At 63.3% G+C, this 46,720-nt stretch carries 37 protein-coding genes; 21 read left to right on the top strand and 16 right to left on the bottom strand.

Annotated elements, in window-relative coordinates:
• The 3 genes from EWM57_RS16180 to EWM57_RS16170 all read right to left on the bottom strand — a co-directional run.
• The coding region (locus tag EWM57_RS16180) for a glycosyltransferase family 117 protein (protein WP_129922201.1) at positions 1-407 on the bottom strand (407 nt) is incomplete at its 3' end.
• A gap of 217 nt (positions 408-624) precedes the next feature.
• Positions 625-1,245 carry a T9SS type A sorting domain-containing protein gene (locus tag EWM57_RS16175; protein WP_129922200.1) on the bottom strand — a complete coding sequence of 207 codons (621 nt, stop codon included), beginning with the start codon at positions 1,243-1,245 and terminating at the stop codon, positions 625-627.
• 202 nt (positions 1,246-1,447) lie between these two features.
• The gene (locus EWM57_RS16170; protein WP_129922199.1) at positions 1,448-2,287 is read right to left on the bottom strand and encodes a biotin--[acetyl-CoA-carboxylase] ligase; all 840 of its coding nucleotides are present in this window, start codon (positions 2,285-2,287) and stop codon (positions 1,448-1,450) included.
• Between the two features lie 41 nt (positions 2,288-2,328).
• Here EWM57_RS16170 and rsfS point away from each other — a divergent pair, with 41 nt between their 5' ends.
• The 7 genes from rsfS (at position 2,329) to EWM57_RS16135 (ending at position 11,596) form a co-directional block, all read left to right on the top strand.
• Positions 2,329-2,715: a ribosome silencing factor gene (gene rsfS / locus EWM57_RS16165; protein ID WP_129922198.1), complete on the top strand. Its 387-nt coding sequence runs from the start codon at positions 2,329-2,331 to the stop codon at positions 2,713-2,715.
• An 81-nt stretch (positions 2,716-2,796) separates the two neighbouring features.
• Positions 2,797-4,917 carry an ATP-dependent zinc metalloprotease FtsH gene (gene ftsH / locus EWM57_RS16160; protein WP_129922197.1) on the top strand — a complete coding sequence of 707 codons (2,121 nt, stop codon included), beginning with the start codon at positions 2,797-2,799 and terminating at the stop codon, positions 4,915-4,917.
• Between the two features lie 127 nt (positions 4,918-5,044).
• Positions 5,045-5,704, top strand: a complete 660-nt coding sequence (locus EWM57_RS16155; RefSeq protein ID WP_129922196.1) for a LutC/YkgG family protein — start codon at positions 5,045-5,047, stop codon at positions 5,702-5,704.
• Positions 5,673-6,464, top strand: a complete 792-nt coding sequence (locus EWM57_RS16150; RefSeq protein WP_129922195.1) for a UDP-2,3-diacylglucosamine diphosphatase — start codon at positions 5,673-5,675, stop codon at positions 6,462-6,464. The genes EWM57_RS16155 and EWM57_RS16150 overlap by 32 nt, the downstream gene beginning before the upstream one ends.
• A gap of 49 nt (positions 6,465-6,513) precedes the next feature.
• The gene (locus tag EWM57_RS16145; RefSeq protein ID WP_129922194.1) at positions 6,514-7,410 is read left to right on the top strand and encodes a hypothetical protein; all 897 of its coding nucleotides are present in this window, start codon (positions 6,514-6,516) and stop codon (positions 7,408-7,410) included.
• A 198-nt stretch (positions 7,411-7,608) separates the two neighbouring features.
• Positions 7,609-8,772: a zinc-dependent alcohol dehydrogenase gene (locus tag EWM57_RS16140; protein ID WP_129922193.1), complete on the top strand. Its 1,164-nt coding sequence runs from the start codon at positions 7,609-7,611 to the stop codon at positions 8,770-8,772.
• 205 nt (positions 8,773-8,977) lie between these two features.
• Positions 8,978-11,596, top strand: a complete 2,619-nt coding sequence (locus tag EWM57_RS16135; protein WP_165370547.1) for a S8 family serine peptidase — start codon at positions 8,978-8,980, stop codon at positions 11,594-11,596.
• Between the two features lie 380 nt (positions 11,597-11,976).
• Here the strand turns inward: EWM57_RS16135 and EWM57_RS16130 are convergent, their stop codons facing one another.
• The gene (locus EWM57_RS16130) at positions 11,977-12,786 is read right to left on the bottom strand and encodes a M57 family metalloprotease (RefSeq protein WP_129922191.1); all 810 of its coding nucleotides are present in this window, start codon (positions 12,784-12,786) and stop codon (positions 11,977-11,979) included.
• A gap of 577 nt (positions 12,787-13,363) precedes the next feature.
• Between EWM57_RS16130 and EWM57_RS16125 the strand changes: the two genes are divergently transcribed.
• Together EWM57_RS16125 and EWM57_RS16120 are read left to right on the top strand one after the other, a co-directional pair.
• On the top strand, positions 13,364-15,001 hold the full coding sequence (locus EWM57_RS16125; RefSeq protein WP_242510104.1) for a PSP1 domain-containing protein: 1,638 nt from the start codon (positions 13,364-13,366) through the stop codon (positions 14,999-15,001).
• 2 nt (positions 15,002-15,003) lie between these two features.
• The gene (locus tag EWM57_RS16120; protein WP_129922190.1) at positions 15,004-15,486 is read left to right on the top strand and encodes a gliding motility lipoprotein GldH; all 483 of its coding nucleotides are present in this window, start codon (positions 15,004-15,006) and stop codon (positions 15,484-15,486) included.
• Between the two features lie 103 nt (positions 15,487-15,589).
• On the opposite strand, the gene EWM57_RS16115 is transcribed toward EWM57_RS16120, so the two are convergent.
• A complete protein-coding gene (locus EWM57_RS16115; RefSeq protein WP_129922189.1) occupies positions 15,590-15,784 on the bottom strand; it encodes a cold-shock protein in 195 nt (64 codons plus the stop codon).
• A 264-nt stretch (positions 15,785-16,048) separates the two neighbouring features.
• Complete coding sequence (locus EWM57_RS16110; protein ID WP_129922188.1) at positions 16,049-16,240, bottom strand: cold-shock protein; 192 nt, start codon at positions 16,238-16,240, stop codon at positions 16,049-16,051.
• Positions 16,241-16,545: 305 nt separating this feature from the next.
• Here EWM57_RS16110 and EWM57_RS16105 point away from each other — a divergent pair, with 305 nt between their 5' ends.
• Positions 16,546-18,177, top strand: a complete 1,632-nt coding sequence (locus tag EWM57_RS16105) for a hypothetical protein (protein ID WP_129922187.1) — start codon at positions 16,546-16,548, stop codon at positions 18,175-18,177.
• A gap of 86 nt (positions 18,178-18,263) precedes the next feature.
• On the opposite strand, the gene EWM57_RS16100 is transcribed toward EWM57_RS16105, so the two are convergent.
• Positions 18,264-19,145: an SDR family oxidoreductase gene (locus EWM57_RS16100; protein ID WP_129922186.1), complete on the bottom strand. Its 882-nt coding sequence runs from the start codon at positions 19,143-19,145 to the stop codon at positions 18,264-18,266.
• 56 nt (positions 19,146-19,201) lie between these two features.
• Positions 19,202-20,065, bottom strand: coding sequence for a hypothetical protein (locus EWM57_RS16095; RefSeq protein ID WP_129922185.1), 864 nt, complete (start codon positions 20,063-20,065; stop codon positions 19,202-19,204).
• 157 nt (positions 20,066-20,222) lie between these two features.
• Here EWM57_RS16095 and EWM57_RS16090 point away from each other — a divergent pair, with 157 nt between their 5' ends.
• Positions 20,223-21,020, top strand: coding sequence for a phosphatase PAP2 family protein (locus tag EWM57_RS16090; protein WP_129922184.1), 798 nt, complete (start codon positions 20,223-20,225; stop codon positions 21,018-21,020).
• 9 nt (positions 21,021-21,029) lie between these two features.
• Here EWM57_RS16090 and EWM57_RS16085 read toward each other — a convergent pair whose 3' ends face one another.
• Positions 21,030-22,049: a ComEA family DNA-binding protein gene (locus tag EWM57_RS16085; RefSeq protein WP_129922183.1), complete on the bottom strand. Its 1,020-nt coding sequence runs from the start codon at positions 22,047-22,049 to the stop codon at positions 21,030-21,032.
• A 297-nt stretch (positions 22,050-22,346) separates the two neighbouring features.
• Between EWM57_RS16085 and EWM57_RS16080 the strand changes: the two genes are divergently transcribed.
• The 3 genes from EWM57_RS16080 to EWM57_RS16070 all read left to right on the top strand — a co-directional run bounded on the left by EWM57_RS16080 (position 22,347) and on the right by EWM57_RS16070 (position 29,950).
• Positions 22,347-22,931, top strand: a complete 585-nt coding sequence (locus EWM57_RS16080) for a DinB family protein (protein WP_129922182.1) — start codon at positions 22,347-22,349, stop codon at positions 22,929-22,931.
• Between the two features lie 244 nt (positions 22,932-23,175).
• Positions 23,176-29,370 (top strand): alpha-2-macroglobulin family protein, encoded by a 6,195-nt coding sequence (locus EWM57_RS16075; RefSeq protein ID WP_129922181.1) that lies wholly within the window; start codon positions 23,176-23,178, stop codon positions 29,368-29,370.
• Positions 29,371-29,509: 139 nt separating this feature from the next.
• On the top strand, positions 29,510-29,950 hold the full coding sequence (locus EWM57_RS16070; RefSeq protein WP_129922180.1) for a hypothetical protein: 441 nt from the start codon (positions 29,510-29,512) through the stop codon (positions 29,948-29,950).
• A 58-nt stretch (positions 29,951-30,008) separates the two neighbouring features.
• Here EWM57_RS16070 and EWM57_RS16065 read toward each other — a convergent pair whose 3' ends face one another.
• The 3 genes from EWM57_RS16065 to EWM57_RS16055 all read right to left on the bottom strand — a co-directional run bounded on the left by EWM57_RS16065 (position 30,009) and on the right by EWM57_RS16055 (position 32,346).
• Positions 30,009-30,875: a hypothetical protein gene (locus EWM57_RS16065; protein ID WP_129922179.1), complete on the bottom strand. Its 867-nt coding sequence runs from the start codon at positions 30,873-30,875 to the stop codon at positions 30,009-30,011.
• A gap of 36 nt (positions 30,876-30,911) precedes the next feature.
• Positions 30,912-31,238, bottom strand: a complete 327-nt coding sequence (locus EWM57_RS16060; RefSeq protein WP_129922178.1) for a 2Fe-2S iron-sulfur cluster-binding protein — start codon at positions 31,236-31,238, stop codon at positions 30,912-30,914.
• A 91-nt stretch (positions 31,239-31,329) separates the two neighbouring features.
• Positions 31,330-32,346 (bottom strand): NAD(P)/FAD-dependent oxidoreductase, encoded by a 1,017-nt coding sequence (locus EWM57_RS16055; RefSeq protein WP_129922177.1) that lies wholly within the window; start codon positions 32,344-32,346, stop codon positions 31,330-31,332.
• A 387-nt stretch (positions 32,347-32,733) separates the two neighbouring features.
• Between EWM57_RS16055 and EWM57_RS16050 the strand changes: the two genes are divergently transcribed.
• Complete coding sequence (locus EWM57_RS16050) at positions 32,734-33,468, top strand: LytR/AlgR family response regulator transcription factor (protein ID WP_129922176.1); 735 nt, start codon at positions 32,734-32,736, stop codon at positions 33,466-33,468.
• On the opposite strand, the gene EWM57_RS16045 is transcribed toward EWM57_RS16050, so the two are convergent.
• The 3 genes from EWM57_RS16045 to EWM57_RS21205 all read right to left on the bottom strand — a co-directional run bounded on the left by EWM57_RS16045 (position 33,463) and on the right by EWM57_RS21205 (position 37,881).
• The gene (locus EWM57_RS16045; protein ID WP_129922175.1) at positions 33,463-36,180 is read right to left on the bottom strand and encodes an ATP-binding protein; all 2,718 of its coding nucleotides are present in this window, start codon (positions 36,178-36,180) and stop codon (positions 33,463-33,465) included. The genes EWM57_RS16050 and EWM57_RS16045 overlap by 6 nt on opposite strands.
• Positions 36,181-36,483: 303 nt before the next feature.
• The gene (locus EWM57_RS16040) at positions 36,484-37,626 is read right to left on the bottom strand and encodes a glycoside hydrolase family protein (RefSeq protein WP_129922174.1); all 1,143 of its coding nucleotides are present in this window, start codon (positions 37,624-37,626) and stop codon (positions 36,484-36,486) included.
• Between the two features lie 99 nt (positions 37,627-37,725).
• The gene (locus EWM57_RS21205; RefSeq protein WP_165370546.1) at positions 37,726-37,881 is read right to left on the bottom strand and encodes a hypothetical protein; all 156 of its coding nucleotides are present in this window, start codon (positions 37,879-37,881) and stop codon (positions 37,726-37,728) included.
• A 305-nt stretch (positions 37,882-38,186) separates the two neighbouring features.
• Here EWM57_RS21205 and EWM57_RS16035 point away from each other — a divergent pair, with 305 nt between their 5' ends.
• Both EWM57_RS16035 and EWM57_RS16030 read left to right on the top strand, forming a co-directional pair.
• Complete coding sequence (locus EWM57_RS16035; RefSeq protein WP_129922173.1) at positions 38,187-39,230, top strand: sensor histidine kinase; 1,044 nt, start codon at positions 38,187-38,189, stop codon at positions 39,228-39,230.
• Positions 39,231-39,234: 4 nt separating this feature from the next.
• Positions 39,235-39,966 carry a LytR/AlgR family response regulator transcription factor gene (locus EWM57_RS16030; RefSeq protein WP_129922172.1) on the top strand — a complete coding sequence of 244 codons (732 nt, stop codon included), beginning with the start codon at positions 39,235-39,237 and terminating at the stop codon, positions 39,964-39,966.
• Here the strand turns inward: EWM57_RS16030 and EWM57_RS16025 are convergent.
• Positions 39,947-43,078 carry a lantibiotic dehydratase gene (locus tag EWM57_RS16025; RefSeq protein WP_129922171.1) on the bottom strand — a complete coding sequence of 1,044 codons (3,132 nt, stop codon included), beginning with the start codon at positions 43,076-43,078 and terminating at the stop codon, positions 39,947-39,949. The genes EWM57_RS16030 and EWM57_RS16025 overlap by 20 nt on opposite strands.
• A 200-nt stretch (positions 43,079-43,278) precedes the next feature.
• Between EWM57_RS16025 and EWM57_RS16020 the strand changes: the two genes are divergently transcribed.
• The 4 genes from EWM57_RS16020 (at position 43,279) to EWM57_RS16005 (ending at position 46,547) form a co-directional block, all read left to right on the top strand.
• A complete protein-coding gene (locus EWM57_RS16020) occupies positions 43,279-45,744 on the top strand; it encodes an outer membrane beta-barrel family protein (RefSeq protein ID WP_129922170.1) in 2,466 nt (821 codons plus the stop codon).
• Positions 45,745-45,870: 126 nt separating this feature from the next.
• Positions 45,871-46,053, top strand: coding sequence for a hypothetical protein (locus tag EWM57_RS16015; RefSeq protein WP_129922169.1), 183 nt, complete (start codon positions 45,871-45,873; stop codon positions 46,051-46,053).
• Positions 46,054-46,117: 64 nt separating this feature from the next.
• Positions 46,118-46,300 (top strand): hypothetical protein, encoded by a 183-nt coding sequence (locus tag EWM57_RS16010; RefSeq protein WP_129922168.1) that lies wholly within the window; start codon positions 46,118-46,120, stop codon positions 46,298-46,300.
• Between the two features lie 64 nt (positions 46,301-46,364).
• The gene (locus tag EWM57_RS16005; protein WP_129922168.1) at positions 46,365-46,547 is read left to right on the top strand and encodes a hypothetical protein; all 183 of its coding nucleotides are present in this window, start codon (positions 46,365-46,367) and stop codon (positions 46,545-46,547) included.
• Positions 46,548-46,720: the final 173 nt, after the last annotated feature.

Here is a 46,720-nt window from a genome sequence, read left to right as displayed (position 1 = left end):
GCCCCGACCGCGCCCGCGCCCAGAATCAGCGCGGTCTGCCCGCCGGTGGGCTCGGCGAGGCGGTCGTTCGGCAGGCCGGGGCGGTGCAGCACGAGCTTTTTGGCCAGCATGGTGATGGTCCAGAACAGAAACAGCACGGTAAAGGAGCTGCTCAGGGCCGAGAGCGTGTTGATCAGCACCGAGACCTTGGTCACGTCGCCGAAGGCGAAGAGCGAGAACAGGCGGCCCAGCAGCAGGAAGGTGGGCGCGCCGGGCGGGTGGGGCACCAGCAGCTTGTAGGAGCAGGCAATGAACTCGCCGCAGTCCCAGAACGAGGCCGTCGGCTCCAAGGTCAGCAGGTAAGTGAGGGTGGCCAGGGCAAACACCAGCCAGCCCACCAGATTATTCAGACTTTTGTAACTACGCATACTTGCTTGGGGTAGGGGCGGGAAAGAGTCCCACCCGCCGATGCACGACGGGGTTAGTCAGGAATGGAAATCAGTGAAAGGTCAAAAGTAGGTAATAAATCCGGCCGTGCCGCACCCGGCGCAGCGGAGAAATCCCGCGTCCTTGCGCCCAGGACACGAAAAAAGCAGCCGGGAGGTACGGCTGCTTTTTCGGGCAAAATCAGGAAGAGAAACTGGGTCAGTTCTGCAGCACCAGGCGTTTGGTAGTCAGAACTTTGCCATTGGCAATCAGGCTGTAGAAGTAAATGCCGGCGGGCAGATCCGCGAGGTTCACCGAAACGGCTTCCCCGGCAAAGTCCGGCTTCAGCGCCACGCTCCGCACTTCCCGGCCGATGATGTTGCTCAGGCGCAGCTTGTAGTCGGCGCCGGCCTTTTGGCTGAGCGAAACCATCACCGAGCCCTTGGCCGGGTTGGGGTACACGCTCAGCGTCGGAGTCGCAGGCCGGGCTTCATCTACCGGCGTGGCATTGCTGACCGTAATGACGCCCGCCATGCCCGCGCCACCGGAACCCCCATGAATCGTGCAGTGGTAGGGGAAGTTGCCCAGCGTGTTAAAGGTCAAAGACTTGGTAGTGGCCGTGGAATTCATCGGGAACGTAACCCAAGCCCCGTTGTCGGAAGCCGTGGGGTGGCTTTGCTGGCCCACGTACTGCCAAGTAACCACGTCGCCGGGCCGAATCGTGACGGCCTGGGGCGAGTAGAAATTGTCGCCCACCGAAATGGTGACCGTGGCCGCGAGAGTCGAGAACTGGATGAGCAACAGCGCCCACACCAACAGAAAGCGAGTAGAGATTTTCATGACATTCAGTCGTTGAAAGAACTGCCGGAAAGAGCAGTTAGGTTGGCAAAACACTGACTCCGGCGGCGGGCAGCCGGCCGGGAGGCGGATCAACTTGCCTGCCTGCTACCAGACAAGCACCGTGCCTGAAACCCGTTTCCGGCGGGGCGCCCTGGGCCGCAGCACGCGCTGCCGCTGTCAGACCGCCGGAACACGTTCAGGTTTAAAGAACCAGAAGTATGCAGCACTCGGAGGCGGTGGGGCAAAGGTTGCCGCGGACAGGAAAAAAATATTCGAATGAGTGAATATAACGAATTTCCTGCAGTCCGAACGTGCGCAGCTGCCCGTTAATTTCGACGGCCAGCCGGCCGGTTTCGTCCACGCCCACAATTTGCCCGGTCACCCGCTCTCCGTCGACTTCGTACTCGTGGCGCTGCTGGTAGCGGTACAAGGACTGTAGATAATCGTAGCGCAGCTGAGACAGGCGGCCGGCCCGTAGCTGCAGGTAACGGCGCTCCAGGCACTCGAGCAGGCGCACGGCCTGCGGGCGCAGCGGGTAGGCCCGGCCCGTAATCCAAGCCAGGGAAGTGGCCGTGGGCATGCCAAATTCCCGCTGGTTGACGTTCAAGCCAATGCCAATAACGCTATATTGAATCTTCGCGCCACTGAGTGTGTTTTCAATCAGGATTCCTCCCAGCTTTTGACTGCCGTAGAAAATATCGTTGGGCCACTTCAGCCGCAGGGCCGCATCGGGGCCCAGCAGGCTGCGGGCCCAGTCGAGTACGCCCAGGGCCACGGCCTGGCTGAGCTGGAACTGCTCGGTAGCGGCCAGAAACGAAGGCTTCCAGATAACCGACAGTGTGAGGTTTTCGCCGGGCGTGGCTTCCCAGCGGTTGCCGCGCTGTCCGCGGCCCGCCGTCTGTTTGTCCGTTATGACGGTACAGCCGTCGGTGGCGCTGTTTTTGACAATAAGGGCCTGGGCTTCGGCATTTGTCGAGGCGCATTCGGGCAACCAGATGATCTGCTGGCCCGTGAAGAGCGTTTGGGGGGTTAGTGCCTCCACCTGTTTTTCTTACTTTGTGACTTCAAACCTAACAATACCCTATGAAAAGTACCCTGGTTCGGCAGGATTCAGACAGATTGGCAGACATCGTAGTGCGGGGCATGCAGGAAAAAAAAGCTGCTGATATCGTAGTACTCAATCTGAAGGACCTCAAAATCGCGGTGGCGGACTATTTTGTCATCTGCTCCGCGTCTTCCGATACGCAGATCGAAGCCATTGCGCGCTCGGTCGAAGAAGAAGTAGAAAAGCTTACCGGCCAGAGCCCCTGGCAGACCGAAGGTCGCATGCACCGCGAGTGGGTGCTGCTCGACTACGTGGACGTGGTCGTGCACGTGTTCCTGCGCGACCGTCGCCAGTTCTATGGTCTGGAAGAGCTCTGGGGCGACGCGGAAATCAGCTACATCACGGAAGAAACGGCTACCGTTTAAAGTAAAACGGGCCGGAGTTCGTTTTAACAATTACGTGGGCGGCGTGTTCCGCCTTTGTTTTTCGTTTAGTAACTCTTTTTCATGCCAGATATAACGCCCAAAAAGAAGAAGCCCATGCTGCCCTCGCCCGCCCCGCGGCCGAGTATGCAGATGTGGGTGCTGGCTGGGTTGGTGGTGTTCATCTTCGGGATGCTCTTCATCAATCGCAGCAGCTCGAGTATTGAAACCAATCAGCAGAAATTTAAGCAAATGCTGCTGGCCGGGGACGTGCGCGACGTGACCCTCGTCAACGACCGGGTTGTGGAGGTGACGCTCAAGCCCGAAGCCGCCAAAAGCACCAAATATAGCCCCGAACTCAGCCGCCGCGGACCGCTGGCCATCGATGGCGGCGGCCCCCAGTACAGCTTCCGGGTTGTGGACGGCAAGACCTTCAAGGAGGACTTGGATAAGATGCAGGCGGCGCTGCCGGAAGATCAGCAGGTCGGCCTCAACATTGACACCCGCCAAGCCTACGGCGACCTGGTGAGCATGGTCTTCTGGGGTGGTTTGATGCTGGTGTTGTTTTTCTTCCTGCTGCGCCGCATGAGCGGGGGAGCAGGCGGGCCCGGCGGGCAGATTTTCAACATCGGTAAAAGCCGCGCAGCCCTTTTCGAAGGCGGCGACAAGGTGAAAGTCACCTTTAAGGATGTGGCCGGTCTGGAAGAGGCCAAGGAGGAAGTAGAGGAAATCGTGGAGTTCTTGAAGAACCCTTCGAAGTTCACCGTCCTTGGTGGCAAGATTCCGAAAGGTGCTCTGCTCGTAGGGCCTCCCGGTACGGGTAAAACCCTGATGGCGAAAGCTGTAGCCGGGGAAGCTGACGTGCCTTTCTTCTCCCTGTCGGGTTCCGACTTTGTGGAAATGTTCGTGGGCGTAGGTGCTGCCCGGGTGCGGGACTTGTTCAAGCAAGCCAAAGCCAAGGCCCCCTGCATCATCTTTATCGACGAAATTGACGCCATTGGCCGCAGCCGCAGCCGCGGCAACGTGCCCGGCGGCAACGACGAGCGGGAAAACACGCTCAACTCCTTGCTGGTAGAAATGGATGGCTTCGGCACCGACTCCGGGGTTATCATTCTGGCCGCTACCAACCGTCCGGACACGCTGGACTCGGCCCTGCTGCGTCCCGGCCGCTTCGACCGGCAGATCAGCATCGACAAGCCCGATATCAACGGCCGCACCCAGATCTTCGACGTGCACCTCAAGCCGCTGACCTTGGGCCCCGACGTGGATGCCCGTAAGCTGGCCGCGCAAACGCCCGGTTTTGCCGGTGCCGAAATTGCCAACGTCTGCAACGAAGCCGCCCTGATTGCCGCCCGCCGCGACAAGAAGATGGTGACCATGCAGGACTTCACCGACGCCGTGGACCGCGTTATCGGGGGCCTGGAGAAGAAGAACAAAATCATCAGCCCCGGCGAGAAGCGCATTGTGGCCTACCACGAGGCGGGCCACGCCATTGCCGGCTGGTTTTTGGAGCACGCCGACCCGCTGGTGAAAGTGAGCATCGTGCCCCGCGGGGTGGCGGCACTGGGCTATGCGCAGTATCTGCCCCGAGAGCAGTTCCTCTACAACACCGAGCAGCTCACCGACGAAATGTGCATGGCCCTAGGCGGCCGCGCCGCCGAGGAGCTGGTGTTCGGCAAGATTTCTACCGGTGCTTTGTCGGATCTGGAGCGCATCACCAAGATGGCCTACAGCATCGTGACCATGTACGGTATGAACGCCAAGCTGGGCAACATCTCGTTTTACGACTCGAAAGGGCAGAATGAGTACGGTTTTTCGAAGCCTTACTCGGAAGCCACTTCGCAGATGATTGACGAGGAAGTGCGCACCATCGTGGAGAATGCCTACAACCGCACCAAGGAGCTGCTCACCGAGCGGCGCCACGAGCTGGAGGTCATTGCCCGGGAGCTGCTGGAAAAGGAAGTGCTGCTGCAGGAAGACCTTACCCGTCTTGTTGGCCCACGCCCCTTCGACACTCAGACTTCATACCAGGCCCATATGGCCGGCACTGACCGCAGCGAAACTCTCAGCGAGTTGAAGCAGGAGCACCCCGTGCCGCTCAGCAACGACCTGCCCGAGAATGACCTGCCCGGCATGAGCGACGATTCGACCGGAACCGGCCGTTCCGACGTGCCCTACGGCAATGCGGCTGCTCCCATGAGCTAAGGCCCGCGCCTCCTTAAAAAAAAGCCAGCCCTCGTGGTTGGCTTTTTTTGTGCCCTGCCGAACTTGGGAGGGCCGGCTCCCGATGAGTGAACTGGCTGCTGCCGACCATTGCCTTATATTTGCTCCCATGGCCGAATCTTCCCGCGACCTTACTCTGCGCCGCATCCGCGAAGCCCTGCAGCAGCCGGCGCCCCAGCCCGCGGCTCCCGACTTTGCGGCGCCCCTGTTTCCGGCCCCGGCCGACGAGCTGGCCGTGGCCTTTGCCGAAAGCTTTGTGCGCAGCGGGGGCGTATTTTATTACTGCACCTCCGAGGAGCACTTTTTCGACCAGCTTTTCACCTACAAAAAGGAGAAGGGTCTCGACAATCTGTTCGTGTGGGAGCCGGAGCTGAAAAAGCTGCTCCACACCGGCGGCATCGGCTTTGTCGGCGACGAAACCGACTGGATTGCCAAAGCCGACGCCGGCCTGACGACCTGCGAGGCCCTGGTGGCCCGCACCGGCAGCGTGCTCGTCAGCGCGGGCACGGCCAGTGGGCGCCGCCTAAGCATCTACCCCGACCAGCACCTAGTGCTGGCCCGCACCTCCCAGGTGGTGGCCGATATCGGCGACGGGCTGCGAACCGTGCAGCAGCGCCACGGCGACAAACTCCCTTCCATGATTTCTCTGACCACCGGCCCGAGCCGGACGGCGGATATCGAGAAAACGCTGGTGCTCGGTGCTCACGGCCCGCGCAGCATCGTGTTGTTTTTACTGGATGACGAAGCCGCTTCCCAAGCTCCTGCCTGACCTGGCGCTGCCCCCCGGCCGCCGGGTATACTTTGCGTCTGACTTCCACCTCGGCGCCCCCGACGCGGCCCGCTCGGCCGAGCGGGAACGGAAAATCGTGCGCTGGCTCGACCAGATTGCCGCCGACGCGGCAGCCGTGTATTTGGTCGGCGACATCTTCGACTTCTGGTTTGAGTACAAGCACGCCATTCCCCGGGGGTTCGTGCGAATTCAGGGCAAGCTGGCCGAGCTGACCGACGCGGGCATTCCGGTGAGTTTTTTCACCGGCAACCACGACATGTGGATGTTCGACTACTTCACCCAGGAGTTGGGTATTCCGATCCTGCGCGAGCCGGTCAGTCAGCGCATTGGTCAGCAGCTGTTCCACATCGGGCACGGCGACGGGCTGGGCCCCAAGGACCACACTTACAAGGTACTTAAGCAGGTTTTTGCTTCCCCGATGGCCCAGTGGCTGTTTGCCCGCCTGCATCCCAATTTCGGCATCGGGCTGGCCAATGCCTGGAGCCGCCGCAGCCGGATTCAAAACTCGGCCTCCGATGAGCAGTACTTCGGCGACGATGAGTGGCTGCTCGTGTACTGCCGGGAGCTGGAGCAGCGCCAGCACCACGACTATTACGTGTTCGGCCACCGCCACCTGCCCCTCGACGTGGCCGTGGCGCCCGGCAGCCGCTACGTGAACCTGGGGGAGTGGGTCAATTATTGTTCGTACGCCGTATACGATGGACATGACCTGGCATTGCGGCATTTTGAGCAGAAGTAACGACTCGTATGGGGTAGTAAGTGGTAGGACGCATTGGTCTAAACGGCTGGTGCTTATCGTGCTACTCACGGCTTACGGTTCCCTGCTTGCCCTGGCCCAAACCACCGTGCCCGCCGCGGCCTCGGTAGCGCCGGCTTCCAGAGCGGCTCCGGTTTCATCGACGCCCGTGGATGCGGCGGCCCCGGCCAAGCCCGTAGTGCCCGATGCCAACGGCTGGACCCTGGTACGCACGATTCCGCTCCGCCAGCCTGGCGCGGCTTCCCTCGACCGCCGCGGCAACCTTTACGTGGCCGATGGGCAGGACAACATCCACCAGTACGGGGCCGACGGGCAGGCGCTGAACGTGTACTCGCCGCCCCAGCCCGGGCACACGGCCCAGATTGAGGCCTGGAACACCTCCAAAATCTTGGTCTTCTACGACGACCGCCAGCAGGTGCTGCTGCTCGACCGGTTCATGGCCCCGCTCACCCAGGTGCGCCTCACCGACTTTCTCGACGGCCAGATCCGGGCCGCCACCCTGGCTCCCGACGACCGGCTCTGGCTCTTCAACGAAAGCGACCTGACCCTGCGTCAGTTCGACCCCACGCCCCAGCGCCTGACGTTGAGCACGCCCCTGGACTTGCTGATTGGCCGCTCCCGACCGGACTTTCGTTTTCTGCGCCAGTACCAGAACAACCTCTACCTGCTCGACCGGACCAGCGGCATCTTCGTGTTCGACAACCTGGGCAACTACCGCAAGAAGTTGCCCTTTACCAACCTCTCGACCTTGGGTTTCCGCGACGACGAGCTCTACTACCTGGCCGACGGCGCCATTCACTTTTTCCACCTCTACAAGCTCACCGAACGGACGCTGCCCCTGCTAACGTCCGACGTGCGCCAGGCGCTCTTCGGCGAGCAGTATGCCTACCTATTGACCGGCAGCAGCATTCTGGTGTATAAGCTCTAGCTGCCTCCGTCCCGATAATTTTCTCCACTTAAGAGCCGCCCCGCGTGATAGTCGCGCGGGGCGGCTCTTTTGCTTGGCAGCGCTGGGTCGCGCCCAACCAAGCAGAATCGTAACAACCTCGTCCGTGCGGAGTGCGTTGTGCAAACCAGTATCTGGCTTACATTTTCTCGCTTTATTCTCCACCACAACCCCCTCTCTATGAAGGCCCTCGTAATTCATGGGATGCGCGACGTGCGCGTCGATACCGTCGACGACCCCAAGATTGAAGACGCGCGCGACGCTATTATCCGCGTGACCAGCACCGCCATCTGCGGCTCCGACCTGCACATTTATAACGGCAGTATTCCGCAGCCCCGGCCCATGGTGCTCGGGCACGAGTTTATGGGCATCGTGGAGGAAGTCGGCAAGGGCGTGGGCGGCAAGCTCAAGGTCGGTGACCGGGTGGTGGTGCCGTTTCCCATTGCCTGCGGTACCTGCTACTTCTGCAACCACGAGCTGCCCGGGCACTGCGAAAACTCCAACCCCGACCACTACGGCCCCGAGGGCGGGCTGCTCACGGAAAATGGTGGGGCTCTGTTCGGCTACACCGACCTCTACGGCGGCTACAATGGCGGCCAAGCTGAGTACGTACGCGTGCCCTACGCCGACTTTGGGCCCCGCGTTATTCCCGACTCGCTCACCGATGAGCAGGCCCTGTTTCTGACCGATATCTTCCCCACCGGCTACTCCGGCATCGACTGGGCCGACGTGAAGGGGGGCGAAACCATTGCCATCTTCGGCGCCGGCCCCGTGGGCATTATGGCGGCCAAATCGGCGTGGCTGCGCGGGGCGGCCCGGGTTGTCATTGTCGATACGCTCCAGTACCGCCTCGACAAGGCCAAGGCTACCGCCAACGTGGAAACCATTCTCTGGGAAGACGCTAAGTCGACCGTGGAGCAGATCCGGGCCGTGACCGAGGGCCGCGGGGCCGACGTGTGCGTGGAGTGCGTGGGCTTCGAGCCCGACCGGGACTTGCTGGACCGCGCCAAGGCCATTATCAACCTCGAGAAAGGCTCCGACAAAGTGCTGACCACGTGCCTGAGCGCCGTGCGCCGCGGCGGCGTTGTGACGGTGCTCGGCGTCTACGCCACGCCGTTCGACAACTTTCCCATCGGCCAGTTCTTCGACAAAGGTATCACCATCCGCGGTGGGCAGGCTCCGGCCCAGAAGCACATCGACAAGCTGCTGCAGTACGTGGTGGAAGGCAAAGTCCGCCTCGACGACATCATCACCCACCGCCTGCCCCTGGCCGAAGCCGCCCACGGCTACGACATCTTCCGCAATAAGAAGGAAGACTGCGTGAAGGTGGTGCTCAAGCCGTAGGTTCTGGCTGCCCCGCACTCGTTGGAAATGGCCGGCCGCACAGCCGGCCTTTTTTGCGCCCTTTCCCCGGCGCCGCGACCCCGCACATGCCGAAATTTCGCGGCCTCCACCGGCGGCGGGGCTGATGGTTTTCTGCCTACATTTGGTACTGACCACCCGCGGGGTTGTTCGTCCCTTTCCGCTCTCCCACCAGCTCGTTTGCTTTATGTCCGCTGCCATTTTCTGCCGCGCCGGGGTACTTATAGCCTTATTTGCTTTTGGCGGCTTCTCCGCCGGGGCGCAGCAGGTTGCGCTGGTGGCCAGCCGCCTGGCCCCCGGCCTGGAAACGGGCAATGCGCGGCGCACGCTGCGGGTAAGCGTCACGGATGAAACCGGCTTTCGGCGCTGGCTGCTGCAAAATTATCCCCAAGCCCAGGTTCGGCCGGAAGCTACCCACCGTCAGCTGCTCCGGGTGCAGGGCGTGATGGGCGCGGTGCTGGCCGCCTGCCCGTGGGTGAGCTTCGTGGAAGCTGCCGACCGCCAAGCCCGCCCGGAGCGCCAGCTCAACGGCGCCGACCTCACGGTAAACAGCGTCACGGCCGTGCACGCCCGCTACCCCCAGCTTACGGGCCAGGGACTCACTGTGAGCGTGAAGGAAAGCCCGCTCGACAACGACGATATTGACTTTAAGGGGCGTTTGGTAAATCCTGACCCCAAGGCCGAGACGCTGAATTCGCACTCCACTATCATGACCACGCTCATTGCGGGCGGGGGCAACTCTTCGCCCAACGGCAAGGGGGCCGCTTGGCAAGCCCGCATTGCGCAGTCCAGCTACGACAACCTGCTGCCCGATGACGGCCCCGGGCTGGCGGGCCAGGGCGTATCGGTGCAGAATCACTCCTACGGGGTGCCAACGGTAGAGAGCTTCTACGGCCAGGAGGCGCGGGCCTACGACCAGCAGGCCCGCCAGTACCCGACTTTACTGCACGTTTTCTCGTCCGGTAACTTCGGCAGTCAGCCCGGCCCGGCCGGCCCTTACGCGGGGCTCCCCAACACGGGCAACCTCAGCGGGGAGTTTAAAAACAGCAAGAACAGTCTGAGCGTGGGGGCTACCGACGCGGCGGGCGTGGTAGGGCGGCTCAGCTCCCGCGGCCCGGCCGCCGATGGCCGCCTCAAGCCCGAGCTGGTTGCTTACGGCGACGGCGGCACTTCTGACGCGGCCTCCCTGGTGTCGGGAGTAAGCTTGCTGACCCAACACGCCTACCGGCAGCAGCGGGGCGCGTTGCCCTCGGCCGCGCTGGTAAAGGCCGTACTCCTGAATACGGCCGATGACGTGGAGCGGCCCAACGTGGATTTTGTGGCGGGCTACGGCCAAGTCGATGCCTTGGGAGCTGTGCAGACTATGCTGGATGGCCGTTTTGCGGAAGGTACCGTGGCGCAGGGGCAGGAGCAGGTGATTGCCGTAACTGTGCCGGCAGGAGCCCACCGCCTGAAAATTACGCTGGCGTGGTCGGACCCGGAGGCGACCGTGAATGCCGCCACCGCCCTCGTCAACGACCTGGACCTGAGCCTCGTCCGCCCGGCCGACGGCCAGCGGTGGCTGCCCTGGACGCTGAGTGCCTATCCTCACCTCGACTCGTTGGCCTTGCCCGCCCGCCGCCGGGCCAACCACCGCGACAACGCCGAACAGATTACCGTGGACCTGCCGACGGCCGGCACCTATCAGGTGCGGGTGCGCGGCTACCAACTGGGGCAGGGCCCGCAGGCGTTCAGCATAGCCTACGAAATAGAGCAGGGGCTAACCTGGGTGCATCCTACCAAAGCCCGCAACTTGCGCGCCGCTGAGGCCACCCGGCTGCGGTGGCAGTGGGCCGGGCCCGCCACGGCCGCCCGGCTGGAATACCGCCCCGTGGGGCAAACCGCCTGGAGCGTGGTAAAGGCATCCCTGGATCTGGCCCAGCAAAACTTCCTCTGGACCGCGCCGGACACCTACGAAGCCGCCCAGTTTCGCCTGCTCACCGGGACTGAGACTATCGTTTCGGATACTTTTTTCGTTGCGAGGCCCCTGAACCTGACGGTGGGCTACGCCTGCGCCGACGAAACCCTGCTGACCTGGCCGCGGGTACCCGGCGCCACGCAGTACCAGGTATACCAGTTGGGCGCTTCCCAATTGCAGCCTTTCCAGGTGGTAACCGATACCATGCTGCTGCTGACTCCGGCCCAGGCGGCAACCCGGTACTACGCCGTGGCACCCATCGTGCAGGGCCGGGTGGGGGAGCGGGGTAGTACCGTGGACATCACGCAAACTGCCTTTGGCTGCTATGTCCGCTCATTTCTGCCCCGACAGACGGTAATGGATACGGTGCAGTTCAACCTGACTCTGGGCTCGACGTACCGGCTCCAGGCCATTACGCTGGAGCGGCGTCCTGTTGGGGGCGAATTTGTTGGGGTGCAAACCCTGACCACTAACCTGCCGCTGACCACCCGCCTGACCGACCCCCAGCCGCTGCTGGGGCGGGCCGAATACCGGGTTCGGCTGCCGCTCAGCACCGGCCAAACGGTGTTCAGCCAGATTGAAGAAATATACCACGTGCCCGCCATCGACGATGTGCAGGTGTATCCGGTGCCCGTCACGGCCGGAAAGCTACTGACCATTGTGGGCCCGCCTGATCAGGTCTTGCGCGTACGCCTGTTCGACTTGGCGGGCCGGCTGCAGCACGATGTGACCACCGATACCAGCATCATCAAAACGCTGGAAACTTACACCCTGCGGCCCGGAACTTACCTGCTGCGCATTAGCCTGCCCGGCGGACGCGAGGTAACCCGGCGCATCTTGGTACTGTAGGCGGGCGGGAAGATTTGCCTCTGCGCTGTCAGCAGCCGTGAGCCGGCGCGCCCGCTCACGTTTAACCTAGGCCCGGATGGGTAAGTCCACGCTTAGGGGGGCTTTGCGGACTTTTCCGCCCGACCTAGCCGAAACCAAACAGGGCCGCGCGCCAAATGCCAAATGCTACTGGCAACGCATCCGCATTCTGCGTTGCGTCAAGACGAGTTGCTGGATAAGCTGCTTTGTCAGGCGGCGCGAAAGACGTTGCTTGCCAGAAGCTATTGTATGCCCAACCCATTCAGACCTCAGTCACTGGCCAGGTAGATAACCTTATAACAAGAAGCGCCCCCCGGCTGAGTAGCCGGGGGGCGCTTTTAGATTCTGCTAAACCGGACGGCTTAGTAGAGGTAGTTGAGGGCGGTTTTGTCGTTGGTGTTGAACGGACGGCTAACGCCGTTGCCAACGCAGGCCAGCATCCACGAGTTTGGATCAGCGCCCGAAGGAGTGCCGGGGATGAGGATAGCGCCAACCGTGCTGGCACCTTCGTTCGAGGCCGAACCGCCGCAGCTATACGCGCGGTTGAAGTAGTCGGTGTGACGCAGGCCAATGCAGTGGCCCATTTCGTGCGCCATGATGGTGGCAATGTAGTTAACGTTGGTGCTGTTGATTACGCTCGGCGACAGTTTGAAGCCCGGAGCCGGGTTGCCGTTCGAGGGGAAACCACCCGACTGACCCAGTACGCCGGCACCCAGGTTTGCCGAGGTGATGGGCAGATCGGCCGTGGCCGTGCTGGTGATGCGGGTGAAGTGCAGCTGCAGGTTTTCGGCGTTGTAGCGGCGGATAGCCTCATCCACGGCCGACACGTAAGCGGAGGGGAAGCTGCCGATGAGCTTCACCGTCAGCGTGCGGGGCAGGCGCTGCACCAGGTTGGTGGTGCGGTACTGCTCGTCCTGACCTACGCGCAGGAGCTTGGCATCGGGTGTGCTGTTCAGTACTTCATCCGTCAACAGGATGTCGCCTTCTACGCGCACCCCGCCTTCTACTTTCTGCGCCCCAACCGTGGTGAAGCCCAGATTTCTGATCTGGCCCATCACATCTTCCGAAATCTCGGACTTATTCTCAATCACTTCTTTCTTCCCGCAGGAAGTCAACACCGACATAGAGCAGGCACATACGGCCAAGGCGGACAGAACTTTTGTGATTTTCATGCTTTTTTTGGTTTGGTTAGGTTGGGGGTGATTGGAGAATGGATGAATTATGGGCAAAAATTGGGGATAAAAATTATGAATGTCAATAGTAAAAACGCAAAACTTTAAAAAAAACGCAAAGTATGCGGGTGCGTGCCAGCGCAATGCCTTAATAAATGACGCTACATAAAATTGAATAATACAAACATCTGAATTTTCGAATTTATAATTATTTTCCTGCTTCATTCCGCTTATTCCAAATAATTGCTGACCTGCCGGAAGCGCTACCCGCTGGCATTTTTCCGAAACGTGGGCTAGCATAAGCTGCCGTAACGCGGCGGAGGCTACCCCAAGCCTGAAGTGGTTCCGGTCAGCCTGTCTTAGGGAAACTGCAATAGGTTGGAGGAAAGCGGGTTAAGCGGGGTGGTGCCAAGCCGAAGTAGATTTCCAGGATAAACTGCGCCATATTGGGGGTAATGGCCCCGCGCATAGGCGGCGCTGTCAGGAGCGTAATCGGGTAAGGGGCCCGAAATGCTTATCTTTGTTTTTAACCCTTTCCGCGCGGATTCTTTCCGCCTCACGATATATCCTTCAAGCCGTGGCTTGCACTTCTTGTTCCTCCGGTGGGGGCTGTTCTACTACTGCCAAGGGCTGCGGCTCGAAAGGCAGCTGTAGCTCGGGCTGTACCCGCCTCAACGTATTCGACTGGCTCCAGGACGTGGAGATGCCCAGCGACTTTCAGGGCTTCGATATCGTCGAAATCCGCTTTAAAGGTGGCCGTAAAGACTTCTACCGCAACGCCAGCCGCCTGCCCTTGGTCACGGGCGACGCGGTGGTGGTGGATGCCGGCGGCAACGGCTGGCACCTGGGGCACGTCTCGCTCAAGGGCGAGCTGGTGCGCCTGCAGATGAAAAAGAAAAAGGTGCCCACCGACTCCAAGGAAATCCGCGCCGTGCTGCGCGTGGCCTCCGAGCAGGATGTGGAGCGCTGGACGGCCGTGCGCGACCTGGAAACCGGCACCATGTTCCGGGCCCGCTCGGTGGTGGAGGAGCTGCGCCTGAAAATGAAGCTCTCCGACGTGGAGTACCAGGCCGACCGCACCCGCGCCACGTTCTTCTACTCGGCCGAAGACCGGGTGGACTTCCGCGACCTGATCAAGCGCCTCGCCGACGAGTTTCGGGTGCGGGTGGAAATGCGCCAGATTTCGCTCCGCCACGAAGCCGGCCGCCTCGGCGGTATCGGCTCCTGCGGGCGCGAGCTGTGTTGCTCCACTTGGCTCACCGACTTCAAGAGCGTGAGCACCACCGCCGCCCGCTACCAGAACCTGAGCCTGAATCCGGCGAAGCTGTCCGGGCAGTGCGGCCGCCTCAAGTGCTGCCTCAACTACGAGCTGGATACCTACCTCGACGCGCTGAAGGACATTCCGCAGGTGCAGCGCCCCCTGCTCACGGAGAAAGGCGAGGCCTTCTTGCAGAAAACCGACATCTTCAAGCGCCGCATGTGGTTTGCCCTGCGCGGCGACAACAACTGGGTGATGCTCAGCACCGACCGGGTGCGCGAGGTGCAGGAGCTGAATAAGAAAGGCGAAAAGCCGGAAAGCCTGCTGGCCCCGGTGAAGGAAGAAGAGCGGCCCGTGGAGGTTTCGGCCCACGTGGAAGGCAACCTCGACCGCCTCGACGATAAGATCAAAGCCGGCAAGCGGCCCAAGCGCAAGAAAAAGCCCGGCAGCAAAGACCGGCCCGAAGGGGCTGCGGATGTGGCTCCACAGCCAGGGGCTCCGGCCGCCTCGCGCCGCGGCAACGCCAGCCGCTCCATCAGCAATGCGCCCGCCAAGCCGGCCCCCCCCGCGGAAGGTGACGTCAGTGAGGGCAGTGCCCCGGCCGGAGAAGAAGCTCGCCGGCCCCGCGGAGCGGCCGCCCGCCCCATGAATCGCCGCAACAGCCGCGGTGGCCGGGGAGAAGGTGGCCGGAGCGAAGGGCGCACCGAGGGACGCGGGGAAAGCCGCCGCCCCGAGACCCCGCGGCCCGACGGCTCGGCCGAAGCCCGCCCACCCCGCGGTGAGGGCCGTCCGCCCCGGTCAACCACTCCTCCGGCGGGCGGAGACGGCGCGGCGCGGCCGGCCGGCGAAGCTGGCGCGGAGCGCGGCAGCCGGGGTGGCCGCTCGTCGCGGCGTGGGGGCCGGCCCCGGCCCGAAGGCGGCGCTACTCCTCCACCAGCAGCCCCATCCGCTTCGTAAGTATGCGTCAGATCCTCCGTTTGCTGCCCCTGCTCAGCTTGTTGCTGGCGCTGGCCGCCTGCGACCCGGCGCAGGTGTATGAGAAAAATACCGACCTCGACGAGAATGTGTGGGCCGTGCAGGTGAAGCCGGCCTTCGAGTTCACGATTCAGGACACGACCCAGCTCTACGACGTCTTTTTCAACATCCGCAACGCCTCGGCCTACGGTTACTACAACCTGTACGTGAAGCACACGCTTACCGGCCCCGACGGCAAGCCCGTGTCCAAGCTGCTGCACCAGATGCTGCTGATGGACCCGCGCACCGGGGAGCCCAGCGGCAGCGGCACCGGCGACATCTACGACCATCAGTTTCTGGCTTTGCCGCGGCAGCGCTTCCACCAAGCGGGTACCTACAAAATGGTGCTCGAGCAGTACATGCGTCAGGACCAGCTGCCCGGCATCATGGCCGTGGGAATTCGCGTGGCCAAGGCCGGCGGCAAGTAGGCGGTCCTGGAAAACACAAAAAAGCCTTCCCGGCCGCGGCCGGGAAGGCTTTTTTGTGTCCGCGTCAGGCTCAAGCCGAGCCCGGGCGGCCAACCAGCATACACTAGTTGATCAGACGTACGCTAACGGCGTTCAGGCCTTTTTTGCCCTGCTGCACTTCGAACTCCACTTTGTCGGAGTCGCGAACTGGCTGCTGAAGACCGGTAGCGTGAACGAAGATATCCTCACCGCCGCCGTCGGGCGTGATGAAGCCAAAGCCTTTGGTTTCGTTGAAAAATTTGATGGTGCCCGTGCTCATACTACTGCTTGATGGGAGTGAAAGAATGAGGTAAAGGTATATGTATTTTTCACTTAGCGAAGCGGAACAAGGAGAATAACGGGGCCGGGGCGGGATAGAAGCTCGGCGCTAGGGCCTGAAAGCAAGTCGTTTCACCGAAAAATAAGGCTGCGGCAGACTTTTCCCCAACTCCGCCCCACGGCCGCGGCGGCAAACAAAAAGCCCCGGCAAAGCCGGGGCTCAAGGCTACGGAAGGCAGTAGCTATAACCGAAAAGCCGGAGGCACTAGATACGTTCTACTTTCACGGCGTTGAGGCCTTTTTTACCTTCAATTACTTCGAAGGAAACCCGGTCATTCTCGCGGATTTCGTGAATAAGGCCCGTCTGGTGCACAAAGATATCCTGATTGTCGTCGTCTTGAATAATGAAGCCAAACCCTTTGGACTCATTGAAGAATTTTACTTTGCCCGTTTTCATAGCGTGCGTCTGGTGGTCTTGGTAGTAAACCGTTGGGGTAAATGAACGCAGTAAAACTAGCAAGCTTTTTCTAACTGCCCACCGCGGCGGCGGGAATAAAACTGCGCACCCGGGAAAAAGTACGCCCGTGCGGGGCGGGGAAAATACCGGGGCCGCCGCGCCCGAAACGACGCTGGCGCGCTGGGTGGAAGCAGTTGAAATAGGGGCTGGAAGTGGGGCGGCAAAAAACTCTCTCCGGCGCTGGGCGTATACTTTAACGACTCAACGAGTTGTTTTTCACTACTTCACCACCTCCCACCACTGCCATGAAAAACGAAGAGAAAGATTCCACCGCCAGCAACCAGGCCACTAACTCGACCAACTCCTGGACTTCGTCGGGCGCCTCGACTACTCCGAACAGCGCTTCCCCCGCGTCAGGAACCGGGTCGACTCCGGGTACTTCCAGCGAAACCCTGGCCTCGGCTGAAACCAGCGTAGGCCGCGGGGCCGTGGGCAGCAACCAAAGCAATACCACCGAGAACCGCGTCGCCAACCCCGGCACCCTCAAGGCCGGCGCTGCCGGCACCAAGCCCGGCGCTACGGCCGCCAAAGCTTCGAGCAGCGCCAAAAAAAGCCCTGCTTCGGCGGCCAGCAATAAGAACATGAGCAGCAAGAGCAGCAGCTCTTCGGGAAAGAGCAGCACTTCCGCCAACAGCACCGACCAGAGCCAGTACGGCGGTAACTTCGGCAATAGCACCCAGGGCAGCTACCAGGACCACGACCGGCAGGAAAACCAGCAGAGCGGCGCTGCCCGCGGTGAGTTTGGCAGCCAGGGCTACGGCAACACCCAGGGCGGCTACGGCAACCAGTACCGCGAAACCCCCGCCCGCGGCGACGGTCACTACGGCCACGACGAGCAGTACGGCGGCGACCAGTACGGCGGGGGCCGCTACGGGCAGCACAACTCTTACCGCAACTACGACGGCCGGCCCGAGCAGTACCAGGGTGGGCACCGCGAGGCGGAATACGGCCGCGGCGGGCAGAATAACTGGGGCCAGCAAAACCAGCAGAACAACTGGGGCAACCAGAACCAGCGCCCCGACTACGGCTACTCCCAGGGTGGCTATGGTCAGGCCCAGGGCGGTGGCTACCAGAACCGCAGCGACTTTGGCTCGGGCAACCAGCAGTACAACTGGGACAACCAGGATCAGTACCGTGGCAATCAAAACAGCTACGGCAACCAAGGCTACGGTGACCAAAACCGCTACAGTAGCCAGGGATACGGCGACCAGAACCGCTACGGCAACCGGGGTGGCGGCTACAACCAGCAGGACCGCTCCTACAACAGCGCCAACCAGAATGACAACGGTTCCCGCCAGGGCCGCAGCGGCGGCTATAGCAACGACTACGGCAACTCTTCGGGCGGCGCCCACTACGGCGGCAACCGGGGCTACGAAAATGAGCGCGGCAGCTACGGCCGCAACCGCAACCAAGACGAGGATTACCGCTCGTCGCGGGGTGGATACGATAACCAGGGTTCCGGCCGCGGCAACGATTATGGCCCGCGCGGGGGCGTGAACGACTACGCCCAGCGCGGCTCCAACCCCGAGGACGACCGCCGCTACCGGGCCGGCTCGTCGGGCCGAAATGAAGACCGCAACTATGGCGGCTGGCAGGAAGGCCGGGGCACCAGCGGCTACGGCCGGGGCGCCGGCAACTACGGCGGCAGCGCCCAGGACGGCTTCGGCTCCCGCGGCGGCTCTTACAACGACGAATACGACTCGGCTGACCGCAACAGCCGTGGCGGCTCCCCGTCTCGCGGCGACTACGACCGCGCCGACCGTAACCAGAACTACGGCACTGACCGCCGCAGCCAGTACCGTCACGACGACGACTCCAGCGACTACGGCACCGCCCCGCGCCGCAACCGCGGCCGGGATGAAGACGACCGTCGCTAAATCAGAATAGAGCACAAAAAAGGCCTCCCAAAGATTGGGAGGCCTTTTTTGTGGGGGTAACGCGGCCGAATTGCCGGTGCTGTCCTTTACGCTTGGGGCTGGAACTGCTGCTGGTAATCCTTGGCAAATTGCTCGATGCTGCGCGGCGGACAGTTGGTGAATACCTCCACGGCCGTGGAAACCCCGGCGGCGTAACCGGCTTTGTAGAGGCGCTGCAATTCCAGCATGGAGTCGCGCTGCCAGGCGGGAGCCGCGGCCATCGACTGAGCCGCGGCTTCTTCCGGCAAGTCTACGTAGCTGACGGGGCGGCCCGTGGCCTGCCCGATGGCTGCCGCCACCTCGTGCCCGCTGATGGCGGCCGGACCGGTGAGGGTGTACGCCTGACCGTAGTGCTCGGTGCCCGGGGCACTCAGCACCGCCGCGGCCGTGGCGGCAATATCGCGCGCGTCGATGTAGCTGACTTTGCCCTCGCCGAGCGGCAGATACAGCTTGCCTTCCTGACGGATGGACTCGCCGCTGTAGTTGAAGAAGTTCTGCATAAAGCCGCCGGGCCGCAGAATGGTGTAAGCCAGCCCGCTTTGTTCGAGGTACCGTTCAATCTCGCGGTGCCAGCGGCCGAGCTGAATGCCGGGCTCCGCCTCAGCGCCGGCGGCGGAAAGCCGGACCACCTGCTGCACGCCAGCCTGCTTGGCGGCGTCAATCAGGCGCTTGGCCAACTCAACCTGGTCTTCGCTGAAAGGGGTAATCAGAAATACCCGGTCGACGCCGGTGAGGGCTACGTGCAGGGTTTCGGGCTTGGCGAAGTCCATTTCAACTAGCTGCACGTCGGGGTTGAGCTGTTTGAGCCGTTCGCCTTTGATGAGAGAGTGCACGCCGGCGCGGACCTTGAGGCCGCGGTTGCCCAGGGCCTTGACCACTTCGGCGCCGACGGTGCCAGTGGCGCCCGTCACAAGAATCGTTTGAGCCATGAATGGGAAGTTAAAAAGTCAGTGAGAAAATGTTGGAGCAACGGTGGCAGGGTAGGTTACTTACGCGTGGCTTTGTAAAGCTTGCCCTTCTCGTTGCTGAAAATAAAGTCGCGGTTGTTGACGAACACCAGCGCCTCGGCCTGCCCGCTCGAGGGAAGATTTAGGCAGCTCTTGGCACCGTCGAAGAGCTTTTTGCCCGGTTGCCGCTCAATCAGATAAGCGTGGCCGTAGCCGAGCAGCGCCACCGTGCGGCCGTCGGGGCTCACGTCGGCGGCCGTAATCCAGGTGTTGATTTGAATGCTGTCGGCGAGGCGGGCGGTGTAATTGCCGGGGCGGGCGGGCAGCACGTATTGCTTGACCCAGTGCCCGGCGCCGCGGTTTTTGGTGAACAGGTAGAGGCTGTCCTGCCAGTAGTAAAACGCCTCACAGTCGAAGTTGCGGCCGGCTTTCTTAGGCGGGAAGCGGTGCTGGTCGGGGTAGCGGAAGCGGATGGTGTCGATTTGCTTGAAGCCGGGGCCGGCAAGGCGGTAGATGGCCAGGTTGCGGCGCTTGTTCTGGTTGTTGCCGAAGTCGCCGATGTAAAGGTGGCCGGCCGGGTCGCGGGCCAAATCTTCCCAGTCGATATTGGTCAGGGGCGCCAGATCTACGGTCTGGAGCAGGTCGCCCTGCTGGGTCACGCGGTAAAGCTTGGCCGTGTTGCCGCCGTCGCCGTGGGTCCAGAGGTCGTCTTCCACGTCGGCTAGTTCCAGGCCCGAGCTTTCCACCACCAAGTCCTTGTTGAGGCGGCCGCTGAGGGCAACGTCGTAGGCAGAACTCACCTTATCGAAGTCGCCGCGGCCCTGGTCGTTGGTGCAGCCGCAAACCACGGACTGCAGAAACACCAGCACCGGAAATAGCTTGTCGCGCAGCAGAAACAGCATAGGAAAGAAAGGAGGTGAAGGTCCGGCCCCGGCCGTGCATACGCAGCGCGGCGGGCCGGGGATAAAAAAACTGCCGGCCCCGGCCCGCTTGCTCTTTTTTGGCCCAACCGGAAGCTGTATATTACCAGGCTCAACCACTTGTTGTTCAGCCGACTTTATGGGAACCCGCTACCTTCTGACGTTGCTGCTCGCCGGCCTCACCTTTTTGCCGGCCCGGGCCCAGCTGAGTGCGGGCGCTGCGTCGGATTCGAGCCGGCAACTGCGGCCGGCAGTGCCGTCGAGCCGGCTGCGGAGCGTTAGGCCGGTGGTGCTGCGGGCCGGCATTCCACTGGCCCTGATCGGGGTGAGCTACTTTGGCCGGGAGCAGAAGCTGATTCACCTGGCCCGGCTGGAAGTGCGGGAGGAAACGCTGGAGAACTTTCCCGCCTTCAACACCAACCTCGACGACTACACCCGCCACCTGCCGGGCGTGGCCGCCTACGCCCTGCACGCGGCCGGGGTGAAGCCGGCCCGGGGCGTGGTGCCCTTCTCCCTGATTTATTTGGCGGCCCACCACCTGAACATGGGCGTGACCAGCAACCTGAAGCGGCTCTGCCGGGAAGCCCGCCCCGACAATCCCACCGACCTGAGCTCGTTTCCCTCGGCCCATACCAGCGAAGCCTTCCTGACGGCCACGCTGCTGCACGAGCAATTCGGCAAAGCCAGCCCCTGGATCAGCGTTGGAGGCTTTGCCGTGGCTACGGCCACCGGCACCATGCGCGTGCTGCACAACCGCCACTGGATTACGGACGTGGTGGCCGGGGCCGGCATCGGGTTTTTGTCGGCGGAAGCGGTGTGGCGGGCCTACCCGTACCTGGCTCAACTACTGCCCCAGCGCGCGGCCCGCAAGCTGCTGCTGGTGCCAACCTACGGGGCGGGCGGCGCCGTGGGCCTGGTGCTGGCCGTGCAGCCCTGATTTTTACCCTCAAAACCGCAGGTAGGGCCGCAGCTTTTCCAGGGTTTCGGCGTCCAGAATCCGAATCTGGCGCAGGTCGTCGGCCTGCTTGAACGGACCGTGCTGCTGGCGGAAGGCCACTATCACCCGGGCCAGGCGCTTGCCGAGGTAGGGATGAGCTTGCAGTACTTCAAACGGGGCGTTGTTCACGTCGAGCGGGGCCGGGGCATAGCCGGGCGCCACAAACGTGTACTTGCGCAGGCTGTCGACCAAGTCGGGGGCGTCGCGCAGGCTGTAGATTTCGCTGAGCTGGTCTTCGCGCAGAAACCCGCCCAGGCGCTGCCGGTACTCCACCACCCGGCCCGAAAGGCCCCGGCCGATGCCGCGAATCTGCATCAGGGCCGTGGTGTCGGCCGTGTTCAGGTCGAAGGCCACCAAGTGCCGGGGCTTGCGGGCAAACTTGCTAGGGGTGGTCTCAAACGCCTTACTGGGGTAGCGGCTGGTTGGGAAAGCGGGGTAGTCGCGCGGAGCGCGGGCCTCGCGGGGCGGCAGCTGGTCGGGCAGCTGGATGTAGGGCGCCAGCCGGGCGTACACCGAGTCGGGCAGGCCGTAGGTGCGCTTGATCTGCTCCTTGGCTTTGAAGCCGCCGATAACGTCGCGGAAGTGCACGATGCGCTTGGCCACGTAGCCCGGCAGGCCCCGGGCTTCCCAGTCGGTAGCCGACAGCGCATTCGGATCGAACGGGGCCAGCGCCACCTGGGGCACGGTGGGTCGGCGGGGGTAACGGCGCCGCGGGTAACGCGAATTGAACGCGCGCGGCTGGTGCTGAGCGGCCAGATTCGCGGCCAGCCGGTTGAGCTGCTGCTGGTCGGGAGCGGGGTCGTAGGTAGGCAGCACGGGGCGTAGCAGGCGCGGGGCCGCCAGCCAGAGCAGCAGCAGCGCGCAGAGCACGACAAAGCCGGATGTTTCGCGGCGGGAAAAGCCAAAGTGCCGCCGCAGGTAGCGCCGCCAGGCTGGTGGGGCCGGGGTAGTGGTAGGGATATTCTTCACGATAATTCTAGTTAGCCCTGCTAGATAAGGAATTGCGGGGGCAAGCCGCAAGCTCTTCACCCGAAAAGTCCGGTCTGGGTCCTTGAGGCGAATGGGGCGAACCAGGACTTGCGGGGCAGCGTTGAAAGGAGGAGCAGTGCTACGAGCGGGAAAAAGTGCAAACCGGCGGGGTTCTGGCCCGCCGCCCGGATTTTGGGGAAAACTGATTGCGAAACCCGCCCGTACTTGCCATGAAACCAGCCCAAGGCCGTATTATTACGGCTGCTAGCCCGCCCGCTTTTTTCCGCTACCGTCGTTATGAGCCAAACTGCCCCCCGCACCACCGAATTTCTGGACCAGCTCGCCGCCGACCTGCGCGCGTTGCGTGAGGTCACCGTGCAGCGCTTCCGGACTCTGTCCGACGACCAGCTCAACCGCCGCCCGGCGCCCGGCAAGTGGAGCATCGGCCAGTGCCTGGAACACCTCAACATCACGGGTGGCCTGGTGCTGCCGGTCATGGCCCGCAAGCTTAAGCAGGCCCAGGAAAGCGGTAGCAAGCCCGCGGCCACGGTGAAAAGCGGCTTTATCGGGCGCAAGCTGATTGTGGCCATGAAAACTCCGGCCAGCGAGAATCCGCTTAAGTCGCCCCAGCAGTACGCGCCCAGCGGCAGCCGCCTGCCCCGCACGGTGGTGGAAGTGTTCAGCCGCCAGCTCGACGAACTGGCCAACATGGTGGAGCAGGCCCGCACCGTCAACGCCAACGCCATCCGCATCCCCAACCCGGTTATTCCGCTGCTCTACCTGCGCCTCACCGACCAGCTGGAGCTGCTGGTCGTGCACCTGAAGCGCCACGTGCTGCAGGCCGAGCGGGTGCTCGACGGCGTGGGCATGGTCATCGACTAACCCGCCCCAACCAGCCATGTGAGACTCGCCGCGTCCCGGCTTCCGCACCTGTCGGAAGCCGGGACGCGGCTGTTAAGGCGCGGCGTAATGCTGCGGCAGTCAGCTTTTTGGGCAAGGCAACAACATTATTTGCAAGCCGGCGTGTGGAATAGAGCTCGACGGCGCATCTGAATTTTGCCTTCCTTGCCACTCCACCCGATTTCGCCTTATGCGGTCCTTCCTGTTAAGTTTATTCGCCCTGCTGATGCTCTTTTCCACCGGTTCTTCCCAGTCGACCCCTCCCGGCACCGGCGGTCCCGACGCCAAGAAATGGCGGCAGGTGGATGCTTTGCTGCGCAAAGATCAGACGGCCTCGGCCGCCAAGTTGGTGGAGGAGCTGTACCGCGCCGCCCGCCAGCGCCAGGATGCGCCCGACTATCTGCGGGCCCTGTTCTACAAGCTGCGCCTGGCCGAGGCCAAAGAAGAGGAAGCGGACGAAAAAGCAATTACTCTGCTGGAAGCTGAGCTGAAAACGGCGCAGTTTCCGGCCCGGCCCATCCTGCACAGCCTGCTGGCCCAACTCTACGCTAACTACTACCGCCAGCACCGCTACCAGCTCTACGACCGAACCCGCGCCGCCGGCTCCGACCCCGTCGATGCTAGCCGCGCCGACATTCAAACCTGGGATGCCGCCCGCCTGGGCAGTGCCGTGGTGCAGCACTACCGCGCCTCGTTGGCCGACGAAGCCGGGCGCCAGCAGCAGCTCAAGCTAACGGCGCTGGGCTACGCCGTAACTGGTGGCGACGCCGAAAGCCGGGCTCTGGTGCCCACGCTCTACGACCTGCTGGCACGCCGGGCCATTGAGGGCCTCGGCAACGACGAATACTACGTTACCAAGCCCGCCGAGCAGTTTGAGCTGACCAACCCTGCCCTGCTGGGCCCGGCTGCCGAGTTTGCCCGCCTGCCGCTGACCACTCCGTTGGCCGACTCGCTCAACGGGCAGTTTCACGTGCTGCGGGTGTTGCAGCAGCTCACCGCTTTCCGCCTCGCTGATGCCGCTAACCCCGCCGCCCTGGCCGACGTGGACCTCGCCCGACTGCGCTTCGTGAACGAGCACGCCGCCCTGCCCGACCAGCCCGCTCAGTACCGCGCCGCCCTGGCCCGCGCCACCGACGCCTACCGGGCCCTGCCTATTGCCAGCCGGTTTATGTTTGAGCAGGCCAACGCGCTGCGGGAAGACAACCCTACCCAGGCCCGGGAACTAGCCTTGGCCGCCGAAAAGGCGTATCCAAAGTCCCGCGGAGCCCGGCAGGCCGCCAGCCTGCGCCAGAGCCTGGAAGCCGTGGAGCTGAGCTTTACGACCGAAGAGGTTGTGCTGCCGACCCGGCCCTGGCTGCTGAAGCTGGAAGTGCGCAACGTAACCAAGCTCTACGCCCGGGCCTACCGCGTGTCGTCGGCCCAGGTGGTACGGCAGTTGGAGCGGGCCCGGCAGTCGGATGGCACGGCGGCCGGATTGCGCAAAGCCTACGCCCGCGCCCTAGCCGCGGCGCCGGCGGCGGCCTGGGAGCTGGCCGTGCCCGGCCCCGCCGACTACAAAGCCCATTCGGTGCAGCAGGCTGGTCCGGCCCTGCCGCTGGGGCATTACCTGCTGGTGCTGAGCACAACCCCCGACGACCCAACCAAGGAGCGCGCCGGCGTGACGACGGCCTACGCCGAGCTGGGCGTGAGCGAGTTGAGCCAGGTGCGCCGGAGCGCGGCCGCGGCCGAAGGCGTTGAGCTGCTGGTGCTGCACCGCCAGAGTGGGCAGCCCGTGGCCGGCGCCGCCGTGCTGCCGTTTTTTCAGCACTACGACCAGAAAGCCCGCGAGTATCAGCAGGAGCGGGGTCCGTCCCTGACTACGAATGCCGACGGGCAGACCCAGATTCCGGTGGCCGGCACTTCGGGCTTGCCCACTCGCCAGTTGTACGCCGTGCTGCTGACCAAGGGCCCCGATTCCTTGCTCGTCACCCAGAGCGGCTACTATCCGCGCCGCAGCCCCGAACGGCAGCCGCAGGCGCAGCGCACCACGTTTCTGTACACCGACCGCGCCATTTACCGTCCCGGCCAGACGCTGTACTTCAAAGGCATCATGACCTCGACCACCGAAGGCAAATCGGTGCTGCTGACCAATGAGGCCGTGACCGTACGGCTGATAGACGTGAACGGGCAAACCGTGCAGACGCTGCCCTTCACCACTTCCGAGTTCGGCTCCTTCCACGGCTCGGTAGTGCTGCCGACGGGCCTGCTCAACGGCGATATGAGTCTGCAAACCGACCACGGCAGCGCCAGCTTTGGGGTGGAAGACTATAAGCGCCCCACGTTCCAGGTGACGTTCGAGCCCGTGGCCGGTACGCCGGTGCTGGGCAAACCAGTGACGGTGCGTGGCAAAGCTGCCGCCTACGCCGGCCAGCCCGTCGATGGGGCCACGGTGCAGTACCGGGTGGTGCGGCGCACGGTCTGGCCTATGTTTGGCCGTGGCTTCGGCGGCGGACAGCCAGAATTGGAAATCAGCCACGGCACCGCCCGGACCGACTCGGCCGGCGGCTTTGTGGTGGAGTTTGTGGCCAAAGGCGAAGCCCCAGCCGCCCGCGGCAAGCGCGGCCCCTGGAATCCGGGCTACGTGTTCGAAGTGACGGCCGACGTAACCGACGCAGCCGGCGAAACCCACTCCGGGCAGCAGCGCCTCAGTCTGGGCAACGCGGCCCTCACCCTGCGCCTGGCGCTGCCCGAGGTAGTAAACCGTGAGCAGCTGCCGACCCTGCAGCTGCTTAGCACCAACGCCGCCGGCGAGGCCTGGCCGGCCCGGGGTACGCTGCGCCTGTTTCGCCTGACCCCGCCCGCCCGCGCCCTGCGGCTCCGGACCTGGGAGCGGCCGGAGCGCGAGGCCCTGAGCCCAGACGAGTTTCGGCGCCAGTTTCCGCTCGATGCCTACGGCCGGGAAGATAACGACAGCACCTGGGCCCGCACGCTGGTGCTCACCCAGGACTTCAACACTGACCAAAGCCCGCTGCTGCCGGCGCTGCGCGACCCGCTGAGCCGGCAGGAACCCGGCCGCTACGTACTGGAAGCCGCCATACCGGCCGCTGCGGGCGCGGAGGCTACCGCTACGGAGCACTACTTCACGCTCTTTTCCGCTACTGCCGCCACGGTGCCCGTGCCTACGCCTAACTGGTTTGTGGCTTTGCAGGACAGCGTGGCGCCCGGGCAGGCGGCCCGCTTTCTGGTGGGCAGCTCCGAAGAGGGTGCCCGGCTGCTAATAGAGGCCGAGGCCACCGGCCAGGGCCTGCGCCGCGAGTGGCTCACGCTCCGGGCCGGGGAGCAGCGCGTGGTAGAAATTCCGACCACTGCGGCCCTGGACGGCACCGCGCTCTACGTGCACGTCACCCAGGTGCGCGACAACCGCCTGTATCTGAATTCGGCTACGGTGCAGGTCACGGCGCCACCCGCGCCGCTGGTGCTCAGCCTGGCAACTTTCCGCGACAAGCTCCAGCCCGGCCAGCAGGAAACCTGGCGCGTCACGATTCACCAGACCGGCGGCAAGCCCGCCAAGGCTGAGCTGCTGGCCACTCTCTACGACAAATCCTTGGACGTATTCCGGCCCCATTCCTTTGTGGAGCTGGCGTTTTCCAAGCCGTACTATCCGCCCGTGCTGGCCTGGACCGGGCGGTTTGGGACGGAAGTGTCGCGGGAATTATTCGCCGGCACGCCGGCGGGTGAATCTATTTGGAGTCTGGTTTATCCTCACCTCAACATGTGGGGCTACCTGGGCGAAGATGCAATTGCGGACCAGAGTGAACGCAAAGAAAGTGTCGTTCGGACGCTGAATAGAAGAGTAGCGAGCGTCCGGGTAGAATCCGCCGCCATGGCCGCGCCGGCAATGATGAACAAGGCATACGACAGCTCCGCGCAACTCAACGAAGTAGTGGTAGCCCCCGCCCCGGGGCAGCCGGCCGCCTCGGCCCCTGACCTTTCCGCGGTGCAGGCCCGCACCGACTTCCGCGAAACCGCGTTCTGGTTGCCCGCCCTGCGCACCAATGCGCAGGGCGAGACAATTCTGGAATTCCAGATGCCCGAGGCCGTCACGCGCTGGCAGCTGCTCACGCTGGCCCACGACCAACAGCTGCACAGCGGTTTGCTCCAGCGCGAGCTGGTCACCCAGAAGCAGCTGCAGGTGACGCCTAACGCCCCGCGCTTCTTTCGCGAAGGTGACCAACTCACGTTCACTGCCAAGCTCAGCAACCTTTCGGCCGCAGCCCTGAGCGGCACGGCCCAGCTGTTCTTGTTCGACGCCCGCACCCAGCAGCCCCTGGAAAGCCGGGTGCTGAAAGGTCCGGCCCAGGTGAGGTTTGACCTGGCCGCCAACCAAAGCACCGCCCTGGCTTGGGAACTGAGCATCCCGGAAACCGCCGAGGGCCAGGTGCCCCTGGAAGCCATAACCTACCGCGTGGTGGCGTCGGGAAAGGAACTGAAAACTGGGGATAAAAAAGCCAAAAACGAAAAGCGGAAAACCAAAAACGAAGAACTGGCCACGGTGCAGGACGGCGAGGAAAACACGCTGCCAGTACTGCCCAATCGGATTCTGCTCACCGAGAGCCTGGCGCTGCCCATCGTGGGGCCGGCCACGCGGGAGTTTGAGCTCAAAAAGCTCACCAGCACCACTTCGGCCACCCGACGCAACTATTCCCTGACGCTGGAGATGACCGAAAACCCGGCTTGGCACGCCGTGCAGGCCCTGCCTTACCTGATGGAGTACCCCTACGAGTGCTCCGAGCAGGTATTCAGCCGCCTCTACGCCAATTTGCTGGCGGCCAAAATCCTGCAAAGCAATCCGCGGCTGAAGCCTATGCTGGCCGAGTGGCAGCGCGCCGCCCAGGCCGGGGACAAGGTTGCCCTCCGCAGCAAGCTGGAGCAGAACCAGGAGCTGAAAAATCTGCTGCTGCAGGAAACGCCCTGGGTGCGCGACGCCCAAAGCGAAACCGAGCGGCTGCGGCGCCTGAGTGAGCTCTTCGACGAGCCCCGCCTGAAGGCCGAAACCACCCGCGCCCTGACCAAGCTTGCTCAGATGCAGCAGCCCGACGGTGCCTTCCCGTGGTTTGAGAAAATGCCCGCCGACCGTTACATCACCCAGCTTATCGTGGCCGGCTTCGGCAAGCTGCGCAAGCTCGGCGCCTTCGATGCCGCCCAGGACGGGCAGGCCCGCGAGATTCTGCGCCGGGCCCTGGCCTACCAGGACGAGCAGCTCCAGCGCGACTACGCCGCCCTGCGCCAGCAAAAGGGCGTGGATCTGAAAAAGAACCACCTCTCCGACCTTCAGGTGCAGGCTTTGTACGCCCGCAGCTTCTGGTCCGCCCCGGCCGTGGCCAAAGCGGCCCAGGCGGCGCAGACCTATTATCAGCAGCAGGCTGCCACCTTCTGGCCCGCTCAGACCCGCTACCTCCAGGCCCAGATTGCGCTGAGCCTGCACCGTCAGCAAGCGCAGCCTATTGTCGTCAAAGACATTCTGGCGGCCCTCAGCGAAAATGCCCTGCACTCCCCGGAGCTGGGCATGTACTGGAAAGAGGTCCGCGGCGGCTACTACTGGCGCGAGGCGCCCACCGAAACCCAAGCTACGCTGATTGAAGCCTACGACGAGGTGCTTGGCGACCAGAAGTCGGTAGATGAAATGAAGCTGTGGCTGCTCAAGCAGAAGCAAACCCAGAGCTGGGAAAGCACCCGCGCTACGGCTGATGCCTGCTACGCCCTGCTGCTGCGCGGATCCGACTGGCTCCAGCCCACCCAACCCGTGCGGGTGACGGTGGGGGGCATACCGGTGGTGCCCACCGCCCAGCAGGCGGGTACCGGCTACTACAAAACGACGTTCCCGGCCGCCGAAATCAAGCCGAGCCAGGGCAAGGTGACGGTGCAGAAAACCGATGCGGGCGTGGCTTGGGGGGCGCTGTACTGGCAGTATTTCGAGCAAATTGATAAGGTAACGGCCGCGGCCACGGGTCTGCAGCTGGAGCGCCAGCTGTACCGGGAGCAACGTACCGCCGGTGGCCCCGTGCTCGAGCGCCTCACCGCCGCCACGCCCCTGCGCGTGGGCGAGGTGCTGGTAGTGCGTCTGGTGCTGCGCGCCGACCGGGACCTGGAATACGTGCACCTCAAAGACCAGCGCGCCGCCGGTCTGGAGCTTATCGGCCAAACCAGCGGCTACCGCTACCAGGGCGGGCTGAGCTACTACGAAAGCCCCCGCGACGCGGCTACCAACTTCTTTATCGGTTTCTTCCCCAAAGGCACCCACACGTTCGAATACCAGCTGCGCGCCGCCCAGGGCGGCGACTTCTCAGCGGGCCTCAGCCAGCTCCAGTGCCTGTACGCCCCGGAGTTTACGACCCACTCGGCCGGTACGCGGGTGCAAATCAGCGCACTAGGGAAGAAATAGGAAAAAGCTGGATTTTTCGGGACGAACGGCCGGCGGATGGCCCGGAAAGGGGGTTGGGAGTCGGGGAGCGGGGCGGCGGCTTGCGAGGAGGGGCAGGCAGCCGTACTTTTGCGACTTCCGAGTCTTTGCAACGATAGTGATGAGAAGCTTTTTTATGTTCTTTGGCTTGCTGCTCTGCGGCGCGCCAGCTTTTGCCCAGGGAGTTAAGAATCCGGCCTCGGCCGACCACAAAGGGCTGGTAGAGCTGCCCGCCACCCGCCTGCCCGGCGAAGAGAAATTGTCGGCCCGGGAGCGGGCGGAGCGGGACTTTCTGATGCCCGTGCGCCGCAAGCAGGCCGCCGCCCTGCGCGCCGCCCAGGATGAAGCCATTCAGCAGGCCACGGCCGAGGCTTCGTTTATTGGTCCTGAGGAAGCCAAGCCCGAGGAAGCCGCCGCGCCCGCCGTCAAGGCGACCCCGCACCGCACTTACCACCGCCGCAGCACCCACCGCCGAACCAGCTCAACCACGCACAAGCGCAAAACGACCAGTAAGTCGGGCACGGCGAAAAAGAAAGTCGTCACGAAGAAACGCCGTCGGTAATCCTACCGCCGCTGATAACAGCAAAAAGCCAGCTCCCGGAGCTGGTTTTTTTGTTTGGTTAGTTGTCGGTGCCCAGCTCATTCGTGGGCTCGTCTTCTTCGGGCGGGGTGCCGTAGCGCGGGGTGCGCAGCGTGCGGGTGCGGCTGGCATCTACGGCCCCAAAGCGTACGCAGTAGCCCAACTGCAGGGCCGCGTAGGAAGCGCGGGTGCGGGCCACGAAGCTGCCCTGCTGCACGTTGCCGGCATCGTCCAGATACTCAACCCGGGTGGAGCGGATAATGCCCGCCGGCCGCAGGCCCCGCTGGTAGGTAGCAGTCAGGAGCAGCGCTTGGCGCACGCCCAGCTCGAAGCGCAGCAGCGCCTCCAGGCCCGCCATGGGCACCGCGGCGCGGCGGGTGTCCTCCACCCATACCAGGGGCCGCGTACTGGTTGGGCGCGTATCCTGGGCATCGTGCCAGAGCCGGCCGCTGAAGCTGGAGCCCCCGTAAAGCGGCAGGCCGTAGGAGCCGGTCAGGGCCAGGTCGAGTGCCCAGCGCGGCGCCGGCAGCCAGACGTCGTAGACCACGGCCCGCAGGCCGTACTGGTACAGGGTTCGGCTGCCTAAGCCAGTGCTCAGCTGGCTGTTGTCTTGGCGGTAGGCCAACATCTGGGGCAGGCCGGTAATGCGCTGCTCGATGCCCAAACCCAGCCACGAACGCACGGGCACCGTCAGGCGCAGGACCGCGCCGGTATTGAAGGCGGCCGTCGTGCGGAAGTTGTTGGGCAGATTATGCCGCGTCAATCCGGGCTGGGCCAGCGAAAAGCCGCCGCCCAGGCTGATTTCGGGGCCCCGCTGCGCGTACGCCGCGGGCAGGAATCCGGAAAACAAAAAACCGCAGCCCAGGAGGCTGCGGTTGAGCAAACACAGGTGCGGAGCAGTTGGCATGAGCCCGTAACGCTGCCGCCCCGGTTAAAATTGCAGCTACGTGCCCTGGGGCATCAGGCGCACCACGAGGCCGTCGAGGCGCTCGGTGATGCGGATCTGGCAGGAAAGGCGGCTGCCCTGGCTCATCACGGGCAAGCTCTCGAGCATGGCCAGCTCATCGTCGGAGGGCTCGGGCAGCTCGGGGCCGGCCAGCACTTCCACGTGGCAGGTGCCGCAGAGCGCCATGCCCCCGCAGGTGGCCTGAATGTCGTAGCCGTCGGCCTTGAGCAGCTCCATCAGGCTCAGGCCCATGTCGGTGGGGCCCACTACCTCGCGCCGCTGCCCGGGCGCTTCCTCCACATATACGCGTACTTCGTCGTTCATATTGTTGGGTTTTAGTTGTCAGTTGTTCGTTGTCAGTTGTCAGGTCGTTCACCGATAAACTAACAACTGACAACGAACAACTGACAACTAACTACAGCGTGGGTACGCCGTTGACGGTGGTGTATTTGAGCACGTACTTTTTGTCGGGGTTGATGTGCTTGAAAGCCCCCTGAGCCATGAGGGCCGCCTCGTGGAAGCCGCACAGAATCAGCTTCAGCTTGCCCGGATACGTGTTGATGTCGCCAATGGCGAAGATGCCGGGCTCCGAGGTGGAATAATCCAACGTGTTCACCTTCACCGCGTCGTCTTCGAGCTCCAGACCCCACTCACCGATAGGCCCGAGCTTAGGCGTGAGGCCGAACAGCGGAATAAATGAATCCACGGGCAGGCTTTCCGTCTCGCCGCCGTTGGCCGTGATGGTCACGGCTTCCAGGGCCCCGTCGCCGTGCACGTGGGTCACGTTGCTGCTCAGCACCAGGCGTACCTTGCCCGCGTCGTGCAGGGCCTTCACTTTCTCAGCCGAGTCGGCCGCGCCGCGGAACGTGGTGCCGCGGTGCACCAGGGTGACTTCCTTGGCTACATCGGCCAGGAAGATGGTCCAGTCGAGGGCCGAGTCGCCGCCGCCGGCAATAACCAGGCGCTGGTCGCGGAAGGTTTCGGGGTCGCGCACCATGTAGTACACGCCCTTGCCACCCTCGTAGGCGTCGAGGCTGTCGATGGCGGGCTTGCGGGGCTCAAACGAGCCCAGACCGCCGGCAATGGCAATGGTCTTGCACAGAATCTCGGTGCCGTCGGAAGTCGTCAGGGCGAAGGTGCCGTCGTCGAGCTTGCGGAAATGCTCCACCCGCTCGCCCAGGGTGAAGGTAGGGTGGAAGGGTTCAATCTGGCGCATCAGGTTGCGCACCAGGTCACCGGCCAGAATGTCGGGGAAGCCGGGAATATCGTAGATCGGCTTCTTGGGATAAATTTCGGAAAGCTGCCCGCCCACCTGGGGCAGCGCGTCCACGACGTGGCAGCGCAACTTCAGCAAACCAGCCTCAAAGACGGCGAACAAGCCTACCGGGCCGGCGCCGATAATGCAGATATCAGTGGAAATCGAATTGGACATGCAGAAAACAAAAAGATGAGGCGCCCGAGGCAGACGGGGTAGTAACCGAAAACCGCCCGAAACGTTGGCCGGCCGAAGCCGATTAACCGCCTTAAAACGGCTAAGCCTGGCCTTAGGCTGACGTTGCGCCCCCGGAAAATCCGGGTGCGCCGCAAAGATACAAACAAGGCGGGTACGTTTCGGCGGCAGTTTACGGCGGTGGCCCGCGCTTCAGCAGCGGGGTTTTCGGGTAGTAGGCCAATCCGGGCGGCGGCGCGTTTCGTACCTGCCGCGCGGTGGTTGGGAGCCGCGGCCGCAACGGGAATCTTGCCCCAGCCACAACAAAATGGGTTGGTTGAGCTTATCTGCTGCGTAAGCTACCTTTGTTCACCCTTAGCCACTTGCCTTTTGACTTCCGCCGCCCGTCCCCTGCGTTGCGCCATTATTGACGACAACGAAATCAACCGCCTCACCCTGGAGCACATGGTCGAGATGACCGACGGACTGGAGCTGGCGGCTTCGCTGCCCGATGCCCGGCAGGCCCTGACTTGGCTGCGCGAGGCGCCCGCCCTCGACCTGCTGCTGCTCGACGTGGAAATGCCCCACCTCTCGGGCCTGGATTTGGTCCGGCTGCTGCCCGCGCCCGCGCCGGCCGTGGTGCTCGTCACGTCGCACACCACCTACGCCGTGGATGCCTTCGACCTGCAGGTGGCTGACTATCTGGTGAAGCCCGTCGATTATCCGCGGTTTCTGAAGGCCATTGAGCGGGTGCGCAGCCGGCAGGTGCCAGCTGCGGCTGCCGTTGCCCCCGACGACGCGCTGACGACCGACGGACAAAATCTGTTCGTGCGCGTCAACAACAAGCTCGTGCGCGTCGACTTCAACGAGGTGCTTTACATCGAGGCGTTGTCGACGTACTCGGTGCTGGTAACCGAAAAGCAGAAGCACATTGTGTACGTGACCCTGAAAAGCATGGAGGAGCGGCTGCCCTTCGCGCACTTCGCCCGGGTCCACCGCTCCTACATCGTCAACACCCGCCGCATTGAGTCGGTGGAAGACAACCAGCTGCGGCTGGGCCAGTACGAAGTACCCATCGGCAAGTCGTACCAGGCTGATTTTATGCGCCGTCTGCGCAGCTTATAGCGCTACTGCTGCCAGCTCGGCCGGCAGCGCCCGCAGTACCTGCCCCACCAGCGCAGTAAGCTCCGCAACGGCCTGCTGGGGCCGGTGGGCGTCAATGGGCGGGTGCAGGGGCACCTGCTCGAGCTCGGCTACCAGCGGCGCGGCCTTGCTGACCCCGAAGGACACCAGGTTGGGCTTGATGTGGTGCACCAGCCGGGCCGTTTCAGTCCAGTTCCCGGCCGCGGCGGTGGCCTGCAATTCGGTCAGGGTATCCGGCATGTTTTTCAGAAACGAGCGGATCAGCGTGTGCACAAACGCTTCCTTGCCCCGGGCCAGGGTGCGCAGCTGGGTCAGGTCGTAGAGCGGGGCGGTGGGCGTGAGCAGCCGGACCATCTTCTCGAAGAGCAGGGTTTCGTCGAAGGGCTTGGCCACGCAGTCGTTCATGCCCGCGGCCAGGTACTGCTCGGTGTCCGATAAAAAGGCGTTGGCCGTCAGGGCCATAATGGGTACGTTGGCCTTGACCGGGTCGGCGTGCTGGCGGATGGCGCCCGTCACGACCATGCCATTCATGCCCGGCAGCTGAATGTCCATCAGCACTAAGTCGTAGGTGTTCTGCTCGAGGCGCAGCAAGGCGGCCGGGCCGTCTTCGGCCTCGTCGAGCTCAATACCCCACTCCTCGAGCAGCATGCGCGCCACCACCCGGTTGATTTCATTGTCTTCGACGAGCAGCATGCGCCGGTTGCGCAGCGCGCCCGTGTCGTAGGCGGCGGCCGGAGCGGCCGTGGAAGCGGGGGCCGTGGTGCGGGGCAGGGTGAGGCGGAAGGCGAAGGTGCTGCCCACCTGCGGCTGGCTCGTGACGGTGAGTACGCCGCCCATCTGCTCGACCAGCGCCTTGCTGATGCTTAGGCCCAGGCCGGTGCCGCCAAAGTTGCGGGAAGTGTCGGCGTAGGCCTGGGTGAAGTTTTCGAAGATGTGCTCCAGCTTTTCGGGCGCAATGCCGATGCCGGTATCGGTAACCCGAAACTCGACGGTGAGCGAGTCGGCCGTTTCGGTGAGCATTTCGCCCACCACCGTCACGCGGCCCCCGGCGGGCGTAAACTTGACGGCGTTGCTGACCAGATTGATCAGAATCTGGTTGAGGCGGTGGGCGTCGCCCTGCACCCAGGGGTAGGGGCAGGAGTTGCGCAGGGGCGTACCCTCAAACTGAATACCTTTTTCCGCGGCCTGCAGCGCCAGCGGCTGAATGGCCAGCCCCATTGAGTCGCACAGGTTAAACGACTCCACGTTGAGCTCGAGCTTGCCGGAGGTGATTTTGGCAATGTCCAGCACGTCGTTGATAACCGTAAGCAGGTGCTGGCCCGAGGAGCGGATAATGCTCACCAATTCGCGCTGCTGGGGATTAAGGGCGGTTTTGTCGAGGCGGGCGGCCATGCCCAGCACCCCGTTCAGCGGCGTGCGGATTTCGTGGCTCATGTTGGCCAGGAAGTTGGTGCGGGCCCGGGCCGCGTCTTCGGCGGCGCGCTTGGCCTGGCGCAGGGTCCGCTCACTGTCGATGCGCTCCGAAATGTCGTGGGAGTGCACGATGACGTAGGGCTCCTGCCCGGCTTCGCGCACCAGTACGCTATGGTAGAGCAGGTGATGAATGGCCGCGGAGTTTTTGGGCTGCACCCGTTGCACACCCTGTTCCTCCCCGTCGCGGCTCACCCGGGCCAGGTAGTCGGCGAAGGCGGCCTGGTCTTCGGCGGGCATCACCGAGGCCACGTTGCGGCCGGCCAGCTCCTGCTCGGTGTAGCCCAGCAGGTTGGTTAGGGAGGGGTTGAGGCTGAGCACCGTGCCGTCGAGGGTGTGGGTGCAGATCATGGCCTGGGTGTAGTGTTGCAGGTCGCGGTAGCGCTTTTCCCGGTCAGCCAGCGCGTGCTGGATTTCCTTCAGGTCCGAGACTTCCACCAGATAGACGCTTACGCAGTCCTCGGCCGCGTTGGGCACCAGGTAAGTGGTGAAGTAGCGGTTCTGAATCTGCAGCTCGTGGCGGCTGGTTGCGCCCGAAGCCAGGGCCAGGGCGCACCAGTCGTGCACGAGGTTGCGCAACCGCTCCAACTCGTCTTCGGGCAACTCGGCCGCAAACTGCTCGGCGGCGGGGTTGGCATACAGGCGCTGGCGCTGGCGACCGTAGCGCAGCACGGGGTTAGGGTTCTGCTCCGGGCTGCGCGACAGGCTCTGCAGCTGGGCCTCGGTGCGCTGCTGTTCGGTTACGTCGCAGCAGTGCAGCACCGTGTAGGGCTGGCCCTGGGCATCGGCCTGCGGAATGAGGTCAACTTCCAGCACGCGCCCACTGCGCAGGGGCAGCTTGCCTTTGTAGTGCGTCCCTGGACCGGGCTGACGCAGCTGCGCGGCAATGGCCTGAAAAGCGGCCGGGTCGGTCAGCAGTGGGGTCAGACTGACTTCGAGGGCTGTGAAGGGCAGGCCCACGAGCCCGGCAGCAGGGCCCGGAATTTCCAGCAAGGGGGCCAGGGCGTCGTTGGCGGCCACCACCACATTGTGCTCGTCGAGCAGCAGCAGCCCTTCGCGCAGGGAGGCCAGCAGCACCGTCAGGTAAGTGTTCGGGGTGCCGGGCGCGCTGGCCTGCGGACGGCTCAGAGCCAGCTCGGCTTGCAGGGCCCGAATCTGCTGGTGAGCGGCTTCCAGCGTGAGCGGTGCGCTGGCGGAGGACGGCGGCAGGGTGGTATCGGGCATTGCGAAGGCAGTAAAAGAGCAGAAAGCAAACTGAGCCGGAGCGGGTTGGGCCCGGCCGGGGGCGTCAAAAATACGATTACTTCGCGCAACCCGGATTAGGCGGCGCCGATAGTTTGGTGCTAAGTAGCTGAACCGTACTGCGCCAGCCCAGTAACCCCGAAAGCCCGCCGGGAGTTTGGCGCCGCCTAGTTGGGCAGTTGAGCTCCGGTCCAGCTAAACGACCCGGGCCCGGTTTGGCAGCGCGGGAAGCTGCCAAACCGGGCCCGGGTCAAAAGACGAACCAGGAACGGGGTGGTAAACGAGCTACGAAGTAAGGCCCACGCCGCAGCTTTGGCTGGAATGAGCTATGCACCCAACCGCCGCCGGGTAGTGCCAGAGGCCGGCCGGCTGGGTGAGGCCCAGCCAGATCAGCTGGTTTTCCAGTCCCGCTGCCGACGGCTCGGCTGGCACCTGGGCCGGGAGAGTAGCGGCCGGAAACGCAGTAAGCCAGTGCTGCTCCCCGCCGCGGTAGGCCACGTTGCCGGTGAGCTGAAACAGACAACGGTACAGGTACGCCAGGCCGGCGCCGCCGTCGGGGAAGTGCGGCGTACTGATGCCAGTGGCCGCCGCCGAAGTCCGCAGCAGCGTGTTGAGGCCCACGAGCTCCGCCAGGCGAGCCAGCTCCGCATCATGAAGCAGCCCGTGCGCCCGGTACAGAAGCAGACTCTGGCCCAGGTCGCCCCGCTGCCAGTTCAGGTGGTGACTAAACGTGGGCTGCCGCCAGTCGGGGCCCACCGCGTCGGGAAAGATAGAATAGTGCCCGGCCAGGAAATCGACTTCCTGCCGCACGGCCAGCAACGACTGGACCCCGCGGCTCACCAGGGCCTTGACGGCAGACTCGTGCACCGGCAGCAGCCCCACCCGAATCAGCAGTAGCAGCTCCCCGGCCAGACCGGCCAAGCCCAGGGGCTGCCCGGCCGGGTGCCGACTCAGCCACTGCACTGCCCGCCCGGCCGGGTAAGCCCGCCCGATGATGGCCGCCAGAAAGGGCGTGCCGGGCTGCTGGGGCTGCCGCTCGGTGAGGTAGCCAATGAGCTCGAGCAGCACTGGGCCCGGTCCCGGCACCACCCCCGACAGCAGCCGCCCGGCCGCCCGAAAGACAGCCTGGTCCAGCTCTTCCAACTGGTCGGAAGCCAGGCCGGGCAGCAGCTGCGGCTCGTGGCGCAGCCGGGTGTTCAGCCAGGCCAGCTCCCGGGCCACGGCGGCAAAGGCCGGGTCGTGGTGGGCCAGGTGCCGACCGGTGGCCGCCAGGGCCGCCCGCAGAAATAACTGGGCCTGGTGCAGGTGCTGTTCCTGCCCCGAAAGCTGGTAGAGCCAGTAGGCGTACAGGGCCAGGCGCGGATGCTCCGGCACGCGGGCGGCCAGCTGGGCCAGCTGGGCCGCCAGCAGGAAGGGAGTTGCATTCATGGCGCCTTCAAGCAAAAGGCTGCAACCCTCGGCGGAATGGCGGCCTGCGCCCCGTACTGCTGGCTTGGGTGAGCCCGAAATAAGAATAGAAATAAAAACTTAAACAATAACCGACGTGAGCGTATCGAAAGATATCGTATCGGAAGTAGTAATGATTTTAGCACCGGCCGTGGTGCCGGCCACGTGTACAAAACGGGTAACGGTATTCTTTTTCAGATTCAGAGTCGACTTCGGAGCGGCGGAGGTAGTTTTCATGATGCTGGAGTAAAAAAAGAGTGAATAAAATGAAGAAAAAGCAAGCGGATTTCGGCATTAGCGGCCGGTGATGTTGTTGACGCTGACAAACATACTAAAGCACTTTTACGCCCCCTACGTTCCTACACCAACGCCCTTTTTCGAAGGACAAACCCGGGTTTTTCCGGGACAAGTCCGGGGCGCAAGTCGGCTGCCGGCTGCTTGCCGGGCTTGTTCGGCAGGGCCCCGCTGTTACCTTTGACTGAACCGGGGGCCGCTGCCAACGGTTGAGTTATGCGCTAATCAGAAAATGCTTCGCCGCTGACATGGATAATAAGAATAACGTGTGGAAGAACGTCTTTATTCATCTGTGTATATGGCTGGTCTATATCACCTACGAGGGCTCTATTCTGCTTTTTACCAGCAACCTCCAATTTAATTATTTTGAAACCGGGCTGAATTTTTTGCTGTACGCCTTCCTGTTTTATTGCAACAGTGAAATTCTGCTGCCGGGCCTGCAGCGGCGGCGTAATTATTTTCTGTATTTGCTGCAGCTGGTGCTGCTGCTGGCCGTGTACAGCGGGCTGCGTTACGGGCTGAACCTGTATTTATTGCCGGGGCTGAACCGCCCGATGCTGCACCCGCCCTCGACCAAGATGATGTTCTGGGCCCAAACCCAATGGCGGGGTGGCTACTTTCTGATGCTGAGCTTCGGCTACTGGTTTGCCCGCAACTCGGTGCAGACCGAAAAGCGCCGCCGCGAGCAGGCCCAGCACCTGCAACTGGTGGAGCGCAACCTGCTGGAAACGGAAATGGCCTTTCTGAAAAGCCAGATCAATCCGCACTTCCTCTTCAACGCCCTCAACTTCCTCTATGCCCAGGTGTACCCGATTTCCGAGGGCTCGGCCCAGGGTATTCTGATTTTGTCCAACATCATGCGCTACGCCCTGCAGGCCCCGGGTGCCAACGGCAAGGTGATGCTGGAAGATGAGGTGCACTACCTCAACAATTACATCACCATCAACCAACTGCGCTTCAGCAACCGGCTCCAGATTGTATTCACCTGCTCCGGCTCGCCGCAGTTTCTGATGATCCTGCCTTTGCTGCTCATCACCTTCGTCGAGAACTGCTTCAAGCACGGCGAGCTGCTCGACCCCCAGAACCCGCTGCGGATTACCCTGGACGTGGTCGACAACCAGCTGCGCTTTTCCACCTGGAACAAGAAGCGCGACGGACCCAAAGAACAAACCAGCGGCATTGGCCTGGCCAATACCGCCCAACGCCTCGCCCTGCACTACCCCAACCGTCACACCCTGCACGTCACCAACGGAGCCGACTACTACGCCTGCTCCTTTACCTTAGACCTGTAAGCTTATGATTTCCTGCCTGGTGGTGGATGACGAGCAAGGCGCCCTCGACATCCTGACTACGTTCATCCAAAAAACGCCGTTTCTGACCCTGGCCGGCGCCACTACCAACCCCGTGGAGGCCCTGGGCATCGTGCAGAACCAGCCCATCGACCTCGTCTTCCTGGACATTCACATGCCCCAGATTTCGGGACTCGACTTCATGAAGCTCATCAACGGCAAGTGCCAGGTGATTCTGACCACGGCCTACAACGAGTTTGCCGTGGCCGGCTTCGAGCTCGAAGCCCTGGACTACCTGCTCAAGCCAGTCGCGATTGAGCGGTTTCTCAAGGCCGCGCAGAAGGCGCTCAACAAGTCGATGCGCCCCTCGGAGAAGTGGCAGCAACCCGAGCGGCCCAGCAACTTCATCTTCGTCAAGACGGAGAACAAGGGCAAGATGTGCAAAATCAACTTCGACGAAATTCTCTACGTGGAGGGGCTCAAGAACTACGTGGCCATCCATACCCCCGAGGAAACCATCATCAGCCTGCTCACTATTAAGGAGCTCGAAGCCCGCCTGCCCCCGCACGAGTTTGTGCGGGTGCACAAGTCCTACCTGGTGTCGATCAACAAGATCAAGGCCCTCGACGGCAACCAGATTATTATCAAGGACATGAAAGCCTACGTGCCGTTGGGCGAAACTTACCGGACGATGTTCCTGCGGGAGCTGCAGGAAAAAATCAAGAGCGGCCGGAAGTAGCCGCTGCCTGCCGCTGCTGCTGGGAGTGGTAGTGGCGGTGCAGAAAGTCATAAATCAGCAACTCGTGCAGGCGGGGCTGCACGGCCACCACGCGGTTGAGCAGCATGTGCACGTAGCTGCTCAGCAGCGCGTCGCGGCGCACTTCCAGCCGGCCGGCCTGCTCCAGCTCCCCAACTAGTTGCGCTACGGCCCGCACGGCGGGCATCCCGTGGTAGTCGAGGCCGGCGGCAGATTCTGCGGGCAATGCGGGAGGCTGGGCCGCCAGGGCGCGGGTGAGAGCGGCGCGGTGCTGGCGGTACTTGGCGTCGAGCTGCAGGCGCAGGGTCTTGCCGCCGCCAAACTCCTGGGTGAAGGAGTCGCGCAGTCGAAGCAGCAGCGCCGTTTTTTGCTCAATGGTATACGAAAAGGCGTCCAGCAGCTGATTCACCCAGCGCGTACCGTAGAGCCAGTGGTCGGCGGAGTTGCCGGGGCCGGTGTGGGTTAGCAGCCGCACCACGGCATGGCTGTCGGCGCAAAACAGCGCCTCACTGGCTGCCATGGTGCGGTGGCCGTAGCGCTCCAGCTCCCGGCGGTAGGTGTCGGTCTGGGTTTTCCAGATGTAGCCGTGCTTTACGTACGGCTGCACGTGGGCCTGCACCATGGCAATGACCTCGCCGATCCGGTCGGGGGCGGGCAGGTGCAGGCGCACCCGCAGGTGAGAGTCGGGGTCGGCGTAGCGGATAAAAAACCACTGGTCAATCAGCTGCCGGCCTCGCAGCTCATCGGTCAGGGGCTGCAGCACCTCCACCAGAATGCGGTTGGCGGCCTGGGGCCCGCAGTACCATTTTAAATACAGCCACTCAGAGCCCAGCGCAAACTCCCGCTGCACCGCCGGCCGCTCGTGGTCGGTGGTAGTAACAGGAGCAGGGACGTAGCAGCTTGTTGACCGCAGCAAAGAGGCCACGAATTGTCCCACGTAGGGCCGGCCCTGCTCGTCTTGAAGCAGGCTGTGGGCGGGGTCAAAGAAAAACTCCCGCAGGCGAATGGAAGGGCGGGTGCGAATCGTGTCGAGCCAGACCTGCACCGTGAGCAGGTTATCGGCATCAACGAGCAGCTCATTGTCGCCGTCGGCCAGGGTGAAGTAGCGCGGCAGCTGCCACTGGGCGCGGAAAGCGGCAAAGCGCGGAGCCAGTTCCGCCTCGGAAAGGCCCGCCAAGGCCTGCCAGTCGGCGGCCTCGAGGTGCCAGGCGGCCACCTGCAGAATGGCGCGTCCATAAGTAAGGCGGGGAAAGAACTTGGCTGCGAAGGCCACCTGGCTCCAGCTGAAGCGCAGACTCGCCTGCAGGCCCTGGGTTTGCAGGTCGCAAAGAAACTGGTACACGGGCAGAGCCTGGGCCGAGTAGTTGTGGGCCGAGCTCAGGCGGGGAATAATCTGGCGGTTGGTGCGCCGGCAGCGCAGCACCAGCCGGCCCCCGCGCACGGCCACCACCAGGTCGCGCACCCGCACCTGGTGCTCGGCATCGACGGCGGACTGGGCTAGGTAGGGAATTTCGTAGGGCCGCAGGCAGGGCCGCAGCAGGATGTTGCCCACCCGGCTGACCGGTAAATGGCAGATTTCGGCCAAAACCACCGCCGGATTTTGCGCCTGCTCCTGGGCGGTGATGTCGCGCACCACGGCCTCGATTTTGGCGTCGGCGTGGGCAAAGCGCCCGAGCAGGTTGGCGGCGCTGGAGCCCCCCACCGATTCGAGCACTACCTGTCCGGCCTCGCCGGGCCGAAACATGACCGAGAAGGAGGGGGGTAGCAGAGCGGGCAGGGGCGCAAAATCCGTTAGCTCGGCCTTGGTCAGCTCTACCGCGTAGGCTCCCCGGCGGTCGGCTTCGCGCAGCTTCTGGTAGAGCAGCTGCTGGACGGGGCTCTGACTCAGGGTGCGGTCCGGGGCGGGCTGGTCCAGCACCAAATCCTGAACTAGTGCGCCGAAGCTGCTTTTGCCAAACGACGAATACGCCAGCCCGCTTTCCCCGTCGAGGGCCTCGAGCAAGGGCACTTCCCGGTCTTCGTAGCGGGCCACAAATAAAGCCTGGAACTGCTCCAGCCGGGGCTGCCGGGCCGGGGCCGCCAGATACGTCAGCGCCTCCACGCCTTCCCGGATAGCGCCCTGCCAGTCCTCGCTCACCTGCCCGGGCCCGGCGTAGTCGTGCACCAGATCGGTCTGGAACACCCGGCCCGGCTCCCAGGGCGCCCCCAGGCTGTGCAGCAGCGCCTGAATGGGCGGATACCCCGCCAGCTGCTCCGAGTCGGCCGCGTCGAGGTTCGTTAGCGCCGCGCTGACTTCTTGGAGCGTGGCTTCGGTGGCAGCAATGGTAGCGCTGGGCTGGCGAGCTTGCAGGCGGCGGAGCACGGCAAGCAGGTGGGGCAGAAACTCGGGGCCCGTAACGGTAGGCTCCAGCTCACTGACCAGAATCTGCTCCGCAATCAGCTCGTCGATAAAGGCCAGGGCCTCGTCGGGTGGAATGGCGGCCGCCAGCAGGGGCGCGGCCAGCTGCTCGCGGGTGGCGCCGGTTTCGCCGACGGCCAGCACGCTGGTCAGGTAGTCGGAGGCTGCTACCGAGCTGATCTGGTGAACGAGCTGGCCCGTCGGCTCGGCCCGCAGCTCCACGTAGCGGATTTCGTGGCCAATTTCGTAGAAGCTGCTGTTGGGAGAATACAGTAGCCGCTCCCGCACGTCCGGCTGCGCGGCCAGGTGCTGGGCCAAGCCGCAGAGGTAGTGCATGTCGAGGCGGGTGTGGCGCCGCCCGGGGCCCGCGGGGCGCACCAGCCGGTCGGCCGCGCCCCAGTGGGCCACGCTGCAGCTGGCAAACAGGCCAAAGGGCGTGCAGCGGCTGCTCATGCGCAGGTAGTAGCGGCTCAGGCTATACAGCAGCTTTTCCTCCCGCCGCGGCTCGGCCGGCCTAGTGCCGTGCTGCCACTTGCGGCTCTCCGCGTGCAACTCCGGTGACGCCAGGTACAGGGCCTCGGCAAAGGCCGGGTCGGCGAGGCGGCGGCGGATATCGGCTACGGTAAACTGCGGGGCAAACGGCAGCGCCGGCGTGCGCACGACCAGCGCCGGATGAAACGAGTAGGACGGCTGCATAACGATACGGGGATAGAAGCCGGGGGCCGGCTACGGCGAAGGTAAGAATTGCGGGCTGTAAGCAAATTCACCCGACTTGTCCTGCGAATAAGCCTGTTGGTGTAAAAAAGTGGGAGAGGGCGAAACCGTCGGATAAGTTTGAATTATCCAAGCGGCCAAAACCTGGTGCGGCCGCCGTTTCCACTCCACTGTAAAGGTCTATGAACCGCCGCATTTCCCCCGCTTTCCTGCTGAGCGCGCTGCTGTCCGGAGCCCGCGTTGCGCCCCTGGCGGCGCTGGTGCTGGCCCTGCTGCTGGGCGGCGCGGCGGCGGCAGCCCGGCGCCCGGCCGGCGGCACCATCCGCGGGCAGGTGCTCAGCGCCGGCCAGCCCGTCTCGTTTGCCACCGTGGCCCTGCTGGCCGTGCCCGACTCGGCCGTGGTGCTGGCGCTGACCACCAAGGAGCAGGGCCGGTTCGAGTTTGCCGACGTGCCGGCCGGGACGTACTGGGTGCGGGTATCGTTTATTGCTTACCGCCCGCTCACCACGCCGCAGATTACCTTAGCCCCCGGACAGGCCCTGACGCTGGATGCGCTGAGTTTGCAGCCCAGTACTGTGGCGTTGGGCGGCGTAACCGTGACGGGCAGCAAGCCCCTGATTGAGCAGAAAGCCGACCGGCTGGTCTACAATGCCGGCAGCAGTCAGACTGCCGCCGGCGGCTCGGCCTGGGACCTGGTGCGCACCACGCCCGGCGTCATCACCAGCGCCCAGGGTGCCCTGAGCCTAGCGGGCAAGCAAGGTGTGCAGGTGATGGTCAATAACCGCCTGCGGCGGCTGTCGGCTGAGGAGCTGGCCGAATACCTGAAGGCGCTGCCGGGCAACACGGTGGAAAGCATCGAGGTTATCAGCAACCCGCCGGCCAACTACGACGCCGAAGGCACTGCCGGCCTGCTCAACATCATCACCAAGCACCGCGACGATGCCGGCCTGAACGGTACCACCCGCCTGGCTTTGGAGCAGGGCATCTACCCCAAAGTAACTGGGGCCGCCAACCTGAACTACCGCCGCGACAAGCTCAACCTGTACGCTTCCTATGGGGGCACCAACGGGAAATACCGCCTCAACGAGTCTGCTAAGCTGTTTTACGAAACCTCCGTCTGGGACCAGCACAACACGGTGACCCGCAATGCTACCTCGCACACGGGCTCGGTGGGCGCCGACTACTACCTCAGCCCGCGCAACGTGGTGGGGGTACTGCTGGAAGTGTCGGCGGCCAACCGCAAGGTCTACGAAGACATCCGCGCCACCGCTTTTCGCCCCGGCCTGGCGCCCGACTCCCTGCTGCGCACCGACGTCACGAACGGCATCAACACGGTGCTGGGCTCGGTCAACGCCAACTTCCGCCACGAGCTGGCCACCAAGGGCGGCAGCCTGTCGTTCGACCTTGACTACACCCCGTACCGCTCCCGCAACGACCAGGCAGCCCGCAACGTGACCTGGCGGGCCCGCCCCGACAACGACCGGATCAGCGAGTTTGCCAGTGCCAACCGCCAGCGCACCGATATCGGGTCGTTCAAAGCCGACTATGTGCTGCCGCTACCCCACCAGCTGCTGCTCGAAAGCGGGGCCAAGCTCAGCCTGGTCGATACCGACTACGACCTGCGCTTCGACAATATCATCGACCGGCAGAAGGTGAATGACCCGACCAAAACCAACCAGTTCCGCTACCACGAGGCCATCCAGGCCCTCTACGCCACGCTCAGCGGCTCGGCCGGCAAGCTCAACGCCAAGCTCGGCCTGCGCACCGAGTACACCCAGACGGCGGGCCGCTCCTCGGCCTCCACCACGGCTGTCAACCGCGACTACCTGCGCTTGTTCCCGACGGTGTTTGCCCAGTACAAAATCAGCGACGACCAGCAGCTCAAGTTTTCCTACGGAGTGCGCATCAACCGGCCCTCGTATTCCTACCTCAACCCGTTCGTGTACTACATGAGCCCCTACGTGACGGCCGCCGGCAACCCCTACCTGCGACCCTCGCTGAGCCACACGGTGGAAGGCACGTATTTCTTTAAAAATAAATACAGCGTATCGGTTTCGTATCAGCGCGTGTTGGATCCGTTTATGCAGCTAGCACAATTACATAATGAAACCAATCAGGTGGCTTTTATTCGCCTTAATACCAATCCGCGCAATATTTATAGTGCATCGGTAATTGTGCCCGCCGAAATAACCAAGTACTGGAAAATAAATGCGGTGGTCAGTGCCTACGCCCGCCAGGAAAACCTGACGTACCTCGCCGCCCGGCAGTCCTACGTGAAGCCTACCATCACGGCCACGGCCGTCAATAGCTTCCTGCTGCCGAAGAGCCTCTCGCTCGAATCGTTCGTGGGCTACAGCTCCTCGTACCGGGAATTTGTGCAGGAATACGGCCCCCAGTTCGATTTTTCGGTCAGCCTGCGCAAGAAGTTCGAGAACCGCAGCTCCCTGACCCTGGCCGCAAGTGACCTGTTCTTTACCAACGCCCCGCGCTACTCCACCAACTTCCCGAACCAGCGCGGGGAATATTACAACACCCGGGAAAGCCGCAACGTGCGCCTGTCGTACGCCTACCCTTTCGGCAGCCAGAAAATAAAATCGAGGCGCGACCGAACGACGGGTAATCAGGAGGAACGCGGCCGCACGAATTAATTACTTCTCTCTTCTTTTTTGAATATAAACGTGGCTTGCCCTGGAGGCCTACAGGGGATATCCATGATTTTATATTGCCACTTGTCCAGGCATGTATGGGCAGTCATTCTTTTCTATTCTCACCCCATGAAAAACAAGAACCTGCAGACGCTGCTGAGCACCGTCGCCAACCAGCAAGACGAAAACGCCGCCGAGTTCGAAAACCTCGGCCAGGAGCTGGCTGCCAAGCTCAAGGGCGGCAGCGAAGCCGCGGTGGACGACGAAATCACCATCAACTTCAGCTGCCCCCAGAACACGGGCTGCAAATAGGCGCTAGCCTCCGTCTGATTTTTTCCTTTCCACATCATTTCGCCGGTTTCCGGCACCCTGTACCATGAAAAACAAGAACCTCAAGTCCCTGCTCCAGACCGTCGCCAACCAGCAGGAAGAAAATGCCGCCGAGTTCGAAAACCTCGGCCAGGAGCTGGCTGCCAAGCTCAAGGGCGGCAGCGAAGCCGCGGTGGACGACGAAATCACCATCAACTTCAGCTGCCCCCAGAACACGGGCTGCAAATAGGCGCTAGCCTCCGTCTGATTTTTTCCTTTCCACATCATTTCGCCGGTTTCCGGCACCCTGTACCATGAAAAACAAGAACCTCAAGTCCCTGCTCCAGACCGTCGCCAACCAGCAGGAAGAAAATGCCGCCGAGTTCGAAAACCTCGGCCAGGAGCTGGCTGCCAAGCTCAAGGGCGGCAGCGAAGCCGCGGTGGACGACGAAATCACCATCAACTTCAGCTGCCCCCAGAACACGGGCTGCAAATAGGCGCTAGCCTCCGTCTGATTTTTTCCTTTCCACATCATTTCGCCGGTTTCCGGCACCCTGTACCATGAAAAACAAGAACCTCAAGTCCCTGCTCCAGACCGTCGCCAACCAGCAGGAAGAAAATGCCGCCGAGTTCGAAAACCTCGGCCAGGAGCTGGCTGCCAAGCTCAAGG

It is taken from the genome of Hymenobacter persicinus, from assembly GCF_004167665.1.
GTDB lineage: Bacteria > Bacteroidota > Bacteroidia > Cytophagales > Hymenobacteraceae > Hymenobacter > Hymenobacter persicinus.
Note: the sequence above shows the minus strand (reverse complement) of the source record. Positions and strands in the feature narration are given on the sequence as shown.

Coding starts and splice junctions, on each gene's coding strand:
- EWM57_RS16175 (WP_129922200.1), bottom strand. CDS start 1,245: ATGAAAATCTCTACTCGCTTTCTGTTGGTGTGGGCGCTGTTGCTCATC.
- EWM57_RS16005 (WP_129922168.1), top strand. CDS start 46,365: ATGAAAAACAAGAACCTCAAGTCCCTGCTCCAGACCGTCGCCAACCAG.
- EWM57_RS16070 (WP_129922180.1), top strand. CDS start 29,510: ATGAGAAGCTTTTTTATGTTCTTTGGCTTGCTGCTCTGCGGCGCGCCA.
- EWM57_RS16030 (WP_129922172.1), top strand. CDS start 39,235: ATGATTTCCTGCCTGGTGGTGGATGACGAGCAAGGCGCCCTCGACATC.
- ftsH (WP_129922197.1), top strand. CDS start 2,797: ATGCCAGATATAACGCCCAAAAAGAAGAAGCCCATGCTGCCCTCGCCC.
- EWM57_RS16155 (WP_129922196.1), top strand. CDS start 5,045: ATGGCCGAATCTTCCCGCGACCTTACTCTGCGCCGCATCCGCGAAGCC.
- EWM57_RS16130 (WP_129922191.1), bottom strand. CDS start 12,786: ATGAAAATCACAAAAGTTCTGTCCGCCTTGGCCGTATGTGCCTGCTCT.
- EWM57_RS16150 (WP_129922195.1), top strand. CDS start 5,673: ATGACGAAGCCGCTTCCCAAGCTCCTGCCTGACCTGGCGCTGCCCCCC.
- EWM57_RS16065 (WP_129922179.1), bottom strand. CDS start 30,875: ATGCCAACTGCTCCGCACCTGTGTTTGCTCAACCGCAGCCTCCTGGGC.
- EWM57_RS16080 (WP_129922182.1), top strand. CDS start 22,347: ATGAGCCAAACTGCCCCCCGCACCACCGAATTTCTGGACCAGCTCGCC.
- EWM57_RS16090 (WP_129922184.1), top strand. CDS start 20,223: ATGGGAACCCGCTACCTTCTGACGTTGCTGCTCGCCGGCCTCACCTTT.
- EWM57_RS16020 (WP_129922170.1), top strand. CDS start 43,279: ATGAACCGCCGCATTTCCCCCGCTTTCCTGCTGAGCGCGCTGCTGTCC.
- EWM57_RS16135 (WP_165370547.1), top strand. CDS start 8,978: ATGTCCGCTGCCATTTTCTGCCGCGCCGGGGTACTTATAGCCTTATTT.
- EWM57_RS21205 (WP_165370546.1), bottom strand. CDS start 37,881: ATGAAAACTACCTCCGCCGCTCCGAAGTCGACTCTGAATCTGAAAAAG.
- EWM57_RS16105 (WP_129922187.1), top strand. CDS start 16,546: ATGAAAAACGAAGAGAAAGATTCCACCGCCAGCAACCAGGCCACTAAC.
- EWM57_RS16010 (WP_129922168.1), top strand. CDS start 46,118: ATGAAAAACAAGAACCTCAAGTCCCTGCTCCAGACCGTCGCCAACCAG.
- EWM57_RS16115 (WP_129922189.1), bottom strand. CDS start 15,784: ATGAGCACGGGCACCATCAAATTTTTCAACGAAACCAAAGGCTTTGGC.
- EWM57_RS16040 (WP_129922174.1), bottom strand. CDS start 37,626: ATGAATGCAACTCCCTTCCTGCTGGCGGCCCAGCTGGCCCAGCTGGCC.
- EWM57_RS16025 (WP_129922171.1), bottom strand. CDS start 43,078: ATGCAGCCGTCCTACTCGTTTCATCCGGCGCTGGTCGTGCGCACGCCG.
- EWM57_RS16095 (WP_129922185.1), bottom strand. CDS start 20,065: ATGCTGTTTCTGCTGCGCGACAAGCTATTTCCGGTGCTGGTGTTTCTG.
- EWM57_RS16100 (WP_129922186.1), bottom strand. CDS start 19,145: ATGGCTCAAACGATTCTTGTGACGGGCGCCACTGGCACCGTCGGCGCC.
- EWM57_RS16140 (WP_129922193.1), top strand. CDS start 7,609: ATGAAGGCCCTCGTAATTCATGGGATGCGCGACGTGCGCGTCGATACC.
- EWM57_RS16075 (WP_129922181.1), top strand. CDS start 23,176: ATGCTCTTTTCCACCGGTTCTTCCCAGTCGACCCCTCCCGGCACCGGC.
- EWM57_RS16120 (WP_129922190.1), top strand. CDS start 15,004: ATGCGTCAGATCCTCCGTTTGCTGCCCCTGCTCAGCTTGTTGCTGGCG.
- EWM57_RS16055 (WP_129922177.1), bottom strand. CDS start 32,346: ATGTCCAATTCGATTTCCACTGATATCTGCATTATCGGCGCCGGCCCG.
- rsfS (WP_129922198.1), top strand. CDS start 2,329: ATGAAAAGTACCCTGGTTCGGCAGGATTCAGACAGATTGGCAGACATC.
- EWM57_RS16110 (WP_129922188.1), bottom strand. CDS start 16,240: ATGAAAACGGGCAAAGTAAAATTCTTCAATGAGTCCAAAGGGTTTGGC.
- EWM57_RS16015 (WP_129922169.1), top strand. CDS start 45,871: ATGAAAAACAAGAACCTGCAGACGCTGCTGAGCACCGTCGCCAACCAG.
- EWM57_RS16060 (WP_129922178.1), bottom strand. CDS start 31,238: ATGAACGACGAAGTACGCGTATATGTGGAGGAAGCGCCCGGGCAGCGG.
- EWM57_RS16035 (WP_129922173.1), top strand. CDS start 38,187: ATGGATAATAAGAATAACGTGTGGAAGAACGTCTTTATTCATCTGTGT.
- EWM57_RS16045 (WP_129922175.1), bottom strand. CDS start 36,180: ATGCCCGATACCACCCTGCCGCCGTCCTCCGCCAGCGCACCGCTCACG.